This window comes from Magnetovibrio sp. (genome assembly GCF_036568125.1).
Taxonomy (GTDB): domain Bacteria; phylum Pseudomonadota; class Alphaproteobacteria; order Rhodospirillales; family Magnetovibrionaceae; genus Magnetovibrio.
In genome coordinates this window covers 57,672-114,911 of the sequence record NZ_DATCTF010000006.1, presented here as the reverse complement: position 1 = coordinate 114,911, position 57,240 = coordinate 57,672, and the positions used below count along the sequence as shown (strand labels likewise).

Genomic DNA, 57,240 nt, shown 5'->3' with positions numbered 1-57,240 from the left:
TCTTGGCGAACAGCTGGCTGGCGTCCTTGGGCAGGCGGCCCGGCACGTTGGCATGGCCGACGATGTGCACGCCGTTTTTGGACTTCATCACCTTGCCCAGCTTGGAACCTTCGACGTTGCCGCCCGCTTCCACGGCCAGATCGACGATGACGGAACCGGCCTTCATGCTGGCGACCATTTCCTTGGTCACCAAGATCGGCGCGGTGCGGCCCGGAATCAGGGCCGTGGTGATGACGATGTCTTGCTTCTTGATGTGCTCGGACACCACCGCTTTTTGCTTTTCGAAATATTCCGGCGGCATCGGTTTGGCGTAGCCGCCCGAGGTTTCGGCGTCTTTTTCCATCTCTTCATCGACGGTCAGGAACTTGCCACCCAGACTTTCGACCTGTTCGCGGGTCGCCGGACGCACGTCGGTGGCGGTCACCACCGCACCCAAGCGCTTGGCCGTGGCGATGGCCTGCAGGCCCGCAACGCCGACGCCCATGATGAAGACCTTGGCCGGGGCGATGGTGCCCGCCGCCGTCATCATCATCGGCATAGCCGAGCCGTATTCGCTGGCCGCGTCCAACACGGCTTTGTAGCCGGCCAAGTTCGATTGGCTGGACAGGATGTCCATGCTTTGGGCACGGGAAATGCGCGGCATCAGTTCCATCGCGAAGGCGGTGACGCCGGATTTCGCCATGGCCTCGACCTCGGCCTTTTCGCTCAGCGCCGACATGTGCGCGCACACGACCGCGCCCTTTTTCATCAGCTTAAGCTCGTCGGCGGTGGGACGCTGAATTTTCAGCACCACGTCAGCGTCTTTCAGCGTTTCGGCGCCGTCTTTGGCGATAACCGCACCGGCGTCCTTGAAATCAGTGTCGGTGATGGCGGAAGACGCGCCAGCGCCCTTTTCCACCGTTACGTCGAAGCCGAAGCCGACAAGCTTCTTCACCACCTCAACCGATGCCGCAACGCGCGTCTCGCCGGGGTGGAGCTCCTTGGGAATTGCGATTTTCATGATGAACCGTTTTATCTGGGAGGATCCAATGAATCTGTGACAATTTTTATGCCCGCTTGCGCCCTGTTACACAAGCATTGCATTGCAAAAAATCGAAATAACGCCCGATTTCCCACGATGTAAAAATGCTAAGCCATAAAAATGGCCCATTGCACGTGACAGAATGCGCGTCGTCGCGTTGAATTGGTCAGCAAAGCGCCCATTTTCAAGGGCGTGTCGCAATTTTTGGAGCAACCCGGCTGCGTCCTTGGCGCATCCGCAAGACTTGAATATGATTTCGCCCATGATTTACACGCGTTTAACGCCGAAAACATTTGTGCTGGCCCTGCTGATGGGGCTGCCCATCGTTGCCCCCCATGCGGCGCACGCGGCAACCGACGGCGCGGTGCATTTGCGCTACGAAGCCAAGTGGGGCGGTCTGCACGTCGCCGATTTCACCCTGTCGCTGCTCAACGGAGGCGAAACCTATGAAAACCGCTTTCATTTGGAAACCCGTGGCCTGACCCGCTATTTCACCAACATGGGTGTGACGGCCAAGAGCGTCGGGCGCATCATCCAACCGCCCGCCGCTGTGGACAATGGGTACGCCCCCCCCGCTTCGGCGACGTCCGGCACCGCCGCCGACGCGCCTTTGGCGGAAACCTACCTGGCCAGCCATTACCGCACCGAATACACCAACAAAAAGCATTTCCGCTGGGTCGACATCACCTTTAACCAAGCCCCGGAGCCCGCCAAGGCGGTCACCGGCACGTCCCCAATTCCCGGGCGCGAGGACAACTGGAACCCGGCGGAAAAAGGCCCGGAAGTTCTGGAAAAGGTCGAACCCGAACAACGCATCGGCGTGAACGACCCTATTACCCTGATTCCGCAGATGATCGCGGTGGTGCGCAACCATCTCTTGGGCGGTCCCAAGACGGGCGTGGTCAAGGGCTTCGACGGGCGCAGGCGCTTCGACATGCGCATCACCTACATGGGCCCCGCGACCCGCACCGTGGCCGGCGCCCGACACGAAACCTACCGCGTGCGCATCGACCCGCAGCCGGTGGCCGGTTTTAAGGAACGTCACAGGATTTTGTGGAACAATTCGGCTTACGATTTTTATCTCAGCCGCGACGGCAGCTTTCTTCCGCTACAGATCGTACCGGTGAAAAACGGCCCGGTGCTGACCTTGGTCGCCGAATGCCCGACCGAATGCGAGCTGAAAGCGGAAGAAGAGGAATGAGCGCCCGTGCGTAGGGCGCGAAACAAGGTCAACCGGCGACGGCCTGGGCCTTTTCGCGCCGCGCGACCATTTCCTTGTAGGCCTTGAAATTGTCGCGGATGCCGTCGAGACGGTCCGAGGTGCCGTCGCCGAACATGAAGTCCAGCTTGACGCTTTCCTCGTCGTCCCACAAGGCACGGAACAGGTCGGAAAACAGCGCCGTGAACAGCAATTGAAAGTGGGTGTCCTCGAACAGAAAGCCCGATTTGCGCTCGGTCACATTGTTGAGGATGGAAATGAAGTTGCGTTTCGCCCAGTCGAAATCTTCGAATTTCAACAAAATGCGGATCAGGATGTTGTAGGCGAAGCGTTTGTGGCGATCGTTCTTGCCGATCATTTTCCATATCTCACCGTCGTCATCGGTGCGGAACTGGCTCAGCAGTTCCTGCGCTTCGACGTTGAGTTCGCTGTACAGCCCTTCGCCCAGCAGCTTGGCCAGATAGTTGTCGAACCCCATCACCACTTCGCGCGGGAACACCGGGTTTTCCGGGTCGGCGAACAGATGCGAGAACCGCCCTGCGATCAAGCGCAGCAGGAACTTAGAGCGATTGCCCGATTCCTGGCCCGGCGGCGGCGCGGCGGGGTGACTGGGCGTGTTGGCGGCGGCAATGAGCATCTCGTTGCGAACTTTTTCCGCCACCTCGTTGCCGTGATTGAGCAAATTGGTGCGGATCACCACCTCGATCTCGCGCACCAATTCCTTGATGTCTTCGTCGAGCTTGTCGGTCTTTTTATCGCGCGTGAGCAGCATGTTGGACATCATCAGGTCCAACACGGAACGGATGATGGTCTTGGTGGCCGCCGTCGAACGATGCGCCACCTGAATGGTGCCGCCTGTATCGTTCGGGTTGTCATCCAGTTCGATCATGCTCGAAATCCGCTGGGCTCCACTGCTGCTGACCTGGGTGCGGGAGGTTTTCCACCCGCAATTGCCGGGAATCGACCCGGATTTGAATTGTGTATTCTTAACACATATCGCTCTAACAGTTCACTAAGGGACTGCATATAAGCCTTATTATCTAGTTTATTGTGGGCTTACCGCCTCCAATTCATCGATAAAGCCGGAAATAACGCTCAATCCCCGCTTCCAAAAGTCGGGATCGCCCGCGTCCAGGCCAAAGGGGGCGAGCAGCTCCTTGTGACGCTTGGTGCCGCCTGCGGCCAGCATGTCCAGATACTTCTGCTGGAACCCTTCGTCGGCGTTGCCGTTGGCGAACACATCGTACAGCGAGTTCACCAAGCAATCGCCGAACGCATAGGCATAAACGTAAAACGGCGTGTGCACAAAGTGCGGGATGTAGGCCCAATAATTGCGATAGGCGTCATCGAAGCGGATCGCCGGACCGAGGCTTTCGCCCTGCACTTCGATCCAGATGTCGCCCAAGCGTTCCACCGAGATTTCGCCTGACTTGCGCTCGTCATGGACGCGCCGTTCGAATTCATGAAAGGCGATCTGGCGCACCACGGTGTTGAGCATGTCCTCGACTTTGCCCGCCAACAAAATACGTCGCCGCGCGGGGTCCTGTTCATTGTCGACCATTTTGCGGAAGGTCAGCATTTCGCCGAACACCGACGCAGTTTCCGCAGTGGTCAACGGCGTGTCGGCCATCAGTGCGCCTTGTTCGGCGGCGAGCACCTGGTGCACGCCGTGGCCCAGTTCATGCGCCAAGGTCATCACGTCGCGCGCCTTGCCGTGAAAATTCATCAAGATGTACGGGTGTGCGCTGGGCACCACGGGGTGCGAAAACGCCCCGCTGTCCTTGCCTTCGCGCGGTTCAGCGTCGATCCAGCTTTCATCGAAAAAGCGCCGCGCCACATCGGCCATGGTCGGTTCGAATGCACCGTAGGCATCCAACACCAGGGATTTGGCCTCGTCCCATTCGAATTTGGCGGCGTCGTCGTCGGGCAACGGCGCGTTGCGGTCCCAGTAATCCAAAACGTCTTGACCGAACCACTTGGCTTTCAGCGCATAGTAGCGGTGCGATAGGTTCTGGAATTGATCGCGCACGCTCGTCACCAAGGCATCGACGACCTCGTCTTCGACCTGGTTGGACAGGTTGCGCTCCGATACCGGACGCGGGTATTTGCGCCAGCGGTCTTCGATGTCCTTGTCCTTGGCCAAGGTATTGGTGATCAGCGCCAGCAGACGCACATTTTCGCCCAAAACCTTGCCGAAGCTCAACGCCGCAGCCTTGCGCTTGGCACCGTCCTTGTCGCTGAGCAGGTTGAGAACCTGCGATTGGGTCAGGCCCTTGCCCACCCCCTCGACGTCGAAGCGCATGTCGGCGAAGGTTTCTTCGAACAAGCGCACCCACGCCGCGTGGCCGGTGACGGACTTTTCCAGTAACAGCTTTTCCATGTCATCGGAAAGCTGGTGGTCGCGATATTGGCGCACCTCGCGCAGCCACGGTTGATAGCGCGCGGCGGCGGGGTCGTTCAACTTGGCATCCAGCACGCCATCGTCGAGACGGTTGAGCTCCAACGTGAAAAATAGTGTGTCGGCGGAAATGTCGGTGACGCGCTCTTGCAGCGTTTGATAGAACCGCCCCACCTCGGCATCGCCGGTGCTGACCGAAAACAGCAGTTGGCCGTAGCTCATGGCTTTGTGGAGAATTTCCAAAATGCCTTCATACTCAGCGATGGCGCGGGCAAACCCCGCACCGTCGAGATCCGCCAATTTACCGGCGAAATCGCCGGAAAACGCTTTGGAACGGCTGGCCGCTTGGTCGAGATCGGCGTTTAGACGCGGGTCCTCCGGATTGTCATAAAGGTGCGATAAGTTCCAATTCGGAAGCTCTGAGGTTTGCGCCATGTTTTCTTCTCCGTTCTGGGCCGTCTTGACCGAATACCAGATATAGGGTTGGAATGAGCCTCAGCACAATACGCAATGTGGGGACGACAACGAATGAGTGAGCACAATTGGCCCAATTTGGTCGCGATGTTTTTCGACCTGGTGGAAAAGCGCGGCGAACACCCGTTTTTGTGGGCCAAGCGCGACGGTAAATTTCGCCCTTTGACGTGGCGCGAAGTCGCGGCCCAAGTGATCGAACTCGCCCACGGCTTGCAGGCGTTGGGCGTCAAGGACGGTGAACGCGTGGTGCTGGTGTCGGAAAACCGCCCGGAATGGCTGATCGCGGATATGGCGATTATGGCCGCGGGTGGAATCAGCGTGCCCGCCTATACCACCAACACGGTGGATGATCACCGTCACATCATCGAACATTCCCAGGCCGTCGGCGTCATCATTTCGACCCCCAAACTGGCCGAAAAGGCGCTGCAAGCGGCGCACCTGTCCGATCTCACCCGCTTCGTCGTGATGATGGAAGACATCGACCTGCAACAGGGTCTCAGCGTCGAGGTGCTCAACTGGCAAGCCGCGCTCAACCGCACCTCGATGGCGCAAACCAACATTGTCGAACAAGCCCAGCGCTTCGATAAATATGATACCGCGTGCATCATTTACACATCCGGCACCGGCGGCACGCCCAAGGGCGTGATGCAGAGCCACGCGGCGATCTTGCACAATCTCGCCGGGGCGACGGCGGTGCTGGAAAAGCTCGGCCTCAGCGACGAGGTGTTCTTGTCGTTCTTGCCGCTGTCGCACAGTTACGAACACACCGCAGGTCAGTTCTGGCCGATGTCGCTGGGCGCGCAAATCTATTACGCCGAAGGCGCGGATCAGTTGCTGCCCAACATGGCCGAGGTCCGCCCCACCATCATGATGGCGGTACCGCGCTTGTACGAAATGATGCACATGCGCATCACCCGCGGGGTGAAAAAACAAGGCGGCAAGAAAGAAAAGCTGTTCGAAAAAACCGTTGAACTGGGCAAGCTGGCGTTCGAGGCGCCCGGCGACATGACGCTACTGCAAAAAATACAGAATGCGGCTTTGGAACGTTTGGTGCGCAACAAGGTACGCGAACGGTTCGGTGGACGGCTCAAGGCGTTCGTCTCCGGTGGTGCGCCGCTCAACCCCGATATCGGACTGTTTTTCACCGCTTTGGGTGTGCGCATTCTACAGGGCTACGGTCAAACCGAATCCGGCCCGGTGCTGTGCGTGAACGTACCGGAAAACGTCAAGTTGAAGGGCTCTGGCCCGATCTTCCCCAATTGTGAAGTGCGCATCGCCGACGACGGCGAAGTTCTCATTCGCGGCGATTTGGTGATGAACGGCTATTGGCGCGACGAGGAAACCACCCGCAACACCGTGGTCGACGGCTGGCTGCACACCGGCGACATCGGGCTGATCGACGGCGACGGTCATTTGCACATCACCGACCGCAAGAAAGACATCATCGTCAATTCCGGCGGCGACAACATCGCCCCGCAACGCGTCGAAGGCATTTTGACCCTGGCGCCCGAAATCGCCCAGGCGATGGTTTACGGCGACAAGCGTTCACACTTGGTGGGGCTTTTGGTGCCCGATGCCGAGTGGCTGAAAGAATGGGCCAGCGCCCACGACAAGCCTCACAATCTGGCCGATGTGGCGGGCGACGCCGACCTGCACCGGGTTCTCGGCGAAGCCGTGACGCGGATCAATGCCGATCTGTCCAACATCGAAAAGGTGCGCAAATTCATCGTCGCCACGGAGCCGTTCACCATCGACAACGCGCAGATGACCCCGACCCTCAAGGTGCGCCGCCACAAAATCAAAGAGATTTACGGTCAAGCCCTCGAAGCGCTCTACGGTTAAACGGCGCGGGTGGCCTCGACACGGGTCGCGGGGCCTATCCCGGCAATCGCGATGCCCACAAAGATCAACGTCAGCGCGACGATGGCATCGCTGCTGACGGCTTCGTCCAAAAACAGCGCCCCCCACATAACGCCTAAGATGGGGATCAGGTAATTGTTCAAGGCCAGGAACGTCACCCCGCGCGACGCAATCACCGTCATCAAGATGATGGTCGCCAGCGCGGTCGGCAGCACCCCCAGATATACACCCGCCGCCAGCGCGTCGGCCGTGAAGTCGATGGTCCACGGCTGATCGCCGAACAAGGATGCGGGGATCAAGATCACCGACGACGCGATCAACACCCCCGTGCCGTGCTCCAGTGGGCTGGCTTTGGGCAGCTTGCGCACCAAAATGCCCGACACCGCGTACAACACCGCCGCCAGCGCAACCGCCAACTGGCGCAAGGCTTGTTCCCCCAGCGCCATCAGTTCCTGGGGCCCGATGAGATAAACCACGCCCCCGAACCCCACCAGCACGCCCGTCAGACGGCGCACATTGAGTTCCTCGTCGGAAAAAATGCGTCCCAACAACAACGCCGCCAGCGGCATCGACGCGATCATGATCGCCGCCAGTCCCGACGGGATCACCTGCTCGCCCCAATTGATCATGGTGAACGGAAAGGCGTTGCCGAAACAGCCGATGAGAAAAAACGACCACCACACCCGCGGTTCGCTCGGCAGGCTCTGGCCCTTGGCCTTCAACCACGCATACAACACCCCCGCAGCAACGACGATGCGGATCATCGTCAGCGTTACCGGGGGGATGACTTCGACGCCGACCTTGATGACTGTGAACGAAGAGCTCCAGATCGTCGCCAAGACGATCAACAGCCCCAGATCACGCATCAACGACGGCATTACAGCACGAACCACATCAGCACCGGCAAGGTCGCGAACGACAGCACCGTGGACAGCACCACCGCCCCCGCGACCGTGTCGGGATCGGTTTCGTAGCGCGCCGCAAACAGGTAATTGAACACCGCCACCGGCAACGTCGATTGCAAAATCAACACGCCCTTCATCGCACCTTCGAAACCGAACACCTCGGCCAAGCCCAAGCCGACGCCAAAGCCCATCAACAAGCGGATCAGGGCCAGAACCAGACTTTTGCCCAAATCGCCGATCTTCAATTGCTGCAATGAAATGCCCAACGTGATCAACATCAAGGGGATGGTGAAACCGCTGAGGATTTGAATGGTGTTGCCCGCCCAGATCGGCACCGTGCTGTCGGTCATTTTAAAGACCAGCGCCAAAATCATCGCGTAAATGGTAGGCACCCGCATCAGCGCCATCGGCGACGTCACCCCCGACGACACCGCCACGCCGACGGTAAACTGAAAGATGATGCAGACCGTGAAATACGCCACCGCCAGGGCCATGCCTTCGTCGCCGAACGCCAACAGCGCCAGCGGCAGCCCCATGTTGCCGGTGTTGGGAAACACCAGCGCGGGCAGATACGCGCGCACCGATTGCTTCCACAGCACCAAGATCACACCGCCAACTGCGCCCATGATGAAAATCGCCGCAAACGTCGCGCCCGCCATGCGCCCCAAGGCGTCCAAATCGATATCGACGTTGACCAAGGTGGTGAACACCAAGCAAGGCACGCCGACAGCGGACACCAAGTGCGTCACCATTTCGGTGTTGTAGGGCCGTCCCGTACGCGCCCAGCCATATCCGATGGCGGCACAAATCAAGACAGGGGCGATGATGGCAAAAAGCGTTTCAAACACGTGGAAATATCCTGGGGAAGTTGAGGAATGCCCACGCTAGTCGCTTCGCGCGCAAAAGAAAAGCGGCGTCCGCACAAACGCCGGACGCCGCCACAATTCTTCCGCATGGCGAAAACACCCGCGAACCGCTTGATGCCAAAGGCTATTCGACCTTGGCGATGTGCATAATGTTGGTCCCGCCGGGCACCCCGAACGGAATGCCCGCGACGATCACCACCGTGTCGCCGTCCTGGGCGAATTCCTGACGCCTGGAAATACGCACCGATTTGCCCATCATTTCGCTGAAGCTTTTCACGTCCTTGGTGCGGATGGAGTGTACCCCCCACGCCAACACCAAGCGCCGCGCGATGTCCAAATTGGGCGTCAGGCCCAAAATCGGCACCGACGGACGTTCACGCGCGATGCGCATGGTCGTCGACCCCGTCGAGGAGAACGACACGATCGCCTGGGCGGAAATGGTTTCCGCGGTCTGACGGGCGGCAGCCGAAATGGCGTCGGCAGCCGTTGCCTCGGGGATCGAACGAGCGGAATCGGTCATCTTGCGATACAAGCGATCGCGTTCCACCCGGTTGATGATGCGGTCCATGATGGCCACCGATTCAATCGGATAGTCACCCACCGCCGTTTCCGCAGACAACATCACCGCGTCGGCGCCGTCGTAAATGGCGGTCGCCACGTCGGAGGCTTCGGCGCGGGTCGGGGTCGGGGCGTGCACCATGCTGTCGAGCATCTGCGTCGCCACCACCACCGGCTTGCCGGCGATGCGACATGCGTTGATGATGCGTTTTTGCTGTACCGGCACATCTTCGGGCGGCAATTCGACGCCCAAGTCACCGCGTGCGACCATGATCGCGTCGGCCAATTCGACGATGCCGTGCAGGTGTTCGATGGCCGAAGGCTTTTCCAGCTTGGCCATCACGCCGGCGCGGCCTTGAACGATGCGTTTGATTTCTTCGACGTCGGACGGACGCTGCACGAACGACAGCGCGATCCAGTCGACGCCCAACTCAAGACCGTACTTGAGGTCGGCGTGATCCTTTTCGGTCAGCGCGGACAGTTCCAAAATCGCGCTGGGTACATTAACGCCCTTGTGGTTCGACAACTCGCCGCCGAACACGACTTCGGTTTCGGCGAAGTCCTTGCCCGCCTTGTCGACGCGCAAGCGGATCTTGCCGTCGTCGAGCAGCAGGTCCATATCGGGACGCAGCGCCGCGAAAATTTCGGGATGGGGCAGCGGGGCAACCGTTTCGTTGCCCAACGCGTCTGTCAATTCCAGACGCAAAGGCTGGCCCTTGACCAGTTGGATGCGGTCATTTTCGAACTTGCCCACACGCAGCTTGGGACCTTGCAGGTCCATCAAAATGCCGATGGGGCGCTGGAATTTTTCTTCAAGGGAACGAATGACGTTGTAACGGCGTTTATGATCTTCGTGAACGCCGTGTGAGAAGTTGAGACGGAATACGTCGGCGCCGGCCTCTATGAGAGCGGCAATGTCGTCCGCAGAAGAACGGCCCGGCCCGAGCGTGGCGATAATTTTAGCGTTTCTTGTCCTTTTCATGATGGTCCGCAACATACTGCGCTTATTGTGAAAGCGCTATCTATTTTCGGTTAAGCATTCATGAAAGCAGGAACTTTCCCACCTTATGAAAATGCCGCGAACACCACATCACGACACAACGGTGCGTGGGGTGAGTATTTATTGGGGAGGCATGCCGGAACCTGTTCCCATCCTAGCCAGGACGATGATGAATGCAATCGTCAAAACAGCTTCGATGTTGAGTATTTGCCGCAGCGGCGGGAATCGCGCTAGGGTGCGCACATAAAGTGCGAAAGGTCGCCGTCATGTCAAAAATCGGCAAAGCTTTTATGTCCTTGATATTGGATAAAAAAGCCCGTGAAGCCCTGGAAAAGGCGGCTTCGGCTCCCAAGCCTGCCGATCGCCCGGTCGCCGCCCCACCACAGCCCCGACAGCCATTGCCCGAGCCATCCCAGGCGCAAATCAAAGCGCAACTCGACGCCAAAATAGACGGCATCCAAAACCGCGTCGCAAACCAGCACGCCCAATCGGGCTCGCCGACCCGCCAGCAATTGATTCAAAATGCCTTGCGCGTCCACGCTGCCAAACAAGACGTGCTGGACGATCTCAGCGCGGAACAGAAATTGAAACTTCAAGTCATGGCGATGAAAGCCATGGCTCCCAAACGCCCTACCAATTAAGCCAATTCCCCCCCGACCTCAGCCAAAAGTGTTATTTTCATCAACCTTTAACTGATTTAGCTGTTAAAGTATGTTGAATAGAAACCCGCGCCAACGCCGCGCGGATACGTTGGGGACATGGCGAAAAGGATGCGGCGTACATGAATGCACCGATTGAAGATCTCGACTCCGATGCACTGCGGCACGAATTGCACGGACTATTGCGTTACATCAACCGCGTGCGTCAAGAAATCGCCAGCATTTCCCGTCCGGCGGACGATGCCCATGAATTCGGCACCATGTCCGACCAACTGGACGCCGTGATCAAGGCCACCGACGACGCGTCGAACACGATCATGGCCTGCGCGGAAGACAATGAAGAGGCCGTTCAGAAGCTGCGCGCCGTCCTCACGGATCCGGCACAAATTGCGCTGCTCGATCAAATTTCCGAAAACGACATGAACACCATCCAGGCCTGCAGCTTCCAAGACATCACCGGCCAGCGCGTTACCAAAGTGGCCCGTTCGCTGACCTACGTGGAAGATCGCGTTACGGCGCTGACGGAACTATGGGGCAAGGACGAAATCGCCAAAGTGGAAATCAAAGGCGAAGAAAAGACCGAGGACGAAAAACTGCTCCACGGCCCGGCGCTCGACCCCACCCGCGCCATCAGCCAAGATGAAATCGACGCCCTATTCGACTGAGCGCGACCAAGCACGAAGTTCGCACTCAAAAATCCTGCGCATAAACCCTGCCCTTTCGGCGGGGTTTTTGTTTTTGAACCACCGTGCTATTTTCCCCGCACCGACCCACTTTTACAACGCGAGGGACTCTATGACCCGTTTCATTTCCGCTTTCGCTGCCCTCACTTTCGGAGTTTTGCTTATGACCCAACAGGCCCTGGCCCTGGACCTTGAAAACACCCTGTACCTGGACCTGAAAGACGGCCGCGTGGTGATCGAAATGCGCGAAGACTTGGCGCCCAAGCACGTTACGCGCATCAAGCAACTGGTCCGTGAAGGCTTTTACGACGGCCTCACCTTCCATCGCGTGATCGACGGCTTCATGGCCCAGACCGGCGACCCGCTGGGCAACGGCACCGGCGGGTCCGGCGTCAACTTGCCGGCTGAATTCTCGCGCGAGAAGTATGTCCGTGGCACCGTCGGCATGGCACGCGCCCAAGACATCAACAGCGCCGACAGCCAGTTCTACATCATGTTTGACCGCTCCGAATATCTCGACGGCAAGTACACCGTTTGGGGCCAAGTCGTTCAGGGCATGGAATTCGTCGACAACATCAAGAAGGGCGAAGGTCCCAACGGTGCGGTTCTCGGCGAACCCGACACGATCGTGCGCATGCAGGTCGCGGCCGACGCTCAAAACTGAACGATGCATCTGGAGGCCGTGTCATGCGCATTGCCATCTTAGCGGCTCTTGCGTGCGCCATCGCCGCCGGCGCATGGTTCGCTCTCAGTCCGTCCTCATCCGTGTCTCCCGCCAGCGTCTACCAAGGCGCTGGCGAGACCAATTTGGACTTACAAAGCGCCGACAACGTTGTCTATCTCGACCTTCCCGCCGGGCGGGTGGTGATCGAAATGCGCCCCGACCTGGCCCCCAAGCACGTCGCGCGGATCAAGGAATTGGTGCGCGCGGGCTTTTACGACGGCCTCACCTTCCATCGCGTGATCGAAGACTTCATGGCACAGACCGGCGACCCGCTGGGCAACGGCACCGGCGGGTCCGGCGTCAACTTGCCCGGTGAGTTCTCGGGCGACAAATTCGTCCGTGGTGTGGTCGGCATGGCCCGCGCGCGCGATGTCGACAGCGCCGACAGCCAATTTTTCATCATGCTCGGCAACGGACGTTGGCTTGACGGCAAATACACCGTCTGGGGCCATGTGGTTGAGGGTATGGAATTTGTCGATGCCCTGAAAAAGGGCGACAAGAACGCGAACGGCAAAATCAGCGGCGAACCCGATAAAATCGTGCGCATGCACATCAAGGCGGATCAGCGGGGCTAAACCAAAGCCCTCAGTCCACCACTTTCAGATCGGGCACCAAAACGCGGTTGAGGCAATCGCCCAGGTCTTTGACGGAAAACGGCTTGGTCAAGGCACAATCGGCACCGATCTGATACGTCGTTTCCATGATGTCGACGTTCCGTCCACCGCCGGAAATCGCCACGATTTTCAGCTCCGGGTTGTTCAGTTTCAATTCCAGAATGGTTTCGACACCGTCCTTTTCGGGCATGATCAGGTCCGTAATGACCAAGTCGAATGCACCGGAAATGCATTTTTCAACCCCCTCCACACCATTGGACGCACTTTCGACCGTGTGCCCCATGGATTCAAGCGCCGCCTGCAAAGAGAACCGCACCGCATCGTCATCTTCTATTACAAGCACAGCCGCCATCTTCACGCGCCCTCACAGCCCATTTTAGGTTGATCGCAGACATTTACCACAACCTCGTCGGAGATAGGCAGATAAATATCGAATCTGGTGCCTTGATCTTTCACGCTGGTCACTTTGATACCCCCACCATGCATGGTCACGATGCCGCTGGCCATGGACAAGCCCAGCCCCGTCCCCTTGCCAAGCCCCTTGGTCGTAAAAAAGGGATCGAAAATCCGCTCGACGATTTCCGGTTCCATTCCGCAGCCATTGTCACTCACGCTGATTTTTGCGTACACGTCGTGGACCACGTCCCCACCCATATCGTATTCGACGTTCGCTCGGTCTTCCCGTGATAAATTGACTGTAATCTCGCCGGCCTTGTCGCCGATCGCATCCATGGAGTTGGTGGCAAGATTGAGCAAAAGCGCTTCGAGTTGAGCCGCATCGCCGACAATCTTGCCAACCCCTGAATCCAGATTTTCAGTCAAGCGGATTGATGTCGGCGCGCTGGAGCGAAACAGCGCCAAGGTGTCGCTGACCACGCCGTGAATATCCAGTGCGCACCGCTCCGGCTCGTCTTGGCGCGAATAGAGCAATATCCGATCCCCCAGCGCCTTGCCCCTGCGGCATGCATCGATGGCGATTTGCAGGCGTTCGCGAATGGGCGAACCTTCGGGCGCATCGCTCAAGGTCAGTTCGCTCAAGATCAAGATCGGTTGGAAAATGTTGTTGAACGAATGCGCCACACCCCCAGCCAGGTTGCCAAGCGCCTGCATTTTCTGCGCATGACGCATTTCAATTTCGGCCTGCTTGTATTCAGTGATGTCGGTGAGCGCACCCTGATAGCCAGCGAAGCGGCCATTTTCATCGAATACCGGAATACCCGACGATTGCAGATGCTTGGTGTGTCCGTCCACGGTGCGCACGGCGAATTCGAAGCGGCTGAACGCCTTGCGATCACGCAGGGTTTGCAGGTGATCCGACAAGATTTCGGCATCGACGCGGACGTCGTCTGCGGTCATGCGTTCGAACAGACTGTGGTGAAGAACATCAGGTGGGTTGCCCACGGTCTCGAAAAACTGCGGCGACATGTATGTAATGGCGTAATCCGCATCGGTTTCCCAAAACCAGTCGGACGCCACTTCGAACAGATTACGCAGCCGTCGCTCGTTGGTTTCTAGATTGTTTTTGGCCGTTTCCAGCTCACTTGTACGTTCATCGACCAAAACCTGGAGCCGCTCTTCACGCTCGCCCAATTTATCGACGAAGGTGCCGAGCGCATCCGCCATGTCGGAAATTTCATCCTCGCCACCGCGCGGAATGACTTCCTTGGTGCTGCCATCGGCGACCGCACGCATGGCACGCTGGATGGCAACCACGCGACTGCCGACGCGGTTGTCCAAATAAACCGCGATCAAGATCGCAAAGATGGTGGCGCCAAGCGCATAGACGTTGAGGAACCAGCTTTCCACCTGGATTTGGTTGAGAATGCCCGAAACAGAACGTTCGATTTCGCCCGTGCGCGCATTGGCCAACCCGGCGACGGAATAGGTCAAACGGTCGGCGTGATATTTGTGCAAAAGCAGCAAGCGGTCGACTTCCGCCGCCAATTCCGGTGTTTCCGCGCCGAGCCCGGCGACGTCAGCATCGTGACGACGCTCCACCGCCAGTGCGAGGTCCTTGAAACTGTCCAGCAAGGCCCGTTTGTTTTGCTGGACGTGATCGAGACGCTCTTGCTCGATACCCTTTTCGGCCAAAGTGGCTAATTGAGTGTCGAGCCAGTTGAATTGGTCATTGATACGATTGACAAAGGCTTCGCGGGTCCATTTGTCGCGTGTCAGCACCACGCCGGCCGCGCCCTTGGAAATCGCCTCTCCTTGGCGCGCCACCTCATAGGCCGCGACCAACACCGGAATGCTTTCGCCGGACAGACGCGTAAGGCGCTGCTCGTATTGCCCCATCAGGTAGATGTTCCAAATACTGGATACCACCCCGACGAACGCGAGCAAAAAGAAGGCGTACAGAACCCGCTGCCGAATACTGGAAAAAACCTTACTCATCACGCTCCCGACGCAAAATAGCCTCACTGCGTATCTGCATGACTTTCGCATGCGGTGCATTGATATTCCACCACACAATCAAAATCATCACGCTTAACAAGATCATCTTGGGCGCATACACTGCGATAAATAACAGTTGGAAACCCACTATGCGCGCACGCTCACCTTTTTACACGGCCCGCCGAACGGCGTTGGCGTTATTTCTGTTCAGCACCTTCAACGCTTTTGCCGCAGTGGGCCAAGAGCAGCCGCATAGCACGCTCGACATGGTGAGAGACCGCGGCCAGCTCAATTGCAGCACCGCCGGACACCTCAACACCCCGCGCGAATACTCTCAACCCGGCACCATCGCCGGTTTCGACCGAGATTTCTGCCGTGCCATCGCCGCCGCGGTGTTGCACGACACGACAAAGATCAATTTTGTTCAGTTGGTGCCGCAAAACCGTTTTCAAGCCTTGCAGGAAGGCGCCGTCGATGTACTGATCCGCTCCACCACCTGGACCCTGTCGCGCGACGGCTCTCTCGGCATCCACTTTGCCGGCGTCAATTTTTATGATGGTCAGGGCTTCGTGGCGCGCAAATCTCTCGGCGTGAAAAGCCTGCTCGAGCTGAAAGCAAAGGGCAAGAACGCGGCCGCCTGTGTCGAAAACAACACCACCAGTAAAGACAACATCGCCGAATACATCCGCGACCACGACCTGCCCATCGCCTTGATGTCGTTCGGCGCCTTTGAAGAACTGCGCTACGCCTTCTTCACCGAACGTTGCGACCTGTTCAGTTCGGACCAGTCGTTTCTGGTCGAGTTTCGCACCAAGGAAACGCCCGTGGCCGATGATTACATGATTCTCGAAGACGTCATCTCGAAAGAGCCCCTCGGCGCGGCGGTGCGTGATGACGATCCACAATGGTTCAACATCGTGCGTTGGATCGTATTCGCCACCATCCAGGCCGAGGAACTGGGCATCACGTCCAGCAACATCGATCAAATGCGCGACAGCGGCACAATCGCGCAACGCCGCTTCCTCGGCGCAGAAGCGGGTGTTGGCAAAGCGCTCGGCCTTGACGACGGGTGGGCCTACCGGGTGGTCAAGCACGTCGGCAATTACAGTGAAATTTTCGAGCGCAACCTCGGCAAGGACAGCGACTTCCAACTGGAACGTGGTCTCAATGCACTGTGGACCGACGGTGGTTTGATGTACGCACCGCCCTTTCACTAAGCGCACTCGTCACAAGGCGCTACTCTCCGGCGGGAGCTTCCGTCGGCTCTTCAACGGCCTTCGCAGTGGGGGTGGAAAACACCGTTTCACAGCCCCACGACGGATTGCGCGGGATCAAGAACGCCAGCGCCAACGACCCTGCCGCCATGCCCGCCCCCGCATAAAATACCCAGGCGTGGTCTCCGACCCAGATTTGTCCGAACACCACCGGGATCACCACCGCCGCGATGTGGTTGATGGTAAAGCTGACCCCCGATGTCGACGCGATGTCTTGGGGATCGGCGATTTTCTGAAAATACGTTTTCGACGCAAACGACATGGCGAAAAACAGGTGGTCGAGCAGATAGAGCCCCACCGCCACCCATGCGGTGTCAACCACCGCATAAGCCAGAAACACGCCGATCAGGCCTGTGTATTCGATGATCAGTACGCGCCGTTCGCCAAGGCGCGCGATCAAACGCCCGACCTTGGGCGAAAACCAGATCGCCATGGCGCTGGTGGCGAGAAACATCAAGCTCATCGCCCCGGCGTCGAAGCCGAATTTCTCGACCATCAAAAAGCCCGCGAACACCACGAAAATCTGACGCCGTGCGCCCCACAAAAACGTCAAAGCGTAAAACAGCCAATAGCGCCGGCGCACCACCAAGTGCTTGTGCTGTTCGGCCTTGCCCTGAAAGCGTGGAAAGGCCAAGTGGCACCACAGCGTCATCGCCACGGTCGCCCCGCCGCCCACGGCATAGACCCACACCATGTCGATATGCAACACATCCTGACTCAGCCAGATCAGGGCGAACACCAACAGACCGGCGAACGAGCCCGCCGACACCATGCGCCCCAGCGCCACCGGGGCGCGCTTCACATCCAACCACTGCAAAGCCAAGGATTGACGCAGGGTTTCGAAATAATGGAACCCGATCGACATCACCACGGTGGTGATATAGAGGCCTATTTCAGACGGGAAAAAGCCCGTCGCCGCAGTACCGACACCGAGCAGCGTCAGCGCGATCAGCGCCAGTGCTTGTTCGCGCATCACCAAAAGCAAGAACACCACCCCGAACGACAGGAAACCCGGCACTTCCCGCAGGCTCTGCAAAATGCCGATCTCTACCCCCGTGAATGCGGCGCGTTCGATGGCGAAGTTGTTGAGCAACGCCATCCAGGTGCTGAAGCTCAGCGGCATGGCGATGGACAACAAGATCAACAACAGTTCGGGACGCTGGGAAAAAGGCGTTGTGCGTTCACTCATTTGCGGTGGCTCCGAAGCATCTTTGTGCTGCGCATGGTTTAAAAGCATTGCCAAAATATGCCGCTTGGCAATAGGCTGATACACGCCATTATGACAATAAGTATCGAGTTTATGCCAAACACAGATCACCCTTATCCGCTTCCCGGGGTCCTGCTCGATTGGGAGGACGTTCCCCGCCCCATCGTCATTCGCCCCCATGACATGGTGCGTGGTGAAGAGGTTCCTCTGCACCGACACCGGCGCGGGCAGTTGGTGTACGCCCACAAAGGGCTGGCGTTGGTGACCACGGCCCATGGCGCGTGGGTGATGCCGCCCAACCGCGCGGTGTGGGTGCCGGGCAATTTGGACCATGGCGTCAAAGCCATCACCGACACCGCAATGGCGAGCCTGTTCGTCACCCCCGGTACGGTGGCGAATCTGCCCAGGACCTGCGCGGTGGTCGAGGTGCCCAAGCTGTTGCGTGAATTGATCCTGCACGCCAACGGGTTCGCGGATCGCTACGACGACAACGGCCCCGAGGGGCGCGTGATCGCCGTCATCATCGATATGCTGGAGAGCCTGAAAGAGGTGCCGTTGCACCTGCCGATGCCCCGCGATGCGCGTCTCAAACGCATTGCCGAGGCCATCGTCGAGGCCCCCGCCGACACCCGCAACCAAAGCGAATGGGCAAAACATTACGGCGTCAGCGTACGCACCTTGGCGCGACAGTTTCCCGAACAGACCGGCATGAGTTTCGGCCAATGGCGCCAGCAGGCGCGCCTGATGGCCGCGCTGGGACGTCTGGCAGACGGCGAACCGGTGGTATCCGTCGCACTGGATCTGGGCTACGCCAGCCAGAGCGCCTTCATCGCCATGTTCAAGAAAGCCCTCGGCGTGACGCCGGGACAGTACTTCCGCAAATGATTGAAGCCCTTAGGCGCCGAGCGCGGCTTCGATGGCGTCCAACGCGGCTTGAGCCTTGTCGCCGTCGGGGCCGCCCGCTTGGGCCATGTCGGCACGCCCGCCACCGCCCTTGCCACCGACCACGGCGGAACCGGCGCGCACCAGATCGACCGCGCTGATCTTATCGATCAAGTCGTCGGTGACGCCGACCACCAAGGATGCCTTGCCGTCCGCCACCGCAACCAAAGCCACCACGCCGGATTTGATCTGCGCCTTGAGATCGTCGGCCAAGCCCTTGAGTTCTTTGCCCGACACGTCTTCCAACAGCTTCGGCGCGAAGGTCACGCCGCCGATGTCCTTGGTTTCGAGACCGCCGCCGGCGCCACCGCCGGATGCCAGTTTCTTGCGCAGGTCGGCGATTTCGCGTTCCATCTTCTTGCGCTCTTCGACCAAGTTCTGAACCCGCGTCGGCACGTCGGCGGGCGACGATTTCAACACCGCAGCCGCAGCCTGCAAGGTTGCTTCCTGGGCTTCCATGTACGCGACCGCAGCCGCGCCGGTCAGCGCCTCGATACGCCGCACGCCAGCGGCGACCGCGCTTTCGGAGACGATTTTCAACAACCCGATGTCGCCGGTGCGGTTGACGTGGGTACCGCCGCACAGTTCGATAGAGAAGTCCTTGCCGCCATTTTCGGTTTCGGTGCCCATCGACACGACCCGGACTTCGTCGCCGTATTTTTCGCCGAACAGCGCCATCGCGCCCGCTTCGACGGCCTCTTCGGGGGCCATCAGACGGGTGGTGACCGCGGTATTGGCGCGCACTTGACCGTTGACCATAAGCTCAACGTCGGAAATTTGTTCGGCGCTCACCGCCACCGGCTGGCTGATGTCGAAGCGCAGACGTTCCGCAGACACCATCGAGCCCTTCTGCGTAACGTGATCGCCCAGTTCCAGTCGCAACGCCGCATGCAGCAGATGCGTGGCGGAATGGTTGGCGCGGGTCGCGGCGCGGTGGCCGTGATTGACGTTCAGCGCCACCTCGTCACCGACCTTCAGCGCGCCTTCGACGACCTTACAGACATGAACGGTGATGTCGCCGAGCTTCTTTTGCGTGTCCGTCACTTCGACACCGACACCATCGCCACACATCTCCCCGATGTCGCCCATCTGGCCGCCGGATTCACCGTAAAACGGCGTTTGGTTGCACACCACCAAGACTTCGTCGCCGACGCACGCCTCATCGACGCGTTCGCCGCTCATGACGATGGCGGTGACTTGCCCCTGCGCGGTTTCGGTTTTGTAGCCGAGGAAATCGGTCGCGCCGACATCGTCTTTGATGTCGAACCACAACTCTTCCGTGGCCGCTTCACCGGACCCAGACCAGCTGGCGCGGGCGGCGGCCTTTTGCTGCTCCATGGCGCTGTTGAAGCCGGCTTCGTCGACCTGAATGCCCTTGGAGCGCAACGCGTCTTGGGTCAGGTCCAGGGGGAAACCGTACGTGTCGTAAAGCTTAAACGCGGTTTCGCCATCCAGCTCGCCCCCCGTTTGCATGCCGTCGGTGGCTTCGTCGAGCAGCTTGAGACCGCGTTCCAGGGTCTTCTTGAAGCGGGTTTCTTCCAGCTTGAGCGTTTCGGTGATCAGCGCTTCGGCGCGGTTCAATTCCGGGAACGCGCCGGCCATTTTCGCCTGCAGTGCCGGGAACAGTTTATAGATCAGCGGTTCCGACGCGCCCATCATGTGGGCATGGCGCATGGCGCGGCGCATGATGCGGCGCAAAACGTAACCACGACCTTCGTTGCTCGGCAGCACGCCGTCGGCGATCAAAAACGCGGTGGCGCGTAGATGGTCCGCGATCACCCGATGCGAAACCCTGTGGTCGCCGTCCGGGTCCGTACCGGTGGCGTCGGCCGAAGCCAAGATCAGCGCGCGCATCAAATCGGTATCGTAGTTGTCGTGGGTGCCCTGCATCACCGCGGCGATGCGTTCCAGGCCCATACCGGTGTCGATCGACGGTTTGGGCAGCTCGATCCGCTCGCCGTTTGCCTGTTGTTCGTACTGCATGAACACCAGGTTCCAGATTTCGACAAAGCGATCGCCATCCTCGTCGGGCGAGCCCGGAGGGCCACCGGCAATGTGATCGCCATGATCGTAAAAGATTTCCGAACACGGGCCGCACGGGCCGGTATCGCCCATGGACCAGAAGTTGTCCGAGGTGGGAATGCGGATGATGCGCTCATCGGGCAGTCCCGCGACTTTCTTCCAGATATCGAAGGCCTCGTCGTCGGTGTGGTAGACGGTGACCAGCAAGCGGCTGGGGTCGATGCCGTAATCCTTGGTGATCAGTTTCCACGCCAGATCGATGGCGTCGTCCTTGAAATAATCGCCGAACGAAAAGTTGCCGAGCATTTCGAAGAACGTGTGATGACGCGCGGTGTGGCCGACGTTTTCCAAGTCGTTGTGCTTACCGCCGGCGCGCACGCATTTTTGCGACGTGGTGGCGCGAGTGTAGTCGCGCGTTTCCATGCCGGTGAAGACGTTCTTGAACTGCACCATGCCGGCGTTGGTGAACATCAAGGTCGGATCGTTGTGCGGCACGAGCGGGCTCGACGAAACCACTTCGTGGCCGTTTTTGGCAAAGAAATCGAGGAAAGCCTTGCGGATATCGTTGGCGGTTTGCATCTGGTTTCAGTCCGACTGGTTCGTGCTCACACATTTTCACTGCGCCCCCGGACAAGCCCGGCGACACAAAGAATTGCTTTTACAGGGGTTCTGATAGCCTGTCCACCACGCCAACCGCCTTTGGCTCTCAACACGTTACCCACAGTGCGACGACGGCCCCAACGGGCGACGAAGCGTCGCTCTTTGGGGCCGCGCACAGCGCATGGGGATCATGCGGCAAAATAAGGCTGTAAGGAGCCGGATCAGTCCTCGATCGGCGCGTCATCGACCGCGCTGTCATCAGCCATGGAGTCCGGTCCGCCGGTGAGCATTTCCTCGGAAATCAGCCCCGCATTGGCGCGGATCTGGCGTTCCAGATCTTCGGCCATTTCCGGGTTGTCGCGCAGGAACTGCTTGGCGTTTTCACGTCCTTGACCGATGCGGGTCGAATTGCACGAGAACCACGAGCCGGATTTCTCGACCAATCCGGCCTTGAGACCCAAATCGAGCAGTTCGCCCATTTTCGACACGCCTTCGCCATACATGATGTCGAATTCGACCATTTTGAACGGCGGGGCCATCTTGTTCTTGACCACCTTGACGCGGGTCTGGTTGCCGACCACTTCCTCACGGTCCTTGATCGCGCCGATACGGCGGATTTCCAGACGCACGGAGCTGTAGAACTTCAGCGCGTTGCCGCCGGTGGTGGTTTCGGGATTGCCGAACATCACGCCGATTTTCATGCGAATTTGGTTGATGAAGATCACCAAGGTGTTGGAGCGCGCGACCGAGCCGGTCAGCTTGCGCAACGCCTGGCTCATCAGGCGCGCCTGCAGGCCGACGTGGGTGTCGCCCATTTCGCCTTCGAGTTCGGCGCGCGGCACCAGCGCGGCAACCGAGTCCACCACCAAAACGTCGACTGCACCGGAACGCACCAAGGTGTCGGTGATTTCCAAGGCCTGTTCGCCACCATCGGGCTGCGAGATCAACAATTCATCGATGTTGACGCCCAGTTTTTTGGCGTAAATCGGATCGAGCGCATGTTCCGCGTCGACGAACGCGCAGGTGCCGCCGTTTTTCTGCGCCTCGGCCACCACGTGCAGCGCCAAGGTCGTTTTGCCGGAGCTTTCCGGGCCATAAATCTCGACCACGCGACCTTTCGGCAGACCGCCGATACCCAGGCCGATGTCGAGCCCGATCGAGCCGGTCGAAATGGCTTCCGCCTCGACCGTTTCGCGCTGGCCGAGTTTCATCACCGAGCCTTTGCCGAACGCGCGTTCGATCTGCGACATGGCGGCTTCAAGAGCCTTGCTTTTGTCCACGGAGCCTTTCTCCACTAAGCGTAATGCTGATTGCGTCATGATCCCCACTCCAATGTTTCATAGAGGTTTGCGTTGTTCAATGAAGTCAGGATGTACTCACTTTGTTCTCATTGTCCAGTAAAATTTTAACTTACTGATATTAATATATTTTTTGCATCATGTTCTCATCATGTTCACATTTTTTATCAAAAACACACGCGCCGCAAATCAAGCAGCACATTCCGATATAGATCGAATCGGCCCGCCAACCATGACGGCACTGCGGAGATATCGCCCGTTACTCCTTTCAGGAAAAGGCGACGTCAAACGCTCCGCCATACCACGGCCCAAGAGCGCTGCATTTCTATACGCGACATCACTCATGGAGGTGTATCGAACAGACCGATCCATACAAAAATAATATGAATTAAGGGTATGTTTTTGCACGTACAAAGGATGTACAATGTTCGAAAATAGCTTCTGATAGAAGGGAACGTCATGTCCGAGAACAGCGAAAAGTGCAGCGACAACGTCATCAAGCTTCTGGCCGAAGGGGCGTATGAACAAGCCAAAACCACCGGACATAGCGAAGGCAGCGGACCGACGGTCGACAAACTCGCCGCAGTTTTGGAAGAGAATGATCGCGACAACCTTAAGGGCTCGATTCAGGTGGCCGTCGAATGCGGCGACGCCATGGTTTCCATCGCGGAAATGACCCGCGACGTTCACGAAGTCAACAATCGCTCCCAGGCCATTGCTGCGGCCGCTGAAGAAATGGTCGCGTCCGTTAGAGACATCGCCCACACCAGCGAAGCCGCCGCCGCGGACGCCAACACCGTCGAAGCCAGCGCCCACGATGGCTTGAAGTCGGCCGAATTGGCGGTGGAAACCATGCACAACATCGCCCGTGCGGTGAAAGACGCCGCGGCACAGGTCGACAGCCTAGCCGAAGCCTCTGCCCAGATCGGTCAAATCGTCGAAAGCATCGAAGCCATCGCCAAACAAACCAACCTGTTGGCCTTGAACGCAACCATCGAAGCGGCGCGCGCGGGCGAAGCCGGCAAGGGCTTCGCCGTGGTCGCCGGTGAAGTGAAGAACCTCGCTAACCAGACTGCAAAATCGACCGACGACATCCGCACGCGCATCGGCCATCTGCGCACAGAAATGTCGACCATCGTGACCTCCATGGAAGCCGGTGCCAAAGCGGTGCAAGAAGGCGAGGAAGTCATCGCCGCGACTGGCGACGGCATGCGCGCCATCGGCGAACAAATCGCCGGCGTGACATCGAAGATGCAAGACATTTCCTCGATTCTGGCGCAGCAAAGCGAAGCCTCGACCGAGGTCGCCCAAGGTGTAACCATGATTGCCGACATGTCGCGGCGCAACTCCGAAGAGATCAGCCGCGTCGCCGACGCCATGGACAAGGCCAACGGCGTGATCGTCGATCGCGTACAGCTTCTCGGGGCGCGCGACATTTCTTACAAGGTCGTTTATCTGGCCAAATCCGACCACACCACGTTCAAGAAAAACGTCATGGATACGTTGATCGGACGCAAGTCGCTGGGTGCCGACGACTTGGCTGACCATCACAATTGCCGACTGGGCAAATGGTATTACGCCGTGAGCGAGCCCGAAATCAAAAACACCCACGCTTACAAGAACATGGAAGATCCGCACGCCCGCGTCCACAAGTACGGCAAAGAAGCCCTGCAGTGTATGCACAGCGGCGATATGGACGGTGCGCTGGCAGCAGCGGGCAGCATGGAAGCGGCCTCGAAAGAGGTGCTCAGCTTGCTTGACGAACTGGCGCGCGAACTCGGGCATTAAGTTCGGGCAGACGCTTCTTTAAAACGACACGCGATCCCCGCTTTGCGGTGTGGTCTCGTGTCATTTTTTTTATGAACTCAATCTGAATTTCTCCTTCAGTAGCCGTTCAGTGACACCTTGCTAGATTTGCGAAATCAGCAAACATCGTCATAGGAGCTACCCCATGCTGAAGAAAATGATGCAGGACACCTTGATCGCAGGTATCGCCATCAGTGTAATTTCCGGCGGTTTCATGGTCATTACGGCGCGCGCCTTGGGCGTCGCTTAAACAAGCGTCTGAACCGATGCGCATTTCTAACCGTTTTCAAACCCAGTTTCTGAGGTTTTGGCACGCCATATTTTCCGGCGGTTTCATCGTCGCCTACGTCACCGAAGACGTGTACGCCATGCACATGTTTTCCGGCACCGTGGTGCTGGGCGCGGTTGCGGTGCGCGTGCTGCTCGGTTGGATGGCGCGCGACAAATCGCCGCTCGCCCTGAGCAATCCGATGGATGCTACCCGGCTGTGGTGGGAACGCGTTTCAAGCGGCGCCAAAGCGCGCAATCCGCTTTATGCATGGTTCGCCACCGCGCTTCTGGGCATCATCGGCCTTGCCGCCGCGACCGGTTGGCTTGCCGAACTGCTGCCTTTCACCAAGGACCTGCATGAAGGCGTGGCCGAATTCACCCTTGTGGTGATCGTCGGCCATCTGGGTTTGGTGTTCTTCAAACCTGCGAAGAAATATATTCTCGAATTTGTCCAAACGCAGTCCGCAAGCTTTTTGCGATAGAGTTCCGTTTTATTCCGCCAGCACACCCTTGACCTTCGCCGCCAAGTCTTTGAGCGAAAACGGCTTGGGCAGGAAGTGGAAGCTGCTGTCGGCGGGGATGCCGCCGGGGATGACGTTTTCGGCAAAGCCCGAGATCAAGATCACCTTCATGTCCGGCATTTCCTGGCGCACGAACTGCACCAGGGTGTGGCCGTCCATGCCCGGCATCACCACGTCGGTGACGATCAGGTCGATCTGCTTATCGGTGGCGTTGATGACTTCCAGCGCCTCTTCGCCGTTGGCGGCTTCGAGCACCGTATAGCCCTTGTTGCGCAGCGCGCGCGAACCGAACATGCGCACCGCGTCCTCGTCTTCGACCAGCAAGATGGTACCCACCCCGGTGAGATCGCCGTCAATGCCCTCGCGTTCGGCCTTGAGTTCCGGTTCCGGTGCGCCATCGGGTACGGTTTCGGCTGGCGTCTCCGCAATCGCAGTTGCAGTGGCGGCGTCCTCTTCGAAATACCGCGGCAGACACACGGTGAACGCCGCACCTTCGCCCGGCGCGCTGTCGACGAACACATGGCCGCCGGTCTGATGGACGATGCCGTAGACCGTGGACAGCCCCAACCCCGTGCCCTCGCCGACTTCCTTGGTGGAAAAGAACGGCTCGAAAATGCGCGACATGTCTTCCTTGCGAATGCCTTCGCCGGTGTCGATAACGTCAAGCGTCACATACTCGCCAGCGGGCACCAGTTCCATGCCGCGCTGGACCGGTTCGTCCAGCGACAAGTTGGCGGTGCGAATGGTCAGCGTGCCACCGCCGGGCATGGCATCACGGGCGTTCACCGCCAAGTTCAAGATCACCTGATCGAACTGGGTCGGGTCGACGCGAATGGCGCCCAGATCGCGGCTGTGTTCGATGTTGAGGTCGATGGTCGGACCGAGCAGGCGGCTCAAAACTTCCGACAACTCCGAAAGTTTTTCCTTCGGTTCGATGATTTGCGGCTCCAGCGTCTGCTTGCGCGAGAATGCTAACAATTGACGTACCAAGGACGTGGCGCGCACCGCATTTTGGCGGATCTGGTTGATGTCGTTGAACGACGGGTCTTCGGGCCCGTGACGGGTCAGAAGCAGATCGGAAAAGCCGATCATAGCCGTCAGCAGGTTGTTAAAATCATGGGCGATTCCACCTGCCAACTGGCCGATGGACTGCATTTTTTGCGACTGGGCGAACTGCACTTCTAGGTGCTTGTGTTCGGTGGTGTCGATGAAGTGCAAGATCAGGCCGGTGACCTCGCCGAAGCCGTCTTCCATGCGCGACGCGTACAGCGATGCGGTGATTTCCCGGCCGCCGCGCGCCGGCATGCGCACATCCAAATGCGCCGCGCGCATGATGCCCATCACCACCTTGGACAACTGCCCGCCGACCTCGCCGCGGTCTTCCTTGGCCAGGCGTTCGGTGAACGGCAGTCCCTGGACATCGTCCTTGTGCAGCCCCAGCATCTTGAGGAACGCGCCGTTGCAATCGGTGATGTTGGCCTTCATGTCCAACATCGCAATGGCCACCGGGGCTTCGTCGAACAGCCAGTACAAGCGCCGCGCGATGTCGGACAGGTCCTCGTCCGCGCCCGGATGCGCCACCACTGCGGTTTCCGGCGGCGGTTGTTTCTTGACCAGATCACGCACCACGATGGAACGGGTGTAGAGCAATTCGCCACTGTCGCCGGTGCGCCCCGACTGCAACAAGAACGCCTTGAACGAAAGTCCGTCGCGTGGTTGCAAGATCACCTGACCATTATCACCGTCGTCATCGGGATCGTCGCTGGGCATCAATTCGGCGACGAATTCAGCAAACCCCAAGCCTTGGTCACGAATGTCGCTGAGGCGAATTCCAAGCCATTTGCACAAGGTTTCATTGGCGTAGACCATGCGCCCGGTGCCGTCGACCGAAAAGAAGCCCACCGGCAGATTGTCGAGCAGGTCGGCCAGCACGGCCTCTTCGGCGCGGCGCACTTCGTCGAGTTCACGCCGTGCGGTGACATCACGCGCGGTCCAGCACACCAATCCGCTACGTGGACCGCCCGCCGGACGCGCGGCCAACTGCCACCACGACTTGGCGCCGCCGATCAACGCAAACGGCAGTTCCGCCCAGTCTTTTGCGCCACTGGCGGCGGCGGCGAGCATCCGCCGTACGGTGAGCGGCGAGTCCGCATCCTGTTCGAAAAAACGTAACGCGTTGGGGATTTCCGCCGCCGCATTGCGCTGGAACAAACTGCGAAACGCTTGATTGGCGTAAAGCACCCGGCCTTGGGCGTTGCTCAACATCAAGGGCGAACCGGTTTCGCCTGCGGCGAGATGCACCAGCGCAGCCTCTTCGTCGCTGCGCGAACGCCGCCCGAGGCTCCACGCGAACGCTACAGTGAACGCCGCGCCCAGGGCCAACGTGGTGTGGCCGACCATCGGACCGTCGAGGGCGAAATCTTGGGGGATGAACACACCCATTTCCATGGCCACGCGCAACCCGCCGAACACCAACGCCGGCAAGCCGAACGCAAGTGGATTGGGGCCGCGCGGCGGGCGAAAACGCTCCGCCCCCGGGCCTTGAGGTCCCCCATCGTCTTGGGCTTGGGACGGCACCGTGATCGGGGCGATGGGTGGCTTGGGGCCGTCGCGCAGCACGTTTGGCGCAGTAGCCGCGCCTCCGTCGGGCGCCGCGCTATCCGTTGCTTCGCTCTCAGTGGATGGTTTGTCCAAGGCCACCAGATTACTTCCCCTTCAAACGCATAATATAACCGATGATCTCGGCCACCGCCTGATAGTGCTCGACGGGAATTTCCTCGTCCAACTCCACGGCCGCATAGAGCGCGCGCGCCAACGGCGGGTTCTCGACGATCGGCACTTCGTTTTCTTCGGCGACTTCCCTGATCTTAAGTGCCAGAGAATCCACGCCTTTGGCAACCAACTTCGGCGCTTGCATGTTTTCCATCTTATACTCCAACGCCACCGCAAAGTGGGTCGGGTTGGTGATCACCACGTCGGCGTTCGGCACGTTGGCCATCATGCGCTGCTGGGCGCGTTCCGTCCTGATTTTACGAATACGCGCTTTGACGTGGGGGTCGCCTTCGGTGTCTTTGTGCTCGTCCTTGACCTCTTGGCGGCTCATGCGCATCGATTTGGTGAATTCGAACTTTTGATAGGAAAAGTCCAAAACGGCGACCACGAACATCACCATCACCGCCCCCGCAGCAATGCTCAGCGAGACGAAATAGATGCGGTCCAAGACGTCCATGATGTCGTGATCGGCCATCACGGGCAGATCCGTCATCCACGGCAGCGTCATGGAAAAACACACGAACGCCATCACCGTCAGTTTGAACAAACCCTTGAGAAATTCGATCACCGAGCGCAGCGAGAACATGCGCTTGACGCCCTTAATGATGGATATTTTATCAAGTGATGGCACCAACTTACTCGGCGCCATCAAAAAACCTGTTTGCGCCACGTTGGCGACGAAGGCCAAAATCAATAGCATGGCGAACAGCGGCGACAGAACGATACCCAATTCCAAGAAAACATCGCCCATCAACAACGGCACAGACCCACGCGTAACGGAAATGTCCTCAATATGTTGGAGGAAACCCACCGCATAGCCCGCGATGTGCGACATGGTCCACGGCGCCAATACGGCTAAGCCCATCGCGGCGCCCAACAAAATGGCCCAGCTTTTGACTTCCTGCGAAGTCCCGACCTGTCCCTTTTCTCGTGCTTTGGAGAGTTTTCGGGCGGTCGGGTCTTCTGTTTTTTGGGAGTCGTCTTCCTCAGCCATATCACCCCAATACCCGCAACGGCTCTATCAACCCAGTGGAATCAAGAAATTGTACAAATTGCCCTCGAAATAGCGCATGAACACTATCATCATTCCACTGAGAGACAGGATCAGTATCCATATCTGCATGGCGATCTGAATGGGCATGCCGAAGAAAAACACCGGCAACTGCGGCATCAAACGCCCCATGATGCCCAACACAAGATAATACGCCACGCCCGACACCACCAGCGGAGAAGATATTTGCACCCCGATGCGAAAGCTGTCGGCAACGCGATGGGCGATGTAGTCGGTCATGTCTCCGACCTGAACGCCCTCCGCGGGCACGAACAGGTTGTAACTGTCCACCACCGCCATCAACATCAGGTGATGGGTATCGGTGACGAATACGAGTGTAATCGCTACGGTGCTGATGAATGTCGACAAGACCGCGCTTTGCTGCTCAGAAATGGGATCTTGAATAAACGAGTTCGCCATTGACGACACCATCGCCAAAATCGTTCCCGCCGTTTGCAGAGAACCGAGAAAAATACGCGGAATCGTACCCAAAAACGCACCGATCAACACTTCGGAAATCAGCAGTAGAACCAGCACCGACGGCGCTGCCGGTTCGGTAGGGATGATGGGTAAGAGAATGGGCGTGACCAGGAGGCTCACCAGCAAGGCAAACACCAACCGCGCCGTCATGGGAACCTGTTGGGAGCCGAAACCCGGCATCAGCGAAAACGCGGTACCGATCCGCGCGAAAATCAGTAAAAAGGCGAAAAGGTTGAGGTTGATCAGTTCGCTCAACATGTCCCGCGACCCGGCCTAACCGACCGTCGCGATACGATCGAACAGAGTCAGGGAATATTCGATCACCGTCGTCATCATATAGGGCAGGAAAACCACGATCGCGATAAAGATAATGATGATCTTGGGCACGAACGTCAGGGTCATTTCCTGAATGGTGGTCAGCGCTTGGAACAGCGCGATGATCAAACCTATCAATAGGCCAGCCATCATGATCGGTCCGGCCGACAGCAGCACGACCCACAGCGCACCCTGTGCAATATCAAGGACATCGGTTTGGTTCATGGTTTCGGCTCACAGACCCCGTACGGCTTCCGGCCCCCCTGCGGCTACCGGCGAACCTCCGCCACGATTACATCGGCATGCGGAGAATCTCTCGGTAAGCTTCAACGACCTTGTCGCGAACTGCAACAACCGTTTGCAAAGTCACTTCCGCCTCACTTACCGCCGTCACCACATCGGTCAGATTGGCTTGGTTCTGAATGCCCTGGATAGCCAATTGCTCACTGGTTTGTCCCAATTGGGTGGCCTGATTCAGGTACCCCGAGACCAAGTTGGAAAACGGCCCCGGTACGTTCGGCTGAATGTCCTGGGTCGGGATCGCATTGGGCGTTATGCCGGTTTGCTGGGCCTGATTGTACAACTGAGCGGCCTGGGCAATGTTCACATTGGGATTGATGGCCATGGCTCATACTCCAAAATTAATAATTTAAACCAAAGACTTAGCGCAAAAGACCGATGGCGCTTTGCAGCATGGTCTTGGAAGACTTGATAACGTTGAGGTTGGCTTCGTAGGAGCGCTGCGCTTCACGCATGTCCATCATTTCCACCAACGAATTGACGTTCGGTGCCAGCACGTAGCCGTCCGCACCCGCGGCCGGGTGAGCCGGATCGTAGCGGCGCTGAAATTCCGACTGATCCGTTTTGATGCGGTCGATGCGCACGGTATCGACGCCGATGGCACGGTCGAGTTCGTTACGAAAGGTCACGACTTTGCGACGGTAAGGCAAGCCGCCGGGCTGGGTCGGCAGCGAATCGGCGTTGGCGACGTTCTCCGAAACCACGCGCAAGCGCGTGCCTTGGGCTTTCATACCCGCTGCGGAAATCCGCAATGTTCTGAGCAGATCGTCCATGTCGTCCTTCCTGACGCCCTTGCGCCTTATCCTCTGGCCTCAAACGGCCCAAAGTGGGCCTTAGCGGCCCTTGCCAATTGCGATTTTGATCATACCGATGTGCTTGCGATAGAGCTCGTTGGTGAGCTGGTATTGCATTTGCGTTTCGCCGATTTTTGCCATCTGCTCTTCCAGCACCACGGCGTTGCCGTCCGGTGCGGTTTCATAGGGCGTGCGGTTTTCTTCGCCCGCAAACGGCGATGTCGCGCGTCGTGCACCGGCCATATGCATCGGAGAAGTCGTCACAGCATTCAATTGAGTCTGCTGTTGCTTTCTCATCATATCCTTAAAATTCAAAGCCTTGAGGTCTTGAGGTTTGTATTTCGGCGTATCGGCGTTGGCCACGTTTTGGGCAAGAACTTCCTGGCGGCGGGTCAGCCAGCCCATGTGTCCCTTAACCAATCCAAACAGTGTGAGTTTATTGAGATCCATCTCTCATTCACCAACTGACGTCACGAAATTCAGCACGACTGCAGACATCTCACCCCTTACTCAGGTGTGATCCCATTCTGGGCCCCAAATGTCCCTTTCTGGAACGGAAAGCTTATGTACGGAGTCTCGCGCAGACGTTTTAAGATTCAATGAATCGCCCCTTTCCCGCACACGCATGACGATTCCCCATAAATTCATGCACGCGATTCAGAGGATGTTAAGCGCCATCTGTCACGCTACGGAACTTGAAACGAAGAAATTCGGGATAATCGCGTAATGAGCGACGAAATCGATGATGAGGATGTGGCCGTCGCCCTGACCTATCAGCCCGGGCAAGATCAGGCCCCCCGCGTGGTGGCCAAAGGGCAAGGTTGGCTGGCGCAGCAAATCATCGAAATCGCCGAATCCAACGGCATCGAAGTTCGTTCCGATGCCAATCTGGCGCAGATTTTGGCGCAGGTGGATGTGGACAGTGAAATCCCGCTGGAAGCCTTCACCGTGGTCGCGGAAATCCTGTCCTATGTATACGAGAAAAACAACCAATGGCCCGAAGGCTTGGGCCCGCAACGCAAACCCAGCGGTGGAGGTCGCCGATGACCGATATGAGTGAAGCGACGATCCGTGAGGAACTGGAAAAAGCCGCCAGTCTGATTTCCGGCGCGCGGCGTTTGATGGGCGAAGGTCGTCACGTCGATCTCAGCGCCATGGAAGAGCGCGTGCGCGCCATCACTCAGGCCATCTCCGCCGCCGCACCGGAGGTAGCCGCCACGTACAAAGAGCATTTGCAAGCGCTGATCGATGCCTTGGACGTCTTGGAACAAGACCTACAAACCCATCACCAGGCGATGGAAGATAGCATCAACGCCATCCGTCACCGCGAAGCCCACGACGCCTATGGGCCGAAAAAGAAATGATCCGTGCTGGCGCCCAGAATGCGAATCGACGCACTTTGTAAAAACGGGCGCGCCGCGCCTACCCATCAGAACCAAGCAGCTCTAGGGCTCGCACCCCCTGAGTTTTCCGCAACCCGCAAAACGCGTATGGTCTGAAGCTATGGATCTTGGAAACTACTTACGTTTTGTGTTTGCCTTGCTGTTCGTGCTGGGCTTGATCGGTGTGCTCAGCGTCCTTGTGCGCCGGTACGGTTTCGGCATGTCCACGCAGCCCATTCGCAAAGGTCAGGATCGACGCCTGAGCCTAGTGGAAATTCTGCCTATCGACACCAAGCGGCGCGCCATCTTGTTGCGCCGCGACAGCGTTGAACACCTGATTATCTTGGGCCCGGATTCAGAGACCGTCGTGGAAAGTTCCATTGCCCCGCCGCCGGTGAAAGGCCCCGCAGCGGACACCTTCACCGAGGCGCTCGAGAACGTCGCACCGCAGGGAACGAAGGACACGGCATGAAGACGTTTTCCCTGACCCGTAAAGTCGCAGCCCCCCTGCTTAAGCCTATGCTCAAGCTGACGCTTTTCACCCTAGCTGTGAGTGGATTGTTTTGGGTCGCGCCCATTGACGCCTTGGCGCAAAGCGTGACGCTGGACCTGGGCCCCGCCGCCGGGGCATCGACAACGGGACGCATCGTTCAGTTGGTATTACTGCTGACGGTTCTCACCCTGTCGCCGTCGATCCTGATCATGATGACCTCGTTTACGCGCATCGTGGTGGTGCTGTCGTTTCTTCGCACGGCGATTGGCACCCAGCAAACCCCGCCCAACCAAGTGCTGATCTCGTTGGCGCTGTTTCTCACCATGTTCATCATGATGCCGACCCTGCAGGCCACTTACGACGATGCCTTGCAACCATTGATCGACGGCACCATCGACGAGACCCAGGCGTTCAACCGCGCCATCGTGCCGTTTGAAAACTTCATGATGACCCACGTTCGCGAGCAGGATTTGGCGCTGTTCGTCGATATGGCCGGCCTCACCGATCAAGACGTCGCCCAGAACATGCCCATGCGGGTGTTGATCCCGGCGTTCATGATTTCGGAACTCAGACGCGCGTTCGAGATCGGCTTTTTGCTGTTCGTGCCGTTTCTCATCATCGACATGGTGGTCGCATCGGTCCTGATGGCTATGGGTATGATGATGCTGCCGCCGATCATGATCGCACTGCCGTTCAAAATCATCTTCTTCGTGTTGGTTGACGGCTGGTACTTGATCGTCGGCTCACTGGTGCGCAGTTACGGCGGTTAGCTGCGGCAAGCGCTCTCGTTTCACCAAAAGTTGTGGTATAATACCTCCCGAAGGCGCCCTTATAGGGCGTACAGGGTCTAGGCTGGATCGAGCCCACACCCCAGTTTCTCTTTTATGAAGGAGGCTGTTATGTCGGTCAAAGTCAAGAAAACCGAAAAACCGAAAAAGGATGACGCGGAGACTTCCAAGACGAAGACGACGCCCGCGATTGGGCGTATGCAGCATCCTTTGTTGGCGCTTCGCGAAGAAGTCGACCACTTGTTCGACAATTTCTTCTCCGGCTTTGCAATCGGCCCGTTCGGCGAATTCGGTCGCAGCACCCTGCGCACCGAGCCGTTTCGTCGTTTTGAAGATGCGTTTGCCGGGCTCGCCCCGTCACTGAGCATCAAAGCCGATGTCCGCGAGAGCGATGATGCATACCGCATCCAAGCCGAAATGCCCGGCGTAGAAGAAGATGGCGTCGACGTCAGTGTTTCCGACGGCATGCTCACCATCACGGGCGAGAAGAAGGAAGAGAAAAAAGAAGACCGCGAAGACTATCACCTGACCGAACGTCATTACGGTTCGGTGAAACGCACCTTCCCGGTTCCCGACACGGTCGATTTGAGCAAGGCTGAAGCCAGTTTCAAGAACGGCGTGCTGAACATCACGCTTCCCAAGAAGGCTTTGCCGAAAGCCAAAGCGACGAAGATCCCCATTTCGGGGCGCTGACACACAACGTAAAAAGCCCGGCGCAAGCCGGGCTTTTGTTTTAACGCAATGCGGGTTCAGTTCATCAGGTCGAGTATGAACTGCGGCAAGGCGAACGCCGCTTTGTGCAGGTCCGGCGTATAGTAGCGGGTCTTGATATTTGCCTGCTGAAACCTGGTGCGCAGCACCTCGGCATCGATATCACGCAAACCTGCATCGTCCGTTCCCCACCCCAGCGTCATAAACCCACCGACGTAGGTCGGCACCACGGCGGTATAAAAACCGTTGTCGGAAAACGACTTCCCCATACGCCGATAGGTATTGGTGACTTCGTCGCCTTGAAAGAACGGCACGCCATTTTGCGTCACCAGAACGCCGCCGTCCTTCAGGCAGCGATGGCAATCGGCATAAAAGCTTTCGGTGAACAAGACTTCGCCGGGGCCCACCGGGTCGGTGGAATCGACGATGATGACGTCGAAGCGTTTGTCCGTTTCCGCCACGAACTTGACCCCGTCGGTGATGATCAAGTCGGTGCGCGGATCGTCGAAGGCACCCGCGGAAATTTCCGGCAAGTGTTTCACAGACAAATCCACGACCGAACGATCGAGCTCGACCATGGTGGCGTTCTTGACCGAACCGTGCCGCAAGACTTCACGCAAAATTCCGCCGTCGCCGCCGCCGATGATCAACACGTCTGTTGCATCCCCTTTGGCGAACAGCGGCACGTGAGTCATCATCTCGTGATAGACGTATTCGTCGCGCGTGGTGACTTGGACGATGTTGTCCAAAGCCATCACCCGGCCGAAGGTTGGTGTCTCAAAGATCACCAGATCCTGATGTTCGGTTTTTTCGTGAAACAGAACGGTGCTGATTTCGAAGCTCTGAGCGTACCCCTTGTGGAGCAGCTCCTCGAAGCGCTTCATTTGATCACGCCGCGTTTAAACGCGGACACGTCCATGTCTTCGGGCTGGAACGCGATCTTGATCGACGGCAATGCGTCGTGGGGATCGCAGTCGCCGCACATGAAGATGTCGATCGCCGCATAAGATTTTTCCGGCCACGTATGGATGGAAATGTGGCTTTCCGCCAGCACGACCACGCCGGACACGCCCGAATACGGTGAAAAATGATGAAAATGGCTGTGCAAGATCGTCGCACCCGCAACCACCGCTCCCTGACACAGAGCGTCTTCGATGGTTTTGGGATCGTCGAGATTGCTCGCCCCCCACAGCTCGACCAGGATGTGGTTGCCCGCATAGCGGACCCCATCGCGTTCGATGAAGTAGTCTTTGGTGTTGTCCACCACTGGATAGAGAGTCTGGGTCTCGGCCTGCATTTCGGAGGCCTCCTCCAGGTTCATTTCGAATTCGGCAAGTGCGTTGCTGTCCATGAGCGCGCCCCCAAACTAGAGTGACCCGAAAGGGAAGAGCGCGGTAAATACGCCAATGCGATTATGGGTTCAAGAAATATCGTACTTTTTACGTAAAAAAATTTCGCGCACGGTGCGCGCGCGCGCGATCAGTACAATGAGCTCAGTTGCCCGTCGGCGATCCGCTGGCGATAGACTTCCATGAAGCCTTGGAAATCGACGACTTTTTTGACGATCGGTTCCAGTCCGCGAAAATTCACCAAGCCCGTCTCGGGCGGTTCGGCGATCAAGCGGAACGCGTCGGCGTAGCTGGTCTGGGCCACGGCGGGACCGTAGGATTCGAGCAAGCGGGTGATCGCCACCTCGTTGCCGTCCAAAGTATGGGCGATCGCCAACGACAGCACGGCGGCGGCCTGGCTGTCGTTCATCGCTTTGTTGGGCTTTACGCCCAATCCCCGAACCACCTTGGCCAAAGACTTGGCGGCATTTTTCCAATCGCCCGCGCGCCAGTAGACGCCGGTGCGAACCAGTTCGGCATCTTGACTGACTTCCTGGGTTAGCAGTTCCAATGCCATCTGCGGCTTGTCCAAACCAATTTCGGCCTGTGCACGCAGCAAGACCCGTTGGCTCGCCAATGCATCGGCCACGGCGGGAACTTCGGTTTTATCCAGAGCCGACAAGGATTTTTCATATTTGCGATCGAGCAGATAGATCAGCGCCAACCGCGCGCCTACGCGCGCTTTGTCTTCGCCTTTGAGGCGGAAGTCGACTTGTTGTTCCAGCAGGTCCGCCGCGCGGTCCAGCAAGTCCACGCCGACCAAGCGATCGGCAAGGCGTCGAATCATCTCGTCGCCTAAGGCCCCCGGCGGGGTCAGTTCGCGAAACTCGTCGTAAAGCGCAATGGCGGTTACCGGTGGCAAGATATCCGCGCCGTCTTTTAAATAGAGAAAATTGAACGCGTCGCTCATCTGCTTGGTGACCTGATTGCTTTCCTCATGGTTGGGGAAATAGGTCGCCGCTTGGCGCAGTGTACGCAGACCGTTGCGGTAGAATTTCTGATCCAGATACAAAGATCCCAGGCGCCGCAGAAGTTCGAATTCGTAATTGTCGCCGCGCCACACGAAACGCAGCTTTTCATATTCTTCGATCGCATCTGCCGGGGTGAAAAGATTGCGTTTGAGCAAAAGTTCCGTGCGCGCCACCGCGGCCTTGGCCCGCGAGGGGCGGTGGCGTCCCTCCATCACCGCTTCCCAATCCGCGATTGCGCCATCGAAGTCGCCGCTCAATTCCTTGAGCTTGCCGGAAACGTATTTGATTTGATCCAACTGCGCTTGGGTCGGGTTATCGACACTCAGCACTTCGAGATACTGCGTCGCCTGTCTAACGTCACCCAATTCAACCGCCGCCGCCGCAACCAGCGTCGCCGTCGGCATCTTGAGAGATTTCGGATAAGGCTGGGTGATGGAACCGGTCTTGCGCAACTCGTACGCCGCATCGGCAAGCTTACCCTCGCCGGCCACCACGGCGGCGCGCCAAAACGTCGCTTCGTCGTAAGGGTCCAGATTGGGATTGAACAGATCGGTGCGCGCGTCCTCCATGCGCCCCATCATCCAACTGGCCGCCCCGTGCATCACCAAATACTCGGGTTCCTTAGCGTAGTCCGGTTCGCTGCGAACCATTTCCTGAAGCACGCCCAAGGCCTCGGCCTCGAACCCATTGGCGAAGAAAAACTGTGCCAAGTTGCGGTGGCTCTGTTTTTTCGCACGGTCGTTCTTGGCAAACGCCACTTCGCGCTGAAGGTCTTGTTTGGTTTCGGTGAACGACAGCAAGTCCGGGCGTTTCCACTTTTCCAGATCAAGGACCCTCGTCACAGGCCCCAAGCCCCCCATGCCGGCGCTGGCGGCCAATTGTTGCTGCAGGTCCACATTGGCCTTTTCTTCGGCGCTGACACTGGAAATCTGCAAGGTCCCGGTGCTGGTCACTTCGATGCCTTGGCGCAACGGCCGCACCCGCAAATCGTCCGACAACGGCTTCAACACCACACCTTGTTTGGATGGCAGGAAGCTGAGCTGCGGATACGACCATTCCCGCGACATACCGTGACCAAGCGGGATCACCGGCACTGCGATCAAGTTATCGCCGGCTTCGGGGTCGCGAAAGGCGATGATGTTGCCTGGTTCCGGCACAGCCACGAACAAGCGCGCACCCAAAGGCGAGTCCGGTTGGGAGTCGGCTTGCAGCGGCGCGCTGGGGATCAACGGCTGGGACATAAATTCCAAAACCCACGCCAGTCCCGCGCGTTTGATGTCGGGGTTGACGCTTTCCGCAGTGGTCATACGCAATACGGCGCCGTTTTGCGACGGCACTTGTTCGACCGAGGTGATCAAGCCCGCGCCATCGCGGATCAAGGCCTCGGTATCGATTTTTGCGCGCTTGTCAAAAATCACCCATAAATCGCCGCCACGCCGAAATACTGCCGCGCCGACCGGTTCGTCCCAGCTGAATTTCAAAGCCACAGCGCCTTCGGCGATGGTACTGGCCTGGGCGCGGGTTTCGATGCGCGTGTCCTCGACGGGCGGCGCGGCAGGCTGTGGGGCGGCCTGGGCTGCGGGTTGAGGCTCCAAACTCACCGGGGCCGACTGGGCCAATTCCACCGGCGCGGTTGGCACGGCGGCGGGCGGCGGCGGTTGTTCGCCTTCGGCGCTCGGCGGCGTTGGTGCGGATGCAGCAGCGACTGGCGTGGGCGCAGGTGTGGGTATGGAAGTAGGCTCTGGTGCGGCTGCGGGTGTGGCCGCAACGGCGGGCGCAGCGGCCTGGGTGCCGGGCGCGAACACATCGACCACCACTTTGGGGCCGCTGGCGAACGCCTTGATTTGCGACGTCGCATCGACCTTCAATGTGACGCTGAGATTGCCGTTGTCGACAAAGGTTTCAGCACCGGAGATGTTGCGCGTGCGACCGCCAGCCAAGGCCGCCACATTTGCGCGTCCCGGTTTGGCGAATTTGATGGTGGCGTTGACGCCATCGCGCACGACTTCGAAAGCGGTAGCAGCGGGCCAATCGAACACGATCCGCGAATAGGTGTCGTGAGCGCCGACGCGCACCGGAACAGTGGGGCCCTGCTGCGTCGCGACTTGCTGCCCCTGCACATTCCCTGCCTGGGGTGCGTTTGTCTGCGGTTGAGGCTGTTGAGCGGCACTGACGATGTCCACCACCACCGATGCACCGCTGTCGTAACTGCGAACCGAAAAATCGCCCTTGATGCGAAACACGACCGTGGCTTCGTTGGGCGCGGCTTCGGTCGAGGCGATCAGTTGTCCCAGCCCCCGCACCACCGGGCGCAGGTCCGCTTCGATGGGGCGCGAAAACGTGATCACCAACCGATCGCCGTCGCGGCTCGCCTGATGGCCGACCGGTTGGGGCCAGCGGAAGGTTAAACGGCCGTAGCCGTCACCCCGACTGGCGCGCACCTGAACCGGATCGGCCCAAGACACGGATGGGCTGGTGACGGCCGCCGTAATCAACGCGACCACAAAAAGAATGCCCCCCAGCCGCCCCATCAGTCGCCTCCCCCAACGGTGGGGAAAATTACGATATCGACGCGTCGGCCCAGCTTGGCGCGTTCGACTTCATCAATTTCCGGCAATTGGCCGTAGCGGCTGTCGGCATACCCGAACGCGATGATGTCATCGGTATAGCCCGACGCCCGCAAGGCGTTGGCCACCGCAGCCGAGCGCGCCACGGAAAGTTCCCAGTTGGTTTGAAAGCCGCTTTCACCTGACGGCAAACTGGGGTCGGTGTGGCCGTTGACGCCGATCTGATTGCCGACGTTGCGCAAAAGACTACCCAGCGTAAATAGGGCCGAGCGCGCTTCGTCGGGCATCTCCGCCTTTCCCGACGGGAACAACAGGTCACCCGGTAACGCCACCACCAAACGGTCGTCGAGCAGCATGATCTTAGAGGCCCTCAACAGCTCGTCTTCCTGCACGCCACGCTGCAAGACCCCGGACAGATAATCCAGGTCGGTGGCCTGTCGGCGAAAGATGGTGCCGATGTTGAATTCAGCCGTGGCCGCCGCGACGGTGGTCAGCTTGCCCGGGTTCAAGGTCTGGGTCAGGGTGTCGGTCATCGCGTCCCATTCGTCCATTTGCAGCGACGACATGGAAAACAGCAACACGAAGAAGGTCAGCATCAGGGATACGAGATCCGCGAACGTGACCATCCAGGCCGCTTTCGGGCCTGCTTGGCGTTGCATATCAGGGGTCATGTCGTCGTCGAGCATGGGCACAGCGTTCAAATGCTACCGGGCATTCTTGAACCGATCCTCCTCAGTGAATTGCAGTTTGGTTTTTTCGATGTCGCGGGTATAGAACCAGATCACGATTTCCCCGACATGGCCCGGACGCATGCCGACCGCGACGCTGTCGGGCGGAATGCCGCGCGAATTCATTTCATCGGCGAACGCCCCAGCGCGGCGCACTTCCAGCGTTTCTTCCGTCGGCATGGTTTTGCCGTCATCGGCGGTCGGTGTGCCGATCACGAACTCCAAATCGTAACGCAATCCCGACGGGCGGCTGGACAGCGCCGCTACGGTTCGGTCCAGCAGCGGAAACATTGCCGGACGGATGCGCGCCTCGTCTTGAAAAAACAAGCTGTCAGCCTTCAACAACAAGCGCATCTGCCGTCCCGGCTGAACGGTTTCGACTTTGTCGATGCCCAGGGCAGTGGAAAAAATGCCCGTCACCTGCTGCTGAAATTCCTGCCCCGCCAAGACGTCGCCGTCTTTGGATTGAAAGCTTTGCAGGTCCGCCGACGGCGGTACGATGGAAGTGAACGCGCTGGACAGGCTGTCCATCACCTTTTTCGATTTGGTTTCCTCGACGGTGGAAATCGTCACCAGCAAAATGAAGAACGCCAACACGACCAGATACAGCCCGAGAAACAGGGCGACGGTGTTGGGGCCCTCTTCAGGTAACCGCTTGATCTGGTCGTTCATGGTGTCCATGGCGGACGTGAGCCCTAGTCAAAACTTGCCAAAAGATCGTCGATCTCAGCCTGGCTCTTGGCCTTGTCGCCAAGCTGGGGACCCTCGAGAAGGTCCGCGTCGGTGATTTCTTTCTTCTCTTTCTTGCCCGTGGGTTCAGGCTTGGCATTTTTCTTCTGTGGCTTGATGATCTCGTCGCCGAGCGTCAACACCAAGGCATCGATGCGCTTTTCGATGTTTTTCAGCGCCGCAACCACTTTGCCGATGCGCTGCCCGGTGATGTCTTGAAAGGTGCAAGCCTCATAGATGTGTGTCGTGGCATCCATAAGCTTTGCCGAAACCGCATCGTTGACGTCACCCATCACCCCCTCGATCACTTCGCAATTGTCCATGATCGTGTTGGTCGCGTCAGCAGTCGCCGCGACGATGGCATCCAGCTCGTCGCTCGCACCGGGCAGATATTCCTCTTTTACGTCTTGAGGACGAATTTCCGCGATTTCGCGCTTCGCCGCATCGATGTAGGCCGCTAAGCGTTCCAGTTCGGCGTAAATGGTCACAGCCGGGTCGCGTTTGGCGCGCCTGGGCGCAGCGATCGGGACCGCTTTGCCTTTGCGTTTGACCTTTTTGGCGGCTGCAATGACCTGATCGACAGCTTTGACGGCGCGTTTTTTCACCGCACCGTCCTTAGCAGCAGACTTGGTACTGGGTTTTCTTATGGCCTTCGGCTTTTTAGCCGTGGCCGTATTCGACTTACGTCCGGCCATAAAGATTCCTCAGACGACCTTAGAAGTCGCCCAGCACACTGACCATCTTCGATTTGAGGGTATCAGCGTTGAAAGGTTTAACGATGTAGTTGGACACACCGGCTTCTTTCGCCGCGATCACGTTTTCTGACTTGGATTCCGCCGTCACCATGATGAAGGGAATATGCTTGAGCTTGTCGTCGGCGCGCACGTGACGCAGCAATTCAATGCCGGTCATGGGCTCCATGTTCCAATCGGAAATAACCAATCCGAAGTTCCCGCCGCCTTCTTTGAGCTTCTCGAGCGCCTGGGTTCCGTCCGTCGCTTCATCTACATTTTCGAAACCAAGTTGACGCAGAAGGTTTCGGATGATCCTGAGCATGGTCTTGTAATCATCCACGATCAGAACATTCATGTTCTTATCGACAGCCATCTGAACACTCCATTTCCCGGCTTAACTATCGCCTATATCTTAAGTCTGACTTTCCGTGCGTTCCCTGAGTTAACACGAAGGTCTTAGGTTTTCGCGATAGCAGTTCTTCACCGTTACCAAAGTTGAGCGCTTTTGCGCCTTTATTCCATTCGTTTCATCTCGGGACGCAGGAACTAGCTTGCAGGCTTTCATCCCCAAGAATCACAGAGCCAAAATGAATTTACCCTATCTTGGTAAAGGAGTCGCAAACAGTTCGCAACCTTTTAGAACAAACGTCTAAGCCTTTTTCAGCATGCTCTCACCCGCCCGCCGGGTTCGGTTCCGGCAACTTGCGCAACGCATTCAGTTCGACCGTCACCTCACGCGCCCGCTGGGGATTCATCTTCGCCATGATCGGCGCCAAAGAGCGTTCCTTCATCCGTTCCGCCACCTGCAGTAGCACGTCCATTTCCAACTCTTCGAAAATGAGTGCGGCATCCTTGGGCTTCATGTTTTCGTAGATCTTCACCAAGCTCATCAACTTGGCGTCCTGCTGTTCGTCATAGGTCTTGATCAAACTTTCGATCGTCGCCTGTAACGCCTTGAAATCTTGAATTTTTCTATCGATCCGAGATTCCGCGGCGGCGAGCAGCGCGACGCGGCTATCCAATTCACGGGCGCGCGCATCAATCTCGACACGGCGCTCGGCAAGCTTTTGCAACAAGTCGATTTCGGATTGCGTCAGCAACGTCGGATCGTCCGCCAACATGCGCGCGGCAACCGCGGCTTGGTCTTCTTCCGCCATCGCACCGGGGTCCAACCCATCGGTGGACATCAGTTCCGACGGCAACCCGTCAGCTGCGGGCATGGCGGCATCAGTGGCCGCTGGATCAGTTCCCGTTTGCGCCTGGGTGGTGGCGACGGACACGGTGCCGTTCAACACACCATCGACGCCTTCCCAGATATCGCCGACGCGCACGGTCAAGGTCAGGGTGGAAAAGAAGATGACCATCGGCAACAGGCGCACCTTAACAACCACTCGGCGCAACAGGCTGGGCTTTTTCGCCTCAGGCTCTTCGAACGAAAAGTCGAGCTCTTCGTCCGCTTCGGGCAGCGCATGCGCACTCCGCCGAACCGGGGTTATTCTGCCGATACTCATGTTCCCTTGCGCCATAGCCATTCAGTGCATTCCATAGATATATCCGCTCACTTCATCGAGCTGAGCGCCTTGAGCAGTTCACGTGCGGCATCCGTATCGCCAATGGACGGCTCTTCGGCGGAAGTCCCGCGTTTGTCGAGCAAGCGGTCCTGGGCGCTCAAGCCACCCAATCCGCCACCCAGTCTGCGTTGCTCGGACGATCGTTGCGCAGGCGCCGGTTCAGGATGCAAACTGACGCGCCGGGTCGTCTCGCCACGCGCCAATGAATTATCGTCTTTAGCCCCGAAGCGCGGCCCCGGACGCGTATCGGCACGCCCCCCCGGTCGGCCACCGGCACCCGGTGTCGCGGCGCGGATCGCTTCTTCGATCAGCAGGTCTTCATCCTCTTCTTCGGGTGAAAAGTCATGACGCTGCGATTTGGGTGCACGCACGGAAGCAACCATTTCATCCGCCGAACGTCCGCCGCGTTCCACCAGATAGGCCAAGTCGTCGCGCAAGGCTTCGGCCTTTTGGACGTCGGTTTGCAAGGCTTCGCTGGAAATCTTAAGCGCCTTGATGCCCGCTTCGGCCTTGACGGTGGCTTCGGCGAAGGTTTTGGCCAGTTCCATCAATTCGTTTTTGTCGCTGCGCAATTGTGCCAAACGCTGGTTGAGACGCACCGCATAGGTGATGGTCAGCACCAAAAGCACCGCAATGATGACGTCGAGTACGAAGGCAATTTGCACGTTTACCTCACTGGCGTTTGAGCGCCGTCCCTTCTGTGGCTCCGCTAGTCGTTCTTGGGCTTCTCATATCGACCATCGATGCGGATCGCAATCTGGTCGCCTTTGCGGCCCATACGCCCAAGATACATCGGGACGTCGCCACACAACAGCATGACTTGCGATTCCGGTGTCGCACCGAGATCCATATGTGATCCCTTTTGCATATCGAACACATCGCCCAAGCGCATGGTTTGGGTATCGAGCACGGCTTCCAGCTCGACTTCCGTCATCCACAGCTCTTCGGCCAAGTGAGTTTCCCAAATGCTGTCGCGACCGAACTTTTCGCCCATGAACATCTGCAGCAGCAGCTCGCGCACAGGTTCCAGCGTCGCATAGGGCAACAGCAGCTCCATTTGGCCGCCGCGGTCTTCCATATCGATACGCAACCGCGCCACGATGGCGGCGTTGGAAGGCCGGGAAATGGTCGCGAAACGCGGGTTGGTTTCCAGGCGGTCAAAACGGAACGTGACCGGCGAAAGCGGTTCGAACGCGCCCGACAGATCCGACAGCACCACGTGCACCATGCGTTCGACCAAGGATCGTTCGATGGTGGTGTAGGGACGACCTTCGATACGCATCGCCGCCGTGCCGCGTCGTCCGCCGAGCAAAACGTCTACGATCGAGTAGATCAGAGAGCTATCGACCGTCAGCAGACCGTAGTTGTCCCATTCCTCGGCCTTGAACACCGAAAGCATGGCCGGCAGCGGGATCGAGTTGAGATAATCGCCAAAACGGATCGAAGTGATGTTGTCGAGGGAGACTTCAACGTTGTCGGAGGTAAAGTTGCGCAATGACGTCGACATCAAACGCACTAAGCGGTCGAACACAACTTCGAGCATCGGCAGGCGTTCGTAAGACACCAGCGCCGAGTTGAGGATCGCCTGAATACCGGATTTCTGGTCGCCTTCTTCCAGGTCGTCATCGAAGCCGAGCAGACTGTCGATTTCGTCCTGGTTCAGAACGCGGGTTGATTCTCGTGGAGAACTACCGCCCGTAGCAGCCTCGCCGCCACCGCCGGAATCCAGCATTGCGGCCCATTCGGCGGCGAGATCGTCACCGTCGTCGCCACCGCCACCGCTGTCGGCATCGGGGTCGCCACCGCCCATGGCAGCCTCCCAGGCCGCCGCCATGGCATCTTGATCGACGTCTTCACCGGGCGCAGTCATGCTTTTGCCTAACCTCCGCTCGCCTTACTGGACGAGCATCTCCTTGAACAACACATCGTTGACCTTGGCGGGCGCCACAGCCACGCTTACGCGCTTGAGCAGCTCTTCACGCAGTCGGTACATGCCCGCCGACCCTTTCAGGTCTTCAATTCTAAGCTCGCGCAGGTAAATCTGAAAATTATCGACGATGCGCGGCATCATTTCTTCAATTCTGACGATATCGTCACCGCTTTCCAGTTCCAGACTGACGCGGATCTTCAAATAAACCGCCTTGCGCCCGCCGGTGTTAATGTTCACCAGCATTTCTTGCAAATCGTAGAACACGGCATCGCCGGAGATCACTTGCTGCTGATCGAGCTCCTCGACCGCAACCGCATCCTGACCGCCGGACAACATGTCAATCACCGGCTGCAAAAGACCCGTGAAGTAAGCCGCCGCGGCACCACCCAGAATCAACACCAGGACCGCCGCGATGACAATCAGGAGGCGCTTTTTACCAGAACCGCTTCCACCCTCGCCCTCGCCGCCTTCGTCCTCGGACTCACCGACGCCGTCGTCCAGGTCTTCTTCTAGTTCTTCGTCGGCCATGCCGTCTCCACTCGTTTTGAGTCCTGACTTATCATATCGAAACGCGCCCACGCGCACCGCATGTAAGTTAACTCAGCTCACCACAATATGATGCCGATGGTTAACAAGGGGTTGACCCAACCAAGAAAACCAAGGGGTTTGGCACCCTTTTACCATACGCGCCCCTCGTGCAACGCTCTCGTTTTTCATGCGAATCCATAAATGTCGGGGCTTAAACGCCACCACCTCACCCCCCCCTTCGCAAACCTCCCACGCCTCACCCTTTCTCTTTGGCGCCATGACCTTCTGAAAACGGCAAGTTCTGCCGGGCAGCCCCTGCCGCGCCCCCTTTTCATTCCCCCTCAAACGACGACCATAACCAACACAACGCATTGATTTGCAACGACATTAACAATTGGCACGGTCTCTGCATTTGTATTTAGCAACGGCACCTGCGCTCGAACGCAGACACAAACAAGCCGAACGGAAAACGATCTGAACCAAAGGCAAGTCTGATGGAAACTTCTTCATATATTGCGCTATCCCGCCTGGGAGCCTTGCGCCGAGAAATGAGCACCATCGCCAACAACATGGCCAACATGAACACCACCAGCTACAAAGGTGAGCGGATGATGTTCGTCGACCATATCACGCGCTCCAAGTCCGGGGACTTCATCGCCGACCAGCGCCTGTCGTTCACCCGCGACGTCGCCAGCTATCGCGATACCTCCGAAGGCACCATCGAACAAACTGGCAATCCTCTCGACATCGCCATTCACGGCGACGGCTATTTCGTGGTTCAAGGCCCCAACGGCGCCCAGCAGTATACCCGAAACGGCAACTTCCGCCTCGACAACACCGGCCAAATGGTCACGCAAAACGGCCAGCCTGTGCTGACCGATGCCGGTGCGCCGATTTTTTTCGCCCCGGAAGACACCAACATCGTGGTCAACGGTGACGGCACGATCTCGACGGAAAACGGCCAGATCGGCAAGCTTCAGGTTGTCACCTTCGACAGGCCTTTGGCTTTGCAACGCGCCGGCAACGGTTTGTACACCACCGATCAGGCCGCCATACCGATCGACCGGCCCCAACTGGCCCAGCACGCCCTGGAGCGTTCCAATGTTGAAGGCGTGTTGGAAATGACCCGCATGATCGAAGTCAGCCGTCGATACAAAAGCACCCAGAGCTTCATCGACAAAGAAGACGAACGCATCCGCAAGGCCATCAACGAACTGGCCAAAGTCGGCAGCAACTGATCAGCACTTGATCTGGCGTTGAGACCTTTAAGAGCCTCCGACAGACACAAAACAAACGCCAAAGAGCGAAAGGACGGAAACCATGAGATCTTTAAGCATCGCAGCCACCGGCATGTTGGCCCAGCAGCGCAACGTCGAAGTCGTATCCAACAACCTCGCCAACATGAACACCACCGGCTTCATGCGTCGGCGCACGGAATTCCACGACCTGCTGTATCAAAACCTGCGCCGTGTCGGTTCGACCTCTTCGGACGCCGGCGACATCGTGCCGTCGGGCGTGCAGATCGGTTTGGGCGTGAAGCTTGCCGCCGTTTATCGCATCCACGAACAAGGCAACCTCAACCCCACCGACAACGCCTTCGATCTAGCGGTTCAGGGGCGCGGTTTCTTCCAGGTGCAGATGCCCAACGGCGACACCACCTACACCCGCGACGGCACCTTTCAGCTCAACGCCAACGGCCAGATCGTGACCCATGACGGCTATCCCATCCTGCCCAACATCACAGTGCCGAGCAACGCTGTGGACGTCGCCATCAACACCTCCGGCGAAGTTCTGGTGAAGCTGGATGGTCAGGTCGCCTATTCCAACGTCGGCCAAATTCAGACCGCTATTTTCGCCAACGAAGCCGGTTTGGAATCCATCGGCTCGAACCTGTATCTGGAAACCCCGGCATCGGGCAACGCCACCACGGCGGCCCCCGGCACCACCGGTTACGGCACGATTTTGCAGGGTTTCCTAGAAACCTCCAACGTCAATGCGGTGGAAGAGATCTCCAACCTGATCTCCGCGCAGCGCGCCTACGAAATGAACTCCAAGGTCATCCAGACCTCGGATGACATGATGGGCACCTTGACGTCGCTGAGGTAAGGAGGACGCTATGAAACGCATTGCCTTTCTTTTCGCTCTCACGCTTTTGAGCGGCGCCCCTGCTCTGGCGGCCAGCGTCGGCGGACAAAAGCCCGCCGACACCGCCATCGAACACCCCCGAGGGTACGTCGCGCTTAACCACAGCATCCTCATCCAAGACGGTGTGATCCGTCTGGGCGATCTGTTTCAAGGCACGGGCGAATACGCAGAACGCGTCGTCGCCTATGCCCCGCGCCCCGGCTCGAGGGCCGTGTTCGATGCCCGCTGGCTCAAGCGGGTTGCTGCTGCATTCAAGCTGAATTGGCAGCCCGGTTCCGCGGCGGATCGCGTCGTCGTGGAACGCGACAGCCAAGTCATCAGCAAGAGCGAAATCGAAGCGCTGCTGTTCGAACGCCTGGTTGCCGAAGGCGGTGACGCCTCGTCGCGCGCCACACTGGCCAACCGCTCGTTTCGTTTGCACCTGCCGGTCGGCGAGGACTATTTGCTGGGTGTCGACCAAATCAACCTGGACGCCAGCACCGGCCGGTTCAGCGCCGTGCTCGCCTGGGGCAACGCCAAAGACGAACGCCGCCGCGTCAGCGGCCGGTTGGAACGTATGACCGAAGTCCCGGTGCTTGCCAAACGCAAGATGGGTGGCGACACCATCGAAGAGGGCGACTTGGAGTGGGTTGAGATGCCCCAGGCCCGGCTGGCGCGCAACGCCGTCACCGATCCCAGCCACCTCATCGGCATGGCCGCCAAGCGCACCATTTCGGCGGGCAACCCCATCACCGAAAACGACATCCGTCGGCCCGTCGACATCGCCAAAGGGGCTACCGTCACCATGGTCTTGTCGACCCCGAGCATGCGCCTGACCGCCAAGGGAAAAGCGCTTGAATCGGGTGCAACCGGTGACACCATCCGCATCTCCAACAGTCAAACCAGCACCGTGATTGAAGGCGTCGTCACCGGACCCGGACAGGTTCGCGTCGATGCGCAAGTCAATCTGGCGATGCGCTAATTTTAGGAGAGTAGCCATGAAACGGACCACCTCCCTGTTTAAAAACCTGATGCTCACCGCCACGTTGGCGGCCACCGTCAGCGCCTGCAACACCGTGTCGCGGATCAGTGAAATCGGCGACGGACCGGAATTGACGCAAATCACCAACCCCACGGTGATGCCCAATTATCGCCCGGTCAGCATGCCGATGCCCGCGCCGAAGGTTGCCGAAAACAACCCCAACTCGTTGTGGCGTCCTGGCGCACGGGCCTTCTTTAAGGATCACCGCGCCAAGGAAGTCGGCGACATTTTGACCGTCAGCTTGGCGTTGTCGGACAGCGCCGCGCTGCAAAACAAGACCGAACGCGCCCGCACCGACAGCGAAAGCGCCAACGTCACCAATTTGTTGGGCTTTGAAACCAAGCTGGCCAAGAACAATCTGCCCGCCGGCTTCAGCCCCACCGCCGCCGCCAATTTCGGCAACGACCACTCCACGTCAGGCGACGGCACCATCGACCGCAAGGAAACCATCAATCTGACCTTCGCCGCCGTGGTGACGCAAATTCTGCCCAACGGTGCACTGGTCATCCTGGGTCGCCAGGAGTTGATGGTGAATTCAGAAATGCGTGAGTTGGAATTAACCGGCGTGGTTCGCCCCGGCGACATCGACGCCGACAATTCCATCGCTCACACCCGCATTGCCGAGATGCGCGTCGCTTACGGTGGCCGCGGTACGCTCAGCAATCTCCAGCAGCCTCGCTGGGGAACTCAGCTCTGGGACATCCTGTTCCCGTTCTGAGCCTTTTAGATCGTTTCCGTTCGGAATTGGGGTACGCCCCTCTTCCACCCAACTTAAAGGCCGGAGCTTTGCTCCGGCCTCTCTTTTTGTCCACTTATCCTGTGGTTCGGATCGCAAAAAAGGCCGGAGCGGTGCTCCGGCCTTTTGCAATCGGTTCCGTGAAGACTTGGACCAAGCCTCAGTCGTCGCGGTGGGTTTTTTCCATACGTTCGTGGCGTTCCTGCGCATCGATGGTCAACGTCGCAATCGGACGGGCCTCCAAACGCGGAATGGAAATCGGCTCGTGCGTGTCTTCGCAATAGCCATAGCTGCCATCGTTGATGCGTTCCAGCGCTTCGTCGATCTTGGCGATCAGCTTGCGCGCACGGTCACGCGTGCGCAGTTCCAAGGCGCGGTCCGTTTCAATCGAGGCACGGTCGGCGATGTCGGGTTCGAGAATACCGCCTTCCTGAAGGTGTTCCAGGGTTTCGTGCGATTCCTTCAAAAGATCGCTCTTCCAATCCAGAAGCTTCTGGCGGAAGTACTCGAGCATCATCGGGTTCATAAACTCCTCCTTGGGGGAGGGTTTGTAATCGGGAGGAAGAGTCACGTTCATGTTCTGCCTATATCTCCCAGAGTGTGGATTTGGCGCGGAATATATGAAAGCGCTCGCCTCTAGGCAAGAGGCGTTTCACCTGATTGTGGATAAAGTCGCCTTTTAAGGGATGAACAAACGGATAAATTCACTGCAACAGCGCCGCGCAATCGCGCGACAGCCCCGTTTTTCACTGTGATCAGGAACTGCGGGCGTATTTGGCGATCTCAACCTCAGCGCGCAATTCGATGGCGTCGAGGATCGCATTGAGCTTTGGATCTTGCACTTTGACCCGTGCGGTCCGAATCCGCTTAGCCATTTCCATGAGGTTCTCTTTGGGGATGGCGCCGCGTAAAAGCGCATCCTGCAAGGCGGTCAAACGATCCAGAAGATCCTCACCATAGGATTGAGCCTGTTTCCGTGCCCGCCCATCGGTGGCATCGCCGACTTCTTGCATCGCCAGCAAAGCATCGACCCCGCTCAGCGTCACCGAGTCCGTGACGGCGCCTTCCGTGGAGGATGTCTCGCCCCCTCCGGACGCCCCACGCAATTGATCGGCGAACGCAGACGAACCGCCGCCAGAAACGCCCTTTTTGCGTTTCGAACGATCGACGCCTTTGCTCTGATCTACGTTTCCGATCTTCATACGTTTGGCCTGTTCGGTTGTGTCCAAGCGGGTGCACGCCAGACTCGGGCGTTGAAGCATCATAGAGCATGAACGCATTGGGTTAAATATCAGTTGATACAATCCGTCTCACGCGCATGCACCGAGGTTTTCGCCTTGATTTTGGAGCACAGTACCGAACCTGAAAATAGTTATTGCAAGTCATTCTCAATTAGGATAGCGTCCAAATCATCAATTGCGAATGATTATCAATTTCAAATCATTCCAAACTAGAATATCGATATTTCTGACGGACCATAAGCAAACTGACGTTTCATTCCCTCGCCCCCGAGCAGACCCGAGTTGGAGCCTTAAGATGAGTACCCCCATTCAACACAAACCCACACGCGCCCTATCGGTGCTGTCCCTGGCCGCCGCGACCCTCGCCCTTGTCGGGTTGAGCGCCACATCCCAGGCCGTGGCCGCGGATAAGGTCGTCAATGTCTATTCCTACCGCCAAGCCTTTTTGGTGGAGCCGCTGGTCAAGGCCTACGAGCAAAAGACCGGTGTCACCGTCAAGGTCGTCTCAGCCAGCAAAGGGCTGCTCCAGCGCCTGCAATCGGAAGGCATGAACAGCCCGGCCGACGTGGTGCTGACGGCGGACATCAACCAAATGGCCGAATTCACGGCCGACAATCTGCTCCAACCCATCAAAAGCGACGTCATTACGTCCAACATCCCCTCTCAGTATCGCGATCCCAACGGCCTTTGGACCGGCCTGACGATGCGCGCACGCGCCATCTACGCGCACAAAACCCGCGTTAAACCCGGTGAAGTGACGACGTATGAAGACCTTGCCAAACCGCACATGAAAGGCCGCGTCTGCACCCGTTCGGGCAAACATCCCTACAATGTGTCCTTGCTGGCGTCGGTGATCGCGGCGAAAGGCGAAAAAGAGGCCGAGACCTGGCTGCGCGGCGTGAAGGAAAATCTGGCGCGCCGCCCGCAAGGCAATGACCGCGCCCAGGTAAAGGCCGTCATGGAAGGCGAATGCGACGTCGCTCTGGGCAACAGCTACTACTTCGGCATGATGATCACCAACGATGAAAAGCCCGAACAAAAGGAATGGGCCAACGCCGTCAACATCATCTTCCCCAATCAAAACGACCGCGGCACCCACGTCAACGTGTCCGCCGCCGCCATCACCAAGAGCTCAAAGCACTACGACGAAGCGGTCAAGTTCCTTGAATTCCTATCGTCCGACGACGCTCAGGGCATCTACGCCGCGTCAAACTTCGAATATCCGCTGAAAGCAGGCGTGCCGCTCGATCCGTTGGTTGCCAGCTGGGGCACGTTCAAAGCCGACGATCGCAACTTGTCGGAGATCGTCAGCGCACACACCACCGCCACGAAAATGATGGACACCGTCGGCTTCGACCATTAAACCCACTCGGACCCGTGGAAACCCTCGCGATGCTTGGGTTTCCACGGTGTCGAGCTTTTATTGACAACAGCGGAACACAGATGCCCCATTCGGTCGCGTCACCTGGTCCCCAAAGCGCTTCCTCTCGCTTCAAACTGCCCAGAATTGATGTCTGGGCTTTTGGCACGCTTGCGGTCGCGATCGCCGTGGCGATGCCGATCTTGTGGGTGATCGGCTTGGCGCTCACCCCGTCGGGCGATATGTGGAGCCACCTGGTCGAAACCGTCTTGGGCCGACTGGTGTTCAACACCGTGTTGTTAATGGTTGGCGTGGGAGTGGGCACCTTCGTCATTGGTACCGGCACCGCGTGGATCGTCACCATGTGCCGGTTTCCGGGGCGGCGCATTTTCGAGTGGGCGCTGCTGATTCCCATGGCCGTGCCAGCCTACGTGATCGCATACGTCTATACCGACTTGTTGGAATACTCCGGCCCCATTCAGGGCATGATCCGCGACGCATTCGGTTTTCAAACCCGCCACGACTACGTCTTTCCGGAAATCCGCTCGCTGGGCGGCGCCATCACCATGATGACGTTGGTGCTGTATCCATACGTCTATCTTTTGGCGCGTGCAGCATTTCTAGAACAGAGCGTGTGCGTTCTGGAAGCCAGCCGCACGCTCGGCAAAGGCCCGTGGACGAGCTTTTTCAAAGTCGCCCTGCCGCTTGCGCGGCCGTCCATCGCGGTGGGCGTCAGCTTGGTGATGATGGAAACCTTGAACGATTTCGGCACCGTCGATTTCTTCGCCGTCGCGACCTTCACCGCCGGTATTTTCGACGTTTGGCTGAATATGAACAGCCCGTCCGGCGCGGCGCAACTGGCAAGCATGCTGTTGATGTTCGTGATCGTCTTGGTCGGCCTGGAACGCTACGGCCGGCGCAAACAGAAATTTCACCACACCTCCACCCATGTGCGCGCCCTGCCCGGTTTTCGCCTATCCGCCCCGGTGGCGACGCTGGCCTTTATGGCTTGTGCCATCCCGGTGACGCTGGGTTTTGCCGTGCCCGCCTGGGTGTTGGGCAGCTACGCCATGGACTTTTATCAAGACACCCTGGATGCCGACTTTTGGACCTTTACCGGCCATTCACTGCTGCTGTCGGGTTTGGCCGCCATCATGGCCATCGTGCTGGGTGTGTTTCTCGCCTACAGCCTGCGCCTCGGCCAAGCATCGTGGGTACGCGGCGTAACGCGCTTGGCGGCGCTGGGCTACGCGGTGCCCGGCGCGGTGCTGGCGATCGGCATTTTGATGTATCTGGGCTGGCTCGACAACACCATCGACGGCTGGACGCGACGTACATTTGACGTCTCGACGGGGCTGATCTTTTCCGGCACTGTGCTCGCCGTGACGTTCGGCTATGTGGTGCGTTTTTTGTCGTTGTCGTTCGGGTCTGCCGAGGCGGGCCTCGGTAAAATCACCGCCAACATGGACGGTGCGGCGCGCACCTTGGGCGCCGGCCCGATGGCGACGCTTCGCCGCGTTCATCTGCCGATGATGCAAGGTTCGATCATGACCGCGGCGTTGCTGGTGTTTGTTGATTGCATGAAGGAACTTCCTATGACGGTGATCCTGCGTCCGTTCGATTTTGAGACGTTGGCGACCTTCGTGCATCAATACGCGTCGGATGAATTGCTGCCCGAAGCCTCGCTGGCGGCGTTGACCATCGTCGGCGCGGGAATCATTCCGGTTATTTTGCTGAGCCTCACCATCGCGCGTTCGCGCACCGGTCAGGCTGCACAAGTCGCCGAGCCCACGTTGCTTGATCTTGAGGAGGCCGCGCCATGACCTCGGGTCTTGTGATGGAACGCATCCGCCATGCGTTCGGCGCGGCGGAAGTCCTCAAGGACGTGTCCCTGGTCGCCGAAGCGGGCAAACTGACGTGCCTGCTGGGCCCCAGCGGCTGCGGCAAAACCACCTTGCTACGCCTCGCCGCCGGATTGGAAACGGTGCAAAACGGTCGCGTCTACTTGCAAGGCAAAATGGTCGCCAACGGACATGACGGCATGTGCCTGCCCCCGGAACAACGCGGCATCGGACTGATGTTTCAAGATTACGCGCTGTTTCCACACTTGAGCGTGTACGAAAACATCGCTTTCGGCATCAAAGATTTGACGTCTGAGCGTCGGCAATGGATCGAAGCGGGACTGGAACGCATGGGTGTGGCCAAGCATCGCAACAGCTATCCCCATGTGCTTTCCGGCGGTCAACAGCAGCGTGTGGCGTTGCTGCGTGCACTCGCACCGGAACCGCAAGTGTTGCTGTTGGATGAACCGTTTTCCGGTCTCGACGTGACGCGTCGCGCTCAGGTTCGCGAAGACACGCTCAATTTCCTCAAGGAATGCGGCGTGGCTGTGTTGATGGTCACGCACGACCCCGAAGAGGCCATGTTCATGGCCGATCACATCGTGGTCATGAAAAGCGGCAAAGTGGTTCAGGCGGGCACCCCGGTGCAGATCTACTTCCATCCCAACGACGCCTTCGTCGCGGAGCTGTTTGGGCCGATGAATCACTTCGAAGGCGTTGTCGATAAGGGTCAATTGCAAACCCCGTTCGGCCCCTTCCCGATCCCTTCGATCCCCGACGGCCAACACGCCCAAGTGCTGGTGCGTATGGAAGGCATTCGCGTGACCATGGGGGCAAACCACGAAGCGCCCGAAGGGTGCTGTTCGACCACCGGACGCATCGAAGAAGCCTACCTCCTGGGGCGTTCCAGCCACCTGCACATTCTCGTGCCGCGCACCCCTCGAAGCGCCACTGATGAAGTGCGTTTGCATGTGCGCGTGCCCGGCGTGATGAAGCCCGAAGAAGGCGCCGCTGTCAGCGTGTGGGCCGACCCCAAGCAAGTGTTCGCCTTCGCCATCCCTTAACCGGGCCCGGCAAGTTTTGCTCACCTGCACCTCCACCGCTGTGAACTGGGGCAAACCTTGCCCATCGCGCCAGTTACTTTTTATTTAAAAACAAGTGATTAGACTCAAGGTTCCGCTGGCATCCTTCTTGCTACGTGATCTGTAGATTTTTGTGCGCGACACCACTGTCACGTGAGTACACCGTCAAGACGGAGAAGCCCGATGGCGATTTATGGCGCCTTTTCCACATCCGTGCTCGGCATGATGAGCCAAACCGCCGCCCTGCATAACATTGGCACCAATGTCGCCAATGTGAACACCGGCGGCTATAAACGGATCGACACATCGTTTTCGACCGTGCTCAGCCACACTGTGCAAACCTTGTCCGACATTGGCGGCGTGCGCCCCAGCGACAAATCGACCATCACTCAGCAAGGCAACATCGTGTCCAGCGAGTCCGCCACCGATGTCGCCATCGCGGGTAAAGGCTTCTTCGTCCTCAACACCAAACAGGATGGCAGCGGTCAGCAATTGTTTACCCGCGACGGCAGTCTCGAAATCGCTACCGTGAACGACGTTTCCGTGACTGGAATCGGCGGCACCTCAGTCACCACAAAAGACGGCTATCTTGTTGATAAGAATGGTTATTTCGTTCAGGGCTGGCCCTACACAAACGGAACCGTGTCAACCTCCGCCACGCCCCAAAGTCTGCGCGTCGATCAGTATGCTTTCATCGGCCAGTTCGAGCCGACCACCACGGCAACGCTTGGCCTGAACCTTCCCGCCAACGATGCCATCGGCAAGGTTCGCCAATTCGACGTCAGTCTCACCGACAGCCTGGGCGCGAGGCAAACGGCACAGCTCAACTTCACCAAAACCGGCATCAATACGTGGAGTGTCACCAGCACCACCTCGCAAGCGCCCGTCGCACAGGTGGATACGGTAACCCTTGGGGGATCGGTCGGCGAAGTTGGCGACGTTTACAGCGTCACCGTCAACGGCGTGACCAAGACCTACACCACGCTTGGCACAGAGGCGAACATCGATGTCATCCGCGACGCGCTGGTCACCAGCATCAACGCCGACACCTCCATCAACGGCGCCGTAACCGCCAGCGCGGGGGCCACCGGCGCGTTGCTGATTACCTCCGACACCGCAGGAACCACGATCACCACCTCGGCCACTGCCACCCAAGGTCCGGCCAGCGTTGCCCAAGTGGATAACATAACCCTGGCAGGCGGGGTGGTTGCGGGCGACACCTATAGCGTCACGATCAACGGCACCGCGTTCACCGCGACCGCCGGGGCTGCCTCGACCCTGACCACGTTGCGCAACGACTTGATCGCGCAGATCAACGCCGACCCCACAGCCAGCGCATTGGTCACCGCCACCCCCAGCGGCGCCGATCAATTGGTGATCACGGCGGATACGGCGGGCACGCCCATCACCCTGAGCACCGCGACAACCGATGCCGGCGGAGCGCCCGCCAACACCATATCCGCGACAAACGTCACGCCGAATTTCACCGCCGTGGCCGACAACACCGCCAGCGCGGTTACCACCACAGCCAACGCGGGCAGCACCCAAACCAGCGCGGCAACGGCAATGACGTTCAACGCAAACGGCCAACTGTCCACGCCGACCACGCTGAATTTGGCGCTGTCGTTTTCGAGCGGTTCGACGGCAAGCATCGCGATCGACATCTCGCCGATGACGCAATACTCCAGCGCGGGCGACGACCTCAATGCGTCGTATTCCAAAAACGGTTATGCTTCGGCGAATATGCGCTCGTTCAGCTTTGACACCAACGGCAACGTCATTGGCGTGTTCGAAGACGACACCTATCGCAGCATTTACAAATTGTCGCTGGGCGTGTTTGCCAATCCTGACGGCCTCGACCCTAGAAATGGCAATGTCTATGCGGTCAGCCCGGAATCCGGAAATGTAACGATTACGTCAGCTGATTCAAATGGTTATGCAGTATTCACCCCCAATGCGCGGGAACTGTCGAACGTCGACATCGCCGAAGAGTTCACCAGAATGATGACCACTCAAACTGCCTACAACGCTTCATCGACGGTGTTTAAAACTACCGATGAAATGACCACCGTGGCGCGTGATCTGAAACGTTAACGCAGCCGGTTTCCTGGTCCGCCTCAATCGCTCGGCACTTTTTGCCCCTGCACGGCAGCCTCTGCCCTGCGGGGGTATTGTTTTACCCCTGCAAAAATCATCATTCATCATTATTTTCAGCCACTTACAAACACACAAGAAGTGGCACGATATTCGCATCACTATTCCCGAAG

The 57,240-nt window shown here is 58.4% G+C and carries 55 protein-coding genes (1 of these 55 cut by a window edge); 23 read left to right on the top strand and 32 right to left on the bottom strand.

The genetic code is table 11. From position 1 onward, the window contains the following. Together VIN96_RS02745 and VIN96_RS02740 are read right to left on the bottom strand one after the other, a co-directional pair. Positions 1–1,000: the 5' portion of a Re/Si-specific NAD(P)(+) transhydrogenase subunit alpha gene (locus tag VIN96_RS02745; protein ID WP_331893898.1), read on the bottom strand. It extends 143 nt beyond the left edge of the window; 1,000 of the gene's 1,143 nt are visible here — the first part of the coding sequence; its start codon is at positions 998–1,000; its stop codon lies beyond the left edge, outside the window. Between the two features lie 66 nt (positions 1,001–1,066). Next, positions 1,067–1,285, bottom strand: a complete 219-nt coding sequence (locus VIN96_RS02740) for a hypothetical protein (protein ID WP_331893897.1) — start codon at positions 1,283–1,285, stop codon at positions 1,067–1,069. On the opposite strand from VIN96_RS02740, the gene VIN96_RS02735 reads away from it, so the two are divergent. Then, positions 1,284–2,222, top strand: coding sequence for a DUF3108 domain-containing protein (locus VIN96_RS02735; RefSeq protein ID WP_331893896.1), 939 nt, complete (start codon positions 1,284–1,286; stop codon positions 2,220–2,222). The genes VIN96_RS02740 and VIN96_RS02735 overlap by 2 nt on opposite strands. Before the next feature lie 28 nt (positions 2,223–2,250). Here VIN96_RS02735 and VIN96_RS02730 read toward each other — a convergent pair whose 3' ends face one another. After that, positions 2,251–3,129 carry a hypothetical protein gene (locus tag VIN96_RS02730; RefSeq protein WP_331893895.1) on the bottom strand — a complete coding sequence of 293 codons (879 nt, stop codon included), beginning with the start codon at positions 3,127–3,129 and terminating at the stop codon, positions 2,251–2,253. A gap of 156 nt (positions 3,130–3,285) precedes the next feature. Further along, positions 3,286–5,073, bottom strand: coding sequence for a M3 family oligoendopeptidase (locus VIN96_RS02725; RefSeq protein ID WP_331893894.1), 1,788 nt, complete (start codon positions 5,071–5,073; stop codon positions 3,286–3,288). A gap of 93 nt (positions 5,074–5,166) precedes the next feature. Between VIN96_RS02725 and VIN96_RS02720 the strand changes: the two genes are divergently transcribed. Continuing rightward, the gene (locus tag VIN96_RS02720; protein WP_331893893.1) at positions 5,167–6,954 is read left to right on the top strand and encodes a long-chain fatty acid--CoA ligase; all 1,788 of its coding nucleotides are present in this window, start codon (positions 5,167–5,169) and stop codon (positions 6,952–6,954) included. Here VIN96_RS02720 and VIN96_RS02715 read toward each other — a convergent pair. The 3 genes from VIN96_RS02715 to pyk all read right to left on the bottom strand — a co-directional run bounded on the left by VIN96_RS02715 (position 6,951) and on the right by pyk (position 10,283). Next, the gene (locus VIN96_RS02715) at positions 6,951–7,865 is read right to left on the bottom strand and encodes a DMT family transporter (RefSeq protein WP_331893892.1); all 915 of its coding nucleotides are present in this window, start codon (positions 7,863–7,865) and stop codon (positions 6,951–6,953) included. The two genes, VIN96_RS02720 and VIN96_RS02715, sit on opposite strands and share 4 nt — an antisense overlap. Continuing rightward, positions 7,850–8,725, bottom strand: coding sequence for an AEC family transporter (locus tag VIN96_RS02710; RefSeq protein WP_331893891.1), 876 nt, complete (start codon positions 8,723–8,725; stop codon positions 7,850–7,852). The genes VIN96_RS02715 and VIN96_RS02710 overlap by 16 nt, the downstream gene beginning before the upstream one ends. 142 nt (positions 8,726–8,867) lie before the next feature. Beyond that, positions 8,868–10,283: a pyruvate kinase gene (gene pyk / locus VIN96_RS02705; protein WP_331893890.1), complete on the bottom strand. Its 1,416-nt coding sequence runs from the start codon at positions 10,281–10,283 to the stop codon at positions 8,868–8,870. Between the two features lie 284 nt (positions 10,284–10,567). Between pyk and VIN96_RS02700 the strand changes: the two genes are divergently transcribed. The 4 genes from VIN96_RS02700 (at position 10,568) to VIN96_RS02685 (ending at position 12,942) form a co-directional block, all read left to right on the top strand. Further along, entirely contained in the window at positions 10,568–10,942 is a 375-nt protein-coding gene (locus tag VIN96_RS02700) for a hypothetical protein (RefSeq protein ID WP_331893889.1), read from the top strand. 140 nt (positions 10,943–11,082) lie between these two features. Then, entirely contained in the window at positions 11,083–11,625 is a 543-nt protein-coding gene (locus VIN96_RS02695) for a protein phosphatase CheZ (protein WP_331893888.1), read from the top strand. A 181-nt stretch (positions 11,626–11,806) separates the two neighbouring features. Next, the gene (locus VIN96_RS02690; RefSeq protein WP_331893887.1) at positions 11,807–12,307 is read left to right on the top strand and encodes a peptidylprolyl isomerase; all 501 of its coding nucleotides are present in this window, start codon (positions 11,807–11,809) and stop codon (positions 12,305–12,307) included. 23 nt (positions 12,308–12,330) lie between these two features. Further along, entirely contained in the window at positions 12,331–12,942 is a 612-nt protein-coding gene (locus VIN96_RS02685; RefSeq protein ID WP_331893886.1) for a peptidylprolyl isomerase, read from the top strand. Positions 12,943–12,952: 10 nt separating this feature from the next. On the opposite strand, the gene VIN96_RS02680 is transcribed toward VIN96_RS02685, so the two are convergent. Both VIN96_RS02680 and VIN96_RS02675 read right to left on the bottom strand, forming a co-directional pair. Next, positions 12,953–13,333: a response regulator gene (locus VIN96_RS02680; RefSeq protein WP_331893885.1), complete on the bottom strand. Its 381-nt coding sequence runs from the start codon at positions 13,331–13,333 to the stop codon at positions 12,953–12,955. A 2-nt stretch (positions 13,334–13,335) separates the two neighbouring features. After that, entirely contained in the window at positions 13,336–15,375 is a 2,040-nt protein-coding gene (locus tag VIN96_RS02675) for an ATP-binding protein (RefSeq protein ID WP_331893884.1), read from the bottom strand. A 149-nt stretch (positions 15,376–15,524) separates the two neighbouring features. On the opposite strand from VIN96_RS02675, the gene VIN96_RS02670 reads away from it, so the two are divergent. Beyond that, positions 15,525–16,592 (top strand): amino acid ABC transporter substrate-binding protein, encoded by a 1,068-nt coding sequence (locus VIN96_RS02670; protein WP_331893883.1) that lies wholly within the window; start codon positions 15,525–15,527, stop codon positions 16,590–16,592. A gap of 19 nt (positions 16,593–16,611) precedes the next feature. Here the strand turns inward: VIN96_RS02670 and VIN96_RS02665 are convergent, their stop codons facing one another. Further along, on the bottom strand, positions 16,612–17,838 hold the full coding sequence (locus VIN96_RS02665; protein ID WP_331893882.1) for an MFS transporter: 1,227 nt from the start codon (positions 17,836–17,838) through the stop codon (positions 16,612–16,614). A gap of 111 nt (positions 17,839–17,949) precedes the next feature. Between VIN96_RS02665 and VIN96_RS02660 the strand changes: the two genes are divergently transcribed. After that, positions 17,950–18,741 carry a helix-turn-helix transcriptional regulator gene (locus VIN96_RS02660; protein ID WP_331893881.1) on the top strand — a complete coding sequence of 264 codons (792 nt, stop codon included), beginning with the start codon at positions 17,950–17,952 and terminating at the stop codon, positions 18,739–18,741. Between the two features lie 9 nt (positions 18,742–18,750). Here the strand turns inward: VIN96_RS02660 and alaS are convergent, their stop codons facing one another. Continuing rightward, the gene (alaS, locus tag VIN96_RS02655) at positions 18,751–21,399 is read right to left on the bottom strand and encodes an alanine--tRNA ligase (RefSeq protein WP_331893880.1); all 2,649 of its coding nucleotides are present in this window, start codon (positions 21,397–21,399) and stop codon (positions 18,751–18,753) included. Between the two features lie 242 nt (positions 21,400–21,641). After that, positions 21,642–22,739 (bottom strand): recombinase RecA, encoded by a 1,098-nt coding sequence (gene recA / locus VIN96_RS02650; RefSeq protein ID WP_331893879.1) that lies wholly within the window; start codon positions 22,737–22,739, stop codon positions 21,642–21,644. Positions 22,740–23,177: 438 nt separating this feature from the next. Between recA and VIN96_RS02645 the strand changes: the two genes are divergently transcribed. Then, positions 23,178–24,506, top strand: a complete 1,329-nt coding sequence (locus tag VIN96_RS02645; protein ID WP_331893878.1) for a methyl-accepting chemotaxis protein — start codon at positions 23,178–23,180, stop codon at positions 24,504–24,506. Between the two features lie 284 nt (positions 24,507–24,790). Continuing rightward, positions 24,791–25,276, top strand: coding sequence for a cytochrome b/b6 domain-containing protein (locus tag VIN96_RS02640; RefSeq protein ID WP_331893877.1), 486 nt, complete (start codon positions 24,791–24,793; stop codon positions 25,274–25,276). Between the two features lie 9 nt (positions 25,277–25,285). On the opposite strand, the gene VIN96_RS02635 is transcribed toward VIN96_RS02640, so the two are convergent. From VIN96_RS02635 to flgB, 7 genes are all read right to left on the bottom strand, one after another. After that, positions 25,286–28,015 carry a PAS domain-containing protein gene (locus tag VIN96_RS02635; RefSeq protein ID WP_331893876.1) on the bottom strand — a complete coding sequence of 910 codons (2,730 nt, stop codon included), beginning with the start codon at positions 28,013–28,015 and terminating at the stop codon, positions 25,286–25,288. Positions 28,016–28,019: 4 nt separating this feature from the next. Continuing rightward, a complete protein-coding gene (gene flhB / locus VIN96_RS02630; protein ID WP_331893875.1) occupies positions 28,020–29,081 on the bottom strand; it encodes a flagellar biosynthesis protein FlhB in 1,062 nt (353 codons plus the stop codon). 27 nt (positions 29,082–29,108) lie between these two features. Continuing rightward, positions 29,109–29,876, bottom strand: a complete 768-nt coding sequence (fliR, locus tag VIN96_RS02625) for a flagellar biosynthetic protein FliR (RefSeq protein WP_331893874.1) — start codon at positions 29,874–29,876, stop codon at positions 29,109–29,111. A gap of 15 nt (positions 29,877–29,891) precedes the next feature. Then, positions 29,892–30,158 carry a flagellar biosynthesis protein FliQ gene (gene fliQ, locus VIN96_RS02620; RefSeq protein WP_331893873.1) on the bottom strand — a complete coding sequence of 89 codons (267 nt, stop codon included), beginning with the start codon at positions 30,156–30,158 and terminating at the stop codon, positions 29,892–29,894. Positions 30,159–30,225: 67 nt separating this feature from the next. Next, complete coding sequence (locus tag VIN96_RS02615; RefSeq protein WP_331893872.1) at positions 30,226–30,558, bottom strand: flagellar hook-basal body complex protein FliE; 333 nt, start codon at positions 30,556–30,558, stop codon at positions 30,226–30,228. Positions 30,559–30,595: 37 nt separating this feature from the next. After that, the gene (gene flgC / locus VIN96_RS02610; protein ID WP_331893871.1) at positions 30,596–31,006 is read right to left on the bottom strand and encodes a flagellar basal body rod protein FlgC; all 411 of its coding nucleotides are present in this window, start codon (positions 31,004–31,006) and stop codon (positions 30,596–30,598) included. A gap of 60 nt (positions 31,007–31,066) precedes the next feature. Beyond that, positions 31,067–31,477, bottom strand: coding sequence for a flagellar basal body rod protein FlgB (gene flgB, locus VIN96_RS02605; protein WP_331893870.1), 411 nt, complete (start codon positions 31,475–31,477; stop codon positions 31,067–31,069). Positions 31,478–31,753: 276 nt separating this feature from the next. Between flgB and VIN96_RS02600 the strand changes: the two genes are divergently transcribed. The 5 genes from VIN96_RS02600 (at position 31,754) to VIN96_RS02580 (ending at position 34,383) form a co-directional block, all read left to right on the top strand. Beyond that, positions 31,754–32,074: an EscU/YscU/HrcU family type III secretion system export apparatus switch protein gene (locus VIN96_RS02600; protein ID WP_331893869.1), complete on the top strand. Its 321-nt coding sequence runs from the start codon at positions 31,754–31,756 to the stop codon at positions 32,072–32,074. Then, positions 32,071–32,391 carry a hypothetical protein gene (locus tag VIN96_RS02595; RefSeq protein ID WP_331893868.1) on the top strand — a complete coding sequence of 107 codons (321 nt, stop codon included), beginning with the start codon at positions 32,071–32,073 and terminating at the stop codon, positions 32,389–32,391. The genes VIN96_RS02600 and VIN96_RS02595 overlap by 4 nt, the downstream gene beginning before the upstream one ends. 139 nt (positions 32,392–32,530) lie before the next feature. Continuing rightward, the gene (locus VIN96_RS02590) at positions 32,531–32,881 is read left to right on the top strand and encodes a flagellar biosynthetic protein FliO (protein WP_331893867.1); all 351 of its coding nucleotides are present in this window, start codon (positions 32,531–32,533) and stop codon (positions 32,879–32,881) included. Beyond that, the gene (fliP, locus tag VIN96_RS02585; protein WP_331893866.1) at positions 32,878–33,672 is read left to right on the top strand and encodes a flagellar type III secretion system pore protein FliP; all 795 of its coding nucleotides are present in this window, start codon (positions 32,878–32,880) and stop codon (positions 33,670–33,672) included. The genes VIN96_RS02590 and fliP overlap by 4 nt, the downstream gene beginning before the upstream one ends. A gap of 129 nt (positions 33,673–33,801) precedes the next feature. Continuing rightward, positions 33,802–34,383, top strand: coding sequence for an Hsp20/alpha crystallin family protein (locus VIN96_RS02580; protein WP_331893865.1), 582 nt, complete (start codon positions 33,802–33,804; stop codon positions 34,381–34,383). Between the two features lie 56 nt (positions 34,384–34,439). On the opposite strand, the gene speE is transcribed toward VIN96_RS02580, so the two are convergent. The 11 genes from speE to VIN96_RS02525 all read right to left on the bottom strand — a co-directional run bounded on the left by speE (position 34,440) and on the right by VIN96_RS02525 (position 45,547). Then, complete coding sequence (gene speE / locus VIN96_RS02575; protein WP_331893864.1) at positions 34,440–35,285, bottom strand: polyamine aminopropyltransferase; 846 nt, start codon at positions 35,283–35,285, stop codon at positions 34,440–34,442. Beyond that, on the bottom strand, positions 35,282–35,752 hold the full coding sequence (speD, locus tag VIN96_RS02570) for an adenosylmethionine decarboxylase (RefSeq protein WP_414675585.1): 471 nt from the start codon (positions 35,750–35,752) through the stop codon (positions 35,282–35,284). Before speD ends, speE begins: the two co-directional genes overlap by 4 nt. Before the next feature lie 128 nt (positions 35,753–35,880). Beyond that, positions 35,881–39,291: a tetratricopeptide repeat protein gene (locus VIN96_RS02565; RefSeq protein WP_331893863.1), complete on the bottom strand. Its 3,411-nt coding sequence runs from the start codon at positions 39,289–39,291 to the stop codon at positions 35,881–35,883. Next, positions 39,291–40,019 carry an OmpA/MotB family protein gene (locus tag VIN96_RS02560; protein ID WP_331893970.1) on the bottom strand — a complete coding sequence of 243 codons (729 nt, stop codon included), beginning with the start codon at positions 40,017–40,019 and terminating at the stop codon, positions 39,291–39,293. Before VIN96_RS02560 ends, VIN96_RS02565 begins: the two co-directional genes overlap by 1 nt. 12 nt (positions 40,020–40,031) lie before the next feature. Then, positions 40,032–40,736 carry a flagellar motor protein MotB gene (locus VIN96_RS02555; protein WP_331893862.1) on the bottom strand — a complete coding sequence of 235 codons (705 nt, stop codon included), beginning with the start codon at positions 40,734–40,736 and terminating at the stop codon, positions 40,032–40,034. Positions 40,737–40,750: 14 nt separating this feature from the next. Then, positions 40,751–41,479, bottom strand: a complete 729-nt coding sequence (locus VIN96_RS02550) for a protein phosphatase CheZ (RefSeq protein ID WP_331893861.1) — start codon at positions 41,477–41,479, stop codon at positions 40,751–40,753. 19 nt (positions 41,480–41,498) lie between these two features. Continuing rightward, positions 41,499–41,891, bottom strand: coding sequence for a chemotaxis response regulator CheY (locus VIN96_RS02545; protein WP_331893860.1), 393 nt, complete (start codon positions 41,889–41,891; stop codon positions 41,499–41,501). Positions 41,892–42,189: 298 nt separating this feature from the next. Next, positions 42,190–43,029 (bottom strand): hypothetical protein, encoded by an 840-nt coding sequence (locus VIN96_RS02540; protein ID WP_331893859.1) that lies wholly within the window; start codon positions 43,027–43,029, stop codon positions 42,190–42,192. Positions 43,030–43,076: 47 nt separating this feature from the next. After that, positions 43,077–43,754, bottom strand: coding sequence for a DUF6468 domain-containing protein (locus VIN96_RS02535; protein ID WP_331893858.1), 678 nt, complete (start codon positions 43,752–43,754; stop codon positions 43,077–43,079). Positions 43,755–43,798: 44 nt separating this feature from the next. Continuing rightward, complete coding sequence (gene fliM, locus VIN96_RS02530; protein WP_331893857.1) at positions 43,799–44,959, bottom strand: flagellar motor switch protein FliM; 1,161 nt, start codon at positions 44,957–44,959, stop codon at positions 43,799–43,801. Between the two features lie 24 nt (positions 44,960–44,983). After that, positions 44,984–45,547: a flagellar basal body-associated FliL family protein gene (locus VIN96_RS02525; protein ID WP_331893856.1), complete on the bottom strand. Its 564-nt coding sequence runs from the start codon at positions 45,545–45,547 to the stop codon at positions 44,984–44,986. Positions 45,548–46,041: 494 nt separating this feature from the next. Between VIN96_RS02525 and flgF the strand changes: the two genes are divergently transcribed. The 4 genes from flgF to flgH all read left to right on the top strand — a co-directional run bounded on the left by flgF (position 46,042) and on the right by flgH (position 49,431). After that, the gene (gene flgF, locus VIN96_RS02520) at positions 46,042–46,785 is read left to right on the top strand and encodes a flagellar basal-body rod protein FlgF (protein ID WP_331893855.1); all 744 of its coding nucleotides are present in this window, start codon (positions 46,042–46,044) and stop codon (positions 46,783–46,785) included. Between the two features lie 82 nt (positions 46,786–46,867). Next, a complete protein-coding gene (gene flgG, locus VIN96_RS02515; RefSeq protein ID WP_331893854.1) occupies positions 46,868–47,653 on the top strand; it encodes a flagellar basal-body rod protein FlgG in 786 nt (261 codons plus the stop codon). A 10-nt stretch (positions 47,654–47,663) separates the two neighbouring features. Beyond that, the gene (gene flgA, locus VIN96_RS02510; protein ID WP_331893853.1) at positions 47,664–48,653 is read left to right on the top strand and encodes a flagellar basal body P-ring formation chaperone FlgA; all 990 of its coding nucleotides are present in this window, start codon (positions 47,664–47,666) and stop codon (positions 48,651–48,653) included. Positions 48,654–48,669: 16 nt separating this feature from the next. After that, a complete protein-coding gene (gene flgH / locus VIN96_RS02505; protein WP_331893852.1) occupies positions 48,670–49,431 on the top strand; it encodes a flagellar basal body L-ring protein FlgH in 762 nt (253 codons plus the stop codon). Positions 49,432–49,609: 178 nt separating this feature from the next. On the opposite strand, the gene dksA is transcribed toward flgH, so the two are convergent. Further along, positions 49,610–50,026, bottom strand: a complete 417-nt coding sequence (gene dksA, locus VIN96_RS02500; protein ID WP_331893851.1) for an RNA polymerase-binding protein DksA — start codon at positions 50,024–50,026, stop codon at positions 49,610–49,612. A 178-nt stretch (positions 50,027–50,204) separates the two neighbouring features. Further along, positions 50,205–50,714, bottom strand: a complete 510-nt coding sequence (locus VIN96_RS02495; protein ID WP_331893850.1) for a flagellar assembly protein FliX — start codon at positions 50,712–50,714, stop codon at positions 50,205–50,207. A 271-nt stretch (positions 50,715–50,985) separates the two neighbouring features. Between VIN96_RS02495 and VIN96_RS02490 the strand changes: the two genes are divergently transcribed. The 4 genes from VIN96_RS02490 (at position 50,986) to VIN96_RS02475 (ending at position 57,067) form a co-directional block, all read left to right on the top strand. Then, complete coding sequence (locus tag VIN96_RS02490; RefSeq protein ID WP_331893849.1) at positions 50,986–52,053, top strand: Fe(3+) ABC transporter substrate-binding protein; 1,068 nt, start codon at positions 50,986–50,988, stop codon at positions 52,051–52,053. A gap of 80 nt (positions 52,054–52,133) precedes the next feature. Then, positions 52,134–53,873: an iron ABC transporter permease gene (locus VIN96_RS02485; protein WP_331893848.1), complete on the top strand. Its 1,740-nt coding sequence runs from the start codon at positions 52,134–52,136 to the stop codon at positions 53,871–53,873. Continuing rightward, entirely contained in the window at positions 53,870–54,955 is a 1,086-nt protein-coding gene (locus VIN96_RS02480; protein WP_331893847.1) for an ABC transporter ATP-binding protein, read from the top strand. The genes VIN96_RS02485 and VIN96_RS02480 overlap by 4 nt, the downstream gene beginning before the upstream one ends. 201 nt (positions 54,956–55,156) lie before the next feature. Further along, the gene (locus VIN96_RS02475) at positions 55,157–57,067 is read left to right on the top strand and encodes a flagellar hook-basal body complex protein (protein ID WP_331893846.1); all 1,911 of its coding nucleotides are present in this window, start codon (positions 55,157–55,159) and stop codon (positions 57,065–57,067) included. The last annotated feature ends 173 nt before the right edge of the window (positions 57,068–57,240 follow it).

Coding starts and splice junctions, on each gene's coding strand:
- VIN96_RS02735 (WP_331893896.1), top strand. CDS start 1,284: ATGATTTACACGCGTTTAACGCCGAAAACATTTGTGCTGGCCCTGCTG.
- VIN96_RS02740 (WP_331893897.1), bottom strand. CDS start 1,285: ATGGGCGAAATCATATTCAAGTCTTGCGGATGCGCCAAGGACGCAGCC.
- VIN96_RS02730 (WP_331893895.1), bottom strand. CDS start 3,129: ATGATCGAACTGGATGACAACCCGAACGATACAGGCGGCACCATTCAG.
- VIN96_RS02725 (WP_331893894.1), bottom strand. CDS start 5,073: ATGGCGCAAACCTCAGAGCTTCCGAATTGGAACTTATCGCACCTTTAT.
- VIN96_RS02720 (WP_331893893.1), top strand. CDS start 5,167: ATGAGTGAGCACAATTGGCCCAATTTGGTCGCGATGTTTTTCGACCTG.
- pyk (WP_331893890.1), bottom strand. CDS start 10,283: ATGAAAAGGACAAGAAACGCTAAAATTATCGCCACGCTCGGGCCGGGC.
- VIN96_RS02700 (WP_331893889.1), top strand. CDS start 10,568: ATGTCAAAAATCGGCAAAGCTTTTATGTCCTTGATATTGGATAAAAAA.
- VIN96_RS02695 (WP_331893888.1), top strand. CDS start 11,083: ATGAATGCACCGATTGAAGATCTCGACTCCGATGCACTGCGGCACGAA.
- VIN96_RS02690 (WP_331893887.1), top strand. CDS start 11,807: ATGACCCAACAGGCCCTGGCCCTGGACCTTGAAAACACCCTGTACCTG.
- VIN96_RS02685 (WP_331893886.1), top strand. CDS start 12,331: ATGCGCATTGCCATCTTAGCGGCTCTTGCGTGCGCCATCGCCGCCGGC.
- VIN96_RS02680 (WP_331893885.1), bottom strand. CDS start 13,333: ATGGCGGCTGTGCTTGTAATAGAAGATGACGATGCGGTGCGGTTCTCT.
- VIN96_RS02675 (WP_331893884.1), bottom strand. CDS start 15,375: ATGAGTAAGGTTTTTTCCAGTATTCGGCAGCGGGTTCTGTACGCCTTC.
- VIN96_RS02670 (WP_331893883.1), top strand. CDS start 15,525: ATGCGCGCACGCTCACCTTTTTACACGGCCCGCCGAACGGCGTTGGCG.
- VIN96_RS02665 (WP_331893882.1), bottom strand. CDS start 17,838: ATGAGTGAACGCACAACGCCTTTTTCCCAGCGTCCCGAACTGTTGTTG.
- VIN96_RS02660 (WP_331893881.1), top strand. CDS start 17,950: ATGCCAAACACAGATCACCCTTATCCGCTTCCCGGGGTCCTGCTCGAT.
- alaS (WP_331893880.1), bottom strand. CDS start 21,399: ATGCAAACCGCCAACGATATCCGCAAGGCTTTCCTCGATTTCTTTGCC.
- recA (WP_331893879.1), bottom strand. CDS start 22,739: ATGACGCAATCAGCATTACGCTTAGTGGAGAAAGGCTCCGTGGACAAA.
- VIN96_RS02645 (WP_331893878.1), top strand. CDS start 23,178: ATGTCCGAGAACAGCGAAAAGTGCAGCGACAACGTCATCAAGCTTCTG.
- VIN96_RS02640 (WP_331893877.1), top strand. CDS start 24,791: ATGCGCATTTCTAACCGTTTTCAAACCCAGTTTCTGAGGTTTTGGCAC.
- flhB (WP_331893875.1), bottom strand. CDS start 29,081: ATGGCTGAGGAAGACGACTCCCAAAAAACAGAAGACCCGACCGCCCGA.
- fliR (WP_331893874.1), bottom strand. CDS start 29,876: ATGTTGAGCGAACTGATCAACCTCAACCTTTTCGCCTTTTTACTGATT.
- fliQ (WP_331893873.1), bottom strand. CDS start 30,158: ATGAACCAAACCGATGTCCTTGATATTGCACAGGGTGCGCTGTGGGTC.
- VIN96_RS02615 (WP_331893872.1), bottom strand. CDS start 30,558: ATGGCCATCAATCCCAATGTGAACATTGCCCAGGCCGCTCAGTTGTAC.
- flgC (WP_331893871.1), bottom strand. CDS start 31,006: ATGGACGATCTGCTCAGAACATTGCGGATTTCCGCAGCGGGTATGAAA.
- flgB (WP_331893870.1), bottom strand. CDS start 31,477: ATGGATCTCAATAAACTCACACTGTTTGGATTGGTTAAGGGACACATG.
- VIN96_RS02600 (WP_331893869.1), top strand. CDS start 31,754: ATGAGCGACGAAATCGATGATGAGGATGTGGCCGTCGCCCTGACCTAT.
- VIN96_RS02595 (WP_331893868.1), top strand. CDS start 32,071: ATGACCGATATGAGTGAAGCGACGATCCGTGAGGAACTGGAAAAAGCC.
- VIN96_RS02590 (WP_331893867.1), top strand. CDS start 32,531: ATGGATCTTGGAAACTACTTACGTTTTGTGTTTGCCTTGCTGTTCGTG.
- fliP (WP_331893866.1), top strand. CDS start 32,878: ATGAAGACGTTTTCCCTGACCCGTAAAGTCGCAGCCCCCCTGCTTAAG.
- VIN96_RS02580 (WP_331893865.1), top strand. CDS start 33,802: ATGTCGGTCAAAGTCAAGAAAACCGAAAAACCGAAAAAGGATGACGCG.
- speE (WP_331893864.1), bottom strand. CDS start 35,285: ATGAAGCGCTTCGAGGAGCTGCTCCACAAGGGGTACGCTCAGAGCTTC.
- speD (WP_414675585.1), bottom strand. CDS start 35,752: ATGGACAGCAACGCACTTGCCGAATTCGAAATGAACCTGGAGGAGGCC.
- VIN96_RS02565 (WP_331893863.1), bottom strand. CDS start 39,291: ATGGGGCGGCTGGGGGGCATTCTTTTTGTGGTCGCGTTGATTACGGCG.
- VIN96_RS02555 (WP_331893862.1), bottom strand. CDS start 40,736: ATGGACACCATGAACGACCAGATCAAGCGGTTACCTGAAGAGGGCCCC.
- VIN96_RS02550 (WP_331893861.1), bottom strand. CDS start 41,479: ATGGCCGGACGTAAGTCGAATACGGCCACGGCTAAAAAGCCGAAGGCC.
- VIN96_RS02545 (WP_331893860.1), bottom strand. CDS start 41,891: ATGGCTGTCGATAAGAACATGAATGTTCTGATCGTGGATGATTACAAG.
- VIN96_RS02540 (WP_331893859.1), bottom strand. CDS start 43,029: ATGAGTATCGGCAGAATAACCCCGGTTCGGCGGAGTGCGCATGCGCTG.
- fliM (WP_331893857.1), bottom strand. CDS start 44,959: ATGACTGCGCCCGGTGAAGACGTCGATCAAGATGCCATGGCGGCGGCC.
- VIN96_RS02525 (WP_331893856.1), bottom strand. CDS start 45,547: ATGGCCGACGAAGAACTAGAAGAAGACCTGGACGACGGCGTCGGTGAG.
- flgF (WP_331893855.1), top strand. CDS start 46,042: ATGGAAACTTCTTCATATATTGCGCTATCCCGCCTGGGAGCCTTGCGC.
- flgG (WP_331893854.1), top strand. CDS start 46,868: ATGAGATCTTTAAGCATCGCAGCCACCGGCATGTTGGCCCAGCAGCGC.
- flgA (WP_331893853.1), top strand. CDS start 47,664: ATGAAACGCATTGCCTTTCTTTTCGCTCTCACGCTTTTGAGCGGCGCC.
- flgH (WP_331893852.1), top strand. CDS start 48,670: ATGAAACGGACCACCTCCCTGTTTAAAAACCTGATGCTCACCGCCACG.
- dksA (WP_331893851.1), bottom strand. CDS start 50,026: ATGAACGTGACTCTTCCTCCCGATTACAAACCCTCCCCCAAGGAGGAG.
- VIN96_RS02495 (WP_331893850.1), bottom strand. CDS start 50,714: ATGATGCTTCAACGCCCGAGTCTGGCGTGCACCCGCTTGGACACAACC.
- VIN96_RS02490 (WP_331893849.1), top strand. CDS start 50,986: ATGAGTACCCCCATTCAACACAAACCCACACGCGCCCTATCGGTGCTG.
- VIN96_RS02485 (WP_331893848.1), top strand. CDS start 52,134: ATGCCCCATTCGGTCGCGTCACCTGGTCCCCAAAGCGCTTCCTCTCGC.
- VIN96_RS02480 (WP_331893847.1), top strand. CDS start 53,870: ATGACCTCGGGTCTTGTGATGGAACGCATCCGCCATGCGTTCGGCGCG.
- VIN96_RS02475 (WP_331893846.1), top strand. CDS start 55,157: ATGGCGATTTATGGCGCCTTTTCCACATCCGTGCTCGGCATGATGAGC.